This is a genomic window from Vibrio sp. PNB23_22_6, assembly GCF_052877535.1.
The window spans coordinates 1-45,138 of the sequence record NZ_JBNFXP010000030.1 but is presented as its reverse complement, the minus strand read 5'-3'; the positions used below and the strand labels follow the sequence as shown (position 1 = coordinate 45,138).

The 45,138-nt window shown below is 46.5% G+C and carries 45 protein-coding genes; 34 read left to right on the top strand and 11 right to left on the bottom strand.

All coding sequences use genetic code 11. From position 1 onward, the window contains the following. Nucleotides 1-692: 692 nt before the first annotated feature. A complete protein-coding gene (gene queG, locus ACVA54_RS17830; RefSeq protein ID WP_446581700.1) occupies nt 693-1,820 on the bottom strand; it encodes a tRNA epoxyqueuosine(34) reductase QueG in 1,128 nt (375 codons plus the stop codon). A 375-nt stretch (nt 1,821-2,195) separates the two neighbouring features. Here queG and tsaE point away from each other — a divergent pair, with 375 nt between their 5' ends. From tsaE to hflC, 8 genes are all read left to right on the top strand, one after another. After that, the gene (tsaE, locus tag ACVA54_RS17825) at nt 2,196-2,660 is read left to right on the top strand and encodes a tRNA (adenosine(37)-N6)-threonylcarbamoyltransferase complex ATPase subunit type 1 TsaE (RefSeq protein WP_099080048.1); all 465 of its coding nucleotides are present in this window, start codon (nt 2,196-2,198) and stop codon (nt 2,658-2,660) included. Then, a complete protein-coding gene (locus ACVA54_RS17820) occupies nt 2,654-4,372 on the top strand; it encodes an N-acetylmuramoyl-L-alanine amidase (protein WP_446581698.1) in 1,719 nt (572 codons plus the stop codon). Before tsaE ends, ACVA54_RS17820 begins: the two co-directional genes overlap by 7 nt. Nucleotides 4,373-4,390: 18 nt before the next feature. Further along, on the top strand, nt 4,391-6,409 hold the full coding sequence (mutL, locus tag ACVA54_RS17815) for a DNA mismatch repair endonuclease MutL (RefSeq protein ID WP_119464540.1): 2,019 nt from the start codon (nt 4,391-4,393) through the stop codon (nt 6,407-6,409). After that, nucleotides 6,406-7,338 carry a tRNA (adenosine(37)-N6)-dimethylallyltransferase MiaA gene (gene miaA, locus ACVA54_RS17810; protein ID WP_099080045.1) on the top strand — a complete coding sequence of 311 codons (933 nt, stop codon included), beginning with the start codon at nt 6,406-6,408 and terminating at the stop codon, nt 7,336-7,338. The genes mutL and miaA overlap by 4 nt, the downstream gene beginning before the upstream one ends. A gap of 194 nt (nt 7,339-7,532) precedes the next feature. Then, entirely contained in the window at nt 7,533-7,796 is a 264-nt protein-coding gene (hfq, locus tag ACVA54_RS17805) for an RNA chaperone Hfq (RefSeq protein WP_099080044.1), read from the top strand. A 38-nt stretch (nt 7,797-7,834) separates the two neighbouring features. Then, complete coding sequence (gene hflX / locus ACVA54_RS17800) at nt 7,835-9,124, top strand: ribosome rescue GTPase HflX (RefSeq protein WP_099080043.1); 1,290 nt, start codon at nt 7,835-7,837, stop codon at nt 9,122-9,124. Between the two features lie 45 nt (nt 9,125-9,169). After that, entirely contained in the window at nt 9,170-10,369 is a 1,200-nt protein-coding gene (gene hflK / locus ACVA54_RS17795) for an FtsH protease activity modulator HflK (protein ID WP_099080042.1), read from the top strand. Between the two features lie 2 nt (nt 10,370-10,371). After that, on the top strand, nt 10,372-11,352 hold the full coding sequence (gene hflC / locus ACVA54_RS17790; RefSeq protein ID WP_099080041.1) for a protease modulator HflC: 981 nt from the start codon (nt 10,372-10,374) through the stop codon (nt 11,350-11,352). Nucleotides 11,353-11,429: 77 nt separating this feature from the next. Here hflC and ACVA54_RS17785 read toward each other — a convergent pair whose 3' ends face one another. Then, nucleotides 11,430-11,615: a DUF2065 domain-containing protein gene (locus ACVA54_RS17785; RefSeq protein ID WP_446581693.1), complete on the bottom strand. Its 186-nt coding sequence runs from the start codon at nt 11,613-11,615 to the stop codon at nt 11,430-11,432. Between the two features lie 173 nt (nt 11,616-11,788). Between ACVA54_RS17785 and ACVA54_RS17780 the strand changes: the two genes are divergently transcribed. Then, nucleotides 11,789-13,105: an adenylosuccinate synthase gene (locus ACVA54_RS17780; RefSeq protein ID WP_099080039.1), complete on the top strand. Its 1,317-nt coding sequence runs from the start codon at nt 11,789-11,791 to the stop codon at nt 13,103-13,105. A gap of 230 nt (nt 13,106-13,335) precedes the next feature. Next, a complete protein-coding gene (motX, locus tag ACVA54_RS17775; RefSeq protein WP_099080038.1) occupies nt 13,336-13,971 on the top strand; it encodes a flagellar protein MotX in 636 nt (211 codons plus the stop codon). 84 nt (nt 13,972-14,055) lie between these two features. On the opposite strand, the gene hmpA is transcribed toward motX, so the two are convergent. Further along, nucleotides 14,056-15,240: an NO-inducible flavohemoprotein gene (gene hmpA / locus ACVA54_RS17770; RefSeq protein WP_119464537.1), complete on the bottom strand. Its 1,185-nt coding sequence runs from the start codon at nt 15,238-15,240 to the stop codon at nt 14,056-14,058. Nucleotides 15,241-15,350: 110 nt separating this feature from the next. Between hmpA and nsrR the strand changes: the two genes are divergently transcribed. The 10 genes from nsrR to ACVA54_RS17720 all read left to right on the top strand — a co-directional run bounded on the left by nsrR (nt 15,351) and on the right by ACVA54_RS17720 (nt 27,155). Next, a complete protein-coding gene (gene nsrR, locus ACVA54_RS17765) occupies nt 15,351-15,776 on the top strand; it encodes a nitric oxide-sensing transcriptional repressor NsrR (RefSeq protein ID WP_099080036.1) in 426 nt (141 codons plus the stop codon). Nucleotides 15,777-15,893: 117 nt separating this feature from the next. Continuing rightward, nucleotides 15,894-18,383: a ribonuclease R gene (rnr, locus tag ACVA54_RS17760; protein WP_099080035.1), complete on the top strand. Its 2,490-nt coding sequence runs from the start codon at nt 15,894-15,896 to the stop codon at nt 18,381-18,383. Nucleotides 18,384-18,444: 61 nt separating this feature from the next. Beyond that, the gene (rlmB, locus tag ACVA54_RS17755; RefSeq protein WP_119464536.1) at nt 18,445-19,188 is read left to right on the top strand and encodes a 23S rRNA (guanosine(2251)-2'-O)-methyltransferase RlmB; all 744 of its coding nucleotides are present in this window, start codon (nt 18,445-18,447) and stop codon (nt 19,186-19,188) included. Nucleotides 19,189-19,295: 107 nt separating this feature from the next. Next, nucleotides 19,296-19,982, top strand: a complete 687-nt coding sequence (locus ACVA54_RS17750; RefSeq protein WP_099080033.1) for a phosphoglycolate phosphatase — start codon at nt 19,296-19,298, stop codon at nt 19,980-19,982. Between the two features lie 114 nt (nt 19,983-20,096). Next, a complete protein-coding gene (gene trpS / locus ACVA54_RS17745; protein WP_099080032.1) occupies nt 20,097-21,134 on the top strand; it encodes a tryptophan--tRNA ligase in 1,038 nt (345 codons plus the stop codon). A gap of 185 nt (nt 21,135-21,319) precedes the next feature. After that, nucleotides 21,320-21,907: an aminodeoxychorismate/anthranilate synthase component II gene (locus ACVA54_RS17740; protein ID WP_119464534.1), complete on the top strand. Its 588-nt coding sequence runs from the start codon at nt 21,320-21,322 to the stop codon at nt 21,905-21,907. 361 nt (nt 21,908-22,268) lie between these two features. After that, the gene (locus ACVA54_RS17735) at nt 22,269-23,480 is read left to right on the top strand and encodes an aspartate aminotransferase family protein (RefSeq protein WP_446649812.1); all 1,212 of its coding nucleotides are present in this window, start codon (nt 22,269-22,271) and stop codon (nt 23,478-23,480) included. A 106-nt stretch (nt 23,481-23,586) separates the two neighbouring features. Continuing rightward, nucleotides 23,587-24,606 (top strand): arginine N-succinyltransferase, encoded by a 1,020-nt coding sequence (astA, locus tag ACVA54_RS17730; RefSeq protein WP_099080029.1) that lies wholly within the window; start codon nt 23,587-23,589, stop codon nt 24,604-24,606. Nucleotides 24,607-24,634: 28 nt separating this feature from the next. Further along, nucleotides 24,635-26,092: a succinylglutamate-semialdehyde dehydrogenase gene (astD, locus tag ACVA54_RS17725; protein ID WP_099080028.1), complete on the top strand. Its 1,458-nt coding sequence runs from the start codon at nt 24,635-24,637 to the stop codon at nt 26,090-26,092. 265 nt (nt 26,093-26,357) lie between these two features. Further along, the gene (locus ACVA54_RS17720; protein WP_099080027.1) at nt 26,358-27,155 is read left to right on the top strand and encodes a DUF1338 domain-containing protein; all 798 of its coding nucleotides are present in this window, start codon (nt 26,358-26,360) and stop codon (nt 27,153-27,155) included. Between the two features lie 86 nt (nt 27,156-27,241). Here the strand turns inward: ACVA54_RS17720 and crp are convergent, their stop codons facing one another. The 6 genes from crp to ACVA54_RS17690 all read right to left on the bottom strand — a co-directional run bounded on the left by crp (nt 27,242) and on the right by ACVA54_RS17690 (nt 32,876). After that, nucleotides 27,242-27,874, bottom strand: coding sequence for a cAMP-activated global transcriptional regulator CRP (crp, locus tag ACVA54_RS17715; protein ID WP_005381432.1), 633 nt, complete (start codon nt 27,872-27,874; stop codon nt 27,242-27,244). 238 nt (nt 27,875-28,112) lie between these two features. Beyond that, complete coding sequence (locus ACVA54_RS17710) at nt 28,113-28,982, bottom strand: phosphoribulokinase (RefSeq protein WP_099080026.1); 870 nt, start codon at nt 28,980-28,982, stop codon at nt 28,113-28,115. A 161-nt stretch (nt 28,983-29,143) separates the two neighbouring features. Continuing rightward, nucleotides 29,144-29,356: a YheU family protein gene (locus tag ACVA54_RS17705; RefSeq protein ID WP_099080025.1), complete on the bottom strand. Its 213-nt coding sequence runs from the start codon at nt 29,354-29,356 to the stop codon at nt 29,144-29,146. A gap of 33 nt (nt 29,357-29,389) precedes the next feature. Further along, the gene (locus ACVA54_RS17700; RefSeq protein WP_119464532.1) at nt 29,390-30,391 is read right to left on the bottom strand and encodes a hydrolase; all 1,002 of its coding nucleotides are present in this window, start codon (nt 30,389-30,391) and stop codon (nt 29,390-29,392) included. Nucleotides 30,392-30,480: 89 nt separating this feature from the next. Then, entirely contained in the window at nt 30,481-30,960 is a 480-nt protein-coding gene (locus ACVA54_RS17695; protein WP_099080023.1) for a TIGR02444 family protein, read from the bottom strand. After that, the gene (locus ACVA54_RS17690) at nt 30,957-32,876 is read right to left on the bottom strand and encodes an ABC transporter ATP-binding protein (protein ID WP_099080022.1); all 1,920 of its coding nucleotides are present in this window, start codon (nt 32,874-32,876) and stop codon (nt 30,957-30,959) included. Before ACVA54_RS17690 ends, ACVA54_RS17695 begins: the two co-directional genes overlap by 4 nt. Nucleotides 32,877-33,053: 177 nt before the next feature. Here ACVA54_RS17690 and kefG point away from each other — a divergent pair, with 177 nt between their 5' ends. From kefG to ACVA54_RS17665, 5 genes are all read left to right on the top strand, one after another. Next, complete coding sequence (kefG, locus tag ACVA54_RS17685) at nt 33,054-33,656, top strand: glutathione-regulated potassium-efflux system ancillary protein KefG (protein ID WP_099080021.1); 603 nt, start codon at nt 33,054-33,056, stop codon at nt 33,654-33,656. Further along, nucleotides 33,640-35,439: a glutathione-regulated potassium-efflux system protein KefB gene (kefB, locus tag ACVA54_RS17680; RefSeq protein WP_099080020.1), complete on the top strand. Its 1,800-nt coding sequence runs from the start codon at nt 33,640-33,642 to the stop codon at nt 35,437-35,439. The genes kefG and kefB overlap by 17 nt, the downstream gene beginning before the upstream one ends. A gap of 35 nt (nt 35,440-35,474) precedes the next feature. Then, complete coding sequence (locus tag ACVA54_RS17675) at nt 35,475-35,675, top strand: YheV family putative zinc ribbon protein (protein ID WP_099080019.1); 201 nt, start codon at nt 35,475-35,477, stop codon at nt 35,673-35,675. Between the two features lie 89 nt (nt 35,676-35,764). Then, a complete protein-coding gene (gene slyD, locus ACVA54_RS17670) occupies nt 35,765-36,346 on the top strand; it encodes a peptidylprolyl isomerase (RefSeq protein WP_099080018.1) in 582 nt (193 codons plus the stop codon). A 125-nt stretch (nt 36,347-36,471) separates the two neighbouring features. Then, nucleotides 36,472-37,413: an isoaspartyl peptidase/L-asparaginase family protein gene (locus tag ACVA54_RS17665; protein WP_099080017.1), complete on the top strand. Its 942-nt coding sequence runs from the start codon at nt 36,472-36,474 to the stop codon at nt 37,411-37,413. 72 nt (nt 37,414-37,485) lie between these two features. On the opposite strand, the gene ACVA54_RS17660 is transcribed toward ACVA54_RS17665, so the two are convergent. Beyond that, complete coding sequence (locus tag ACVA54_RS17660; protein ID WP_099080016.1) at nt 37,486-37,713, bottom strand: SlyX family protein; 228 nt, start codon at nt 37,711-37,713, stop codon at nt 37,486-37,488. After that, a complete protein-coding gene (locus ACVA54_RS17655; RefSeq protein WP_099080099.1) occupies nt 37,710-38,696 on the bottom strand; it encodes a WD40 repeat domain-containing protein in 987 nt (328 codons plus the stop codon). Before ACVA54_RS17655 ends, ACVA54_RS17660 begins: the two co-directional genes overlap by 4 nt. A 129-nt stretch (nt 38,697-38,825) precedes the next feature. On the opposite strand from ACVA54_RS17655, the gene fkpA reads away from it, so the two are divergent. The 9 genes from fkpA to ACVA54_RS17610 all read left to right on the top strand — a co-directional run. Further along, nucleotides 38,826-39,608, top strand: coding sequence for an FKBP-type peptidyl-prolyl cis-trans isomerase (fkpA, locus tag ACVA54_RS17650; RefSeq protein WP_099080015.1), 783 nt, complete (start codon nt 38,826-38,828; stop codon nt 39,606-39,608). A gap of 144 nt (nt 39,609-39,752) precedes the next feature. Further along, on the top strand, nt 39,753-40,469 hold the full coding sequence (locus tag ACVA54_RS17645; RefSeq protein ID WP_038871970.1) for a helix-turn-helix transcriptional regulator: 717 nt from the start codon (nt 39,753-39,755) through the stop codon (nt 40,467-40,469). 2 nt (nt 40,470-40,471) lie between these two features. Continuing rightward, a complete protein-coding gene (tusD, locus tag ACVA54_RS17640) occupies nt 40,472-40,867 on the top strand; it encodes a sulfurtransferase complex subunit TusD (RefSeq protein ID WP_099080014.1) in 396 nt (131 codons plus the stop codon). Further along, nucleotides 40,864-41,220 (top strand): sulfurtransferase complex subunit TusC, encoded by a 357-nt coding sequence (tusC, locus tag ACVA54_RS17635; RefSeq protein ID WP_099080013.1) that lies wholly within the window; start codon nt 40,864-40,866, stop codon nt 41,218-41,220. Before tusD ends, tusC begins: the two co-directional genes overlap by 4 nt. Nucleotides 41,221-41,227: 7 nt before the next feature. Next, nucleotides 41,228-41,503 carry a sulfurtransferase complex subunit TusB gene (gene tusB, locus ACVA54_RS17630; protein ID WP_099080012.1) on the top strand — a complete coding sequence of 92 codons (276 nt, stop codon included), beginning with the start codon at nt 41,228-41,230 and terminating at the stop codon, nt 41,501-41,503. 178 nt (nt 41,504-41,681) lie between these two features. After that, nucleotides 41,682-42,056: a 30S ribosomal protein S12 gene (gene rpsL / locus ACVA54_RS17625; RefSeq protein WP_004399892.1), complete on the top strand. Its 375-nt coding sequence runs from the start codon at nt 41,682-41,684 to the stop codon at nt 42,054-42,056. Between the two features lie 118 nt (nt 42,057-42,174). Next, a complete protein-coding gene (gene rpsG, locus ACVA54_RS17620; RefSeq protein WP_004415829.1) occupies nt 42,175-42,645 on the top strand; it encodes a 30S ribosomal protein S7 in 471 nt (156 codons plus the stop codon). A gap of 139 nt (nt 42,646-42,784) precedes the next feature. Beyond that, the gene (fusA, locus tag ACVA54_RS17615; protein ID WP_099080011.1) at nt 42,785-44,884 is read left to right on the top strand and encodes an elongation factor G; all 2,100 of its coding nucleotides are present in this window, start codon (nt 42,785-42,787) and stop codon (nt 44,882-44,884) included. A 153-nt stretch (nt 44,885-45,037) separates the two neighbouring features. Next, on the top strand, nt 45,038-45,138 hold a 101-nt coding region (locus tag ACVA54_RS17610), incomplete at its 3' end, for a GTP-binding protein (RefSeq protein ID WP_241823454.1).

Below are 45,138 nucleotides of genomic sequence, written 5' to 3'. Positions count from 1 at the left end.
GCGGGATGGAGCAGCTTGGTAGCTCGTCGGGCTCATAACCCGAAGGTCGTCGGTTCAAATCCGGCTCCCGCAACCAACTTCAAAGAATAGTTTGGGTATTGATAAGTGTTATACCCTAAAACTGTTTATTGATGCGCCGCCTGATGAAGTGAGGCTGTCGCAGCCAATTCTCATTGCTCTTTTCCTAATGCTGAGAAGCATGAATCCCAAAAGTACAATAATAATCCGCATCTTTCGATGTCGGACGATTTCGTTTGTGTGTTGCGCATGATAAAACTCGTCTGATAGTGAATATTTTGATGTTCGGAGCGCTTTAAGCTATTCAATTAACAGAGTTATCCACATATCTTGTTCTGTGGATAAGTCAGTTGATAAAGTGTTCTCAGATTGGATTTTTGAAGTGGTAAAGAAAGATCCTTTCTTTATATTGAAGTTTAGCGTACATTATTTTTTCTCTTAAGTTATTGTTATATAGCAATAATGCTGCCTTTTGTTCGGATCGAATACGTTAAAATAGGATCATTATTTTGTTTTTTCTTGATCCTAGTCATTTCTTGAAGTTGTGTTTAACTTTTTTCTGTAACCCATTTTAACTAGGGTACTTTTCTTTTTTCCACATTGCGGAATTGAGAACAGCATCATGAATTGAATATGCGAAAAGTGTTTTCAATTTCTTGTATATAGGCTAAGTACTACGCGTCTCTCGCTAGACCCTTTTCAACGATTCGGATTAAACGTTTTTTCTTTATTTCGATAGGGTCAGATTGATTAAATGGCACTTGGTTGAGTTGCTGAGCTAGTGCCCATTCAACATGCTCATCAAGTAACTTACTTTCACCGCGCCTACTTTCTAGTGCTTCAATGATTTTTTGGCTGTACTCTGCGTTCCCTAGTGCGATAGAAATATTACGCAGCCATTGTTCGTGCCCAATTCGACGGATGGCAGAACCTTCCATCTGTTTGAGGAAGGTTGCTTCATCCCAATTGAACATTGTGATTAAGTCTGGGTCTTCAAAACCCTCTCTGCGATGGAAGTCGTTCTGCTTGGTAATCTCAGCATCACGATTCCAAGGGCACACTAGCTGGCAATCGTCACAGCCATAAATGCGGTTACCCATTGGCTTACGGAATTCTTCTGGGATGACACCATCAAATTCAATGGTGAGGTAAGAGATACAACGTCGAGCATCCACGATTTTATCTTCGACGATGGCCTGCGTTGGGCATGAGGTGATGCAGGCTTTACATTTGTCACAGTGATCGACGCTAGGTTGGTCGACAGGCAGCGGTAAATCAATCAGTAGCTCTCCAAGAAAAAACCATGAACCACAGTCTTTATCTAAGATAAGCGAGTGTTTTCCCGTCCAGCCTAATCCTGCTTTTTGAGCTAATGGACGCTCAAGGATTGGAGCCGAATCGACAAATGGACGGTAGCCGTATTGACCGGCCTCTTGCTCAATGAGCTTGCCTAATTTATTGAGCTGTTTTCTTACCAACTTGTGGTAATCGCGGCCCAAGGCATAGCGACTGATGTATGCGTGGTTTTTGTTTGCTAGGTTAGAAGCAAATTTGGCCTCTGGTGGCAGGTAGTCCATTCGCACGCTGATAACACGAACCGTTCCCGGTAATAACTCCGCGGGTCTGGCGCGCATCATACCATGACGAGCCATCCAGTCCATTGAACCGTGGTAACCAGAGTCGAGCCAATTTTGTAGCGCGACCTCATGTTCACTAAGATCAACATCGCAGATGCCGACTTTTTGAAAGCCAAGCTCTTTTCCCCAAATTTTAATTTGTTGTGCGAGTTGTTCGTAGTTCATATTTTATCACCGAGATAAAGGGGGCCGGATCTTAACGGATCTTATTTGCAGGTGCTACCAGAAAGTCTAGTTTTGTTGTTTAGTATGGACTCATCCTAGGTTAGCTTAGGGGCAGTGAGTGACTTCTAAGTTGCGTGATATGGAACAGAGAGGCTGTATTGGGTTACTGGATCGCAAACGAGTCAATTCATTGTTGCTAAACCAAGCGTCTAGACTTGATTTTAGTATTGAGTTAATGAGTTGTGTTTTGGTCTATTTGATTACTTTTTTCGCATATATGACATTTGAGAGCTTGTCTCTCAAAACCAACACAGTTTACTATTCCTGTTCTTTTGATTTTTATATAGTCAACGATCAATAGTTAGAGAAGCAATAATGAGCACGAAACAATTTCACTTAAAAGATGAGCACGAAACGGTCGCATTAGGTACCGCATTGGCTCAGCTTTGTTCTCAACAAACCACGATTTATCTGCATGGCGATTTGGGTGCAGGTAAAACGACGTTTAGCCGTGGTTTTGTCCGTGCTCTTGGTCATCAAGGCAATGTTAAAAGTCCAACCTATACTTTAGTTGAGCCTTATCAGCTAGATAAGTGGCAAGTGTACCATTTTGATCTTTATCGTCTTGCGGATCCTGAAGAACTCGAATTTATGGGTATTCGAGATTACTTTACTGATGATGCGATTTGCTTGGTTGAATGGCCAGAAAAAGGGCATGGCCTGTTGCCACAACCTGATCTTGATGTGGATATTCGCTACCAGGGCGAGCAGCGTATAGCCGAATTAACGGCGAACAATGAATATGGTGTGCAGTTACTCAGTCAATTGGAGTTATGTTGAGTATTTCGAATTTTAGGTCAGTGGTGGCATTCGTCGCCACTTTTCTCCTTATCATCCCCAATTTAGCGTTTGCTAACGTTGTTAAAAACTTCCGAGTCTGGCCTTCACCTGATGAGACTCGTGTCGTTATCGATTTAAGCTCCGAAGCAGACTATTCTTATTTTTCGTTGTCGAGTCCTGATCGTTTGGTTGTGGATCTTAAAGACACATCAATGCAAGCTCAGTTGCCCGTTTCGGTGACCGATAGTCCGGTATTAAAGCGAGTTCGTAAGAGCTCACCACCAAACAAAAATACTTACCGTTTGGTATTTGAACTTAAAAAGGGTGTAAAGGCGGAGCTGTTTAAGCTTAGCCCAACACCAGGCGGCCGATATGGTCACCGTCTTGTGGTGGATTTGTCGCACGGCAATAATGCATCGAGCACCACCAAGCCGACGAAGCCGTCTACAACAAGTAAAGATATGAGCACGGTGCAACGTGCACAGGAAATTTTGATTGTTATCGATCCTGGTCATGGTGGTGAAGATCCTGGTTCAATCGGTCCATCGCGTCGTAAGTATGAAAAAGATGCCGTGTTAAGCATTTCTCGCAAGATCGCAGCGCAGCTTGATTCCGTTCCTGGGATCAAAACCAGAATGACGCGTAAAGGGGATTACTTTGTCAATCTTAACCGCCGAGTGGCGATAGCTCGAGAGAATGACGCCCACTTGTTGATTTCTATCCATGCGGACGCCTTTACCTCGCCACAACCGCGCGGAGGATCGGTGTTTGTGTTAAATACACGTAGGGCAAACACGGAGATTTCTCGTTGGGTAGAGAACCATGAGAAGCAATCGGAGTTGCTGGGTGGTTCAGGTACGGCATTTGTTAGTAATACCAGTGATCGTAACGTAAACCAAACGTTGTTGGATTTGCAGTTTAGCCATTCACAAAAAGAAGGCTACAAACTAGCAACGGAGATTTTAGGAGAGATGGGTAAAGTAGCGCGTTTGCACAACTCAAAACCGATAAACACCAGCCTAGCGGTGTTACGTTCTCCGCAGATCCCATCGGTTCTGGTTGAAACCGGCTTTATTTCAAATCCGACGGAAGAGAAGCTACTGTTCCAGCGTTCGCATCAAGACAAGTTGGCACGTTCGATTACCAAAGCGGTTGTGAAATACCTGAAAGATAACCCGCCAGAAGGGACGGTATTTTCGTCGTCGGCAAAGCCAATCGTTCATACCGTGAAACGGGGTGAGTCGCTCTCTGTGATTGCACAAAAATACGGAACGTCAACCAAAGCGATCATGAGTGAGAACAAGCTAAAATCGAGTGGCTTAGCTGTTGGTCAGAAATTGAATATCCCTGGGGGCGCTGCCGCCGCGGTATCAATTCCGAACAAAGCAAACACGGTAGAAACAGAGACCATCACTCACACGGTTAAATCGGGTGAGTTCCTAGGTAAGATTGCTAGCCACTATAAAGTGAAGATTGCGGATATTCGCCGCGAGAACAATCTGAAATCAGATACGCTTCGAGTCGGTCAGAAACTCAAGATCACCGTTGCGGTGAAAGACAAGCCAATCCGTAAGCATAAAGTGGCGCGTGGAGAATACCTTGGTAAGATTGCCTCAAAATATGGTGTGAGCGTATCGAGTATCCGTAAGGCAAATAACTTACCTTCTGACGAGCTAGCCGTAGGACAAGAGCTAATTATCCCTAATAAGTAAGTGAGCTTATAACTCATCATGACCATTAAGATTTTGCCAGCTAGACTGGCAAACCAAATCGCGGCAGGAGAGGTGGTTGAAAGGCCTGCTTCTGTCGTGAAAGAGCTGGTAGAAAACAGTCTTGATTCGGGCGCAACACGTATCGACATTGATATAGAGAAAGGTGGCGCTAAGCTGATTCGCGTGCGCGATAATGGTAAAGGGATTGTGAAAGATGAGTTAGGCTTGGCGCTCAGTCGTCACGCAACATCGAAGATCCATACCCTGGATGACCTGGAAGCGATTATGAGCTTAGGCTTCCGTGGCGAAGCGCTGGCGAGTATCAGCTCGGTATCACGTTTGACGATGACTTCTCGACCCGCGACGCAAGATCAGGCGTGGAGCGCCTATTCTGAAGGGCGTGATATGCAAGTAAAGTTACAACCAAGCGCACACCCAATTGGTACCTCAGTTGAAGTGTTAGATCTGTTCTTCAACACACCTGCCCGTCGAAAATTCTTGCGCACTGAAAAAACAGAGTTCGCTCATATTGATGAGTTATTGAAACGTATTGCTTTGAGTCGTTTTGATGTCACGATCAATGTTCGTCACAACGGCAAAATGATCCGCCAATATCGTGCGGCAAAAAATCAGCTTCAGACTGAAAAGCGTATCGCTGCAGTGTGTGGCAATGGCTTTGTACGTAATATGCTACGTATTGAGTTGGAGCACCAAGGGCTCAAGTTGCATGGCTGGATTACGACACCGGAAGGAGCGAGGCAGCAGAGCGATCTACAATACTGCTATGTAAATGGCCGCATGATGCGTGACAAGCTGATCAATCATGCGATTCGTCAAAGCTATGAAACCAGCTTAAAACCGGATCAGTTTGCAGCGTATGTCTTGTTTATCGAACTTGACCCACACCAAGTGGACGTGAACGTTCATCCAGCGAAGCATGAAGTACGCTTTCATCAAGCGCGACTGGTGCACGATTTTATTTATCAAGCACTGGCTGATGCCCTTGTGCAAAGCTCAGTGATTGATAAGCCACACGTCAACGAATCTGCGTTCCACCATGCTGAGTCAGTAGAGCCGTTTGAGACAATGGTTCCAACTCCTGAACCAGCCAGTGCACCGGAGCAAACAAGTTCACCAGTACCAGAGCGTGTCTATCAAGCGATAGATAACACACCAGCCTATCCGGGACGCTCGGACTACGAAGCGAAACCTTGCGATCGTCCTCTAAGTGATTCCTCAGTGCGGGAAGCGCGCGTGACGGACTCTTTCAAACGAACTGATTGGATAGAGTCCAAACCAGCGCCTAAACCGAACTCAAACAAAGAGCAGCGACATGCTGAGCCCGCACCAAGTAAACAAGAAGTGCGCGCTTATCATGAATTACTGCAAACACCAGATTTTGAATCGAAGCAGACACCGTCGTTGACAGACATGGCTCCTCGCTCTGAGGCTCTGCCTTCACCAGTAATGGCATTAGGCAAAGCATTAGCCATCGTGGATGAACGGTTTGTCTTGATGAACAGCGATAGCGGTGCGGCTTTAGTGGCATTGCCAAGAGCGGAGTTTTACCGAACCCAAGGGCAGCTCACTCCGAGTGATGGGGCGTTGAAGGCTCAACCGCTATTGGTGCCATTATCGGTGAAGTTGGATTCTGGATTGATTAAGTTAGCCCAAGATTTCCAACAAGATTTTGCTCAGCTTGGTATCCAACTGAAAGCCAGAAATGACAAAGCCTTGATGGTGATGGGTATGCCAGCACCGTTACGTCAACAAAACTTACAAAACTTGATACCAGATCTGTTATCTTACGCGCAAACACGTATGAAGGAAGAGGTGGCAACAGCCCAGATGCTGCCGGATCTTATCGATTGGCTTGCTATGCAGGTTACAACGGTTAAGAGCCACTATACTCTCTCTGAAGCCATTCAAATTATTGCGGAACTTGAACAGCTACGACATGGTCTATTGCCATTAGAAGATACAAAGTTTGTATCAGCTGTTGATTTCTCTGCCACGATTGCCAAATTAAAACCATGACAGACAAACTACCTTTGGCTCTTTTCTTAATGGGGCCAACCGCATCAGGTAAGACTGAGCTGGCGATACGCCTGCGTCAAAAATACCCAGTTGAGATCATCAGCGTGGACTCCGCGTTGATCTACAAAGGGATGGACATCGGCACCGCCAAGCCAGATGAGCGTGAGCTTAGTTTAGCGCCACATCGCCTTATCGATATCTTGGATCCGAGTGAGTCTTACTCTGCTGCAGATTTCCGTCGTGACGCGCTGCAGGCGATGAATGAGATTGTTGCTGAAGGAAAAATTCCGCTACTGGTTGGTGGTACGATGCTGTATTACAAGGCATTACTTGAAGGTTTATCACCTCTTCCAGCAGCAAACTCTGAAATTCGTCAGCAAATTGAGCAAGAGGCATTGACTAAAGGTTGGTCAGTGTTGCACGATGAACTAAAAGAGATTGATCCTGTATCAGCAGCGAGAATCCATCCTAACGATCCTCAGCGTTTGTCTAGGGCGTTAGAAGTTTTTCGTATTTCAGGTCAGACTCTGACTGAGTTGACTCAAACGAAAGGCGATAGCCTGCCGTTCCGAGTTAAACAGTTTGCAATAGCTCCCAAGGATAGGGCTGAACTTCACCGTCGAATTGAACTGCGTTTCGAGAAAATGATGGCTGCTGGTTTTGAAGATGAGATGAAAGTGCTTTATGCGCGTGATGATCTTCACCCAGATCTACCTTCTATTCGCTGCGTGGGTTACAGGCAGATGTGGGAGTATTTAGACGGGGAGTGTACACGAGACGAAGCGATTTTTCGTGGCGTATGTGCAACTCGTCAATTGGCCAAGCGACAAATCACCTGGTTACGCAGCTGGAATGATTTAACTTGGTTGGATAGCGGCAACATTGAACAGGCACTGGCAACCATGTCAGAAGCGATAGCATCTGATTGACATTGCTGTGTATAATGTGATCGTTTTGGCGTGAACGCACTCTCAAAGGATCGGTTGTTGGCGGTTTTTATATTATGCTGCTAATTAATTAGAGTGCTTTTTTGATTCGTTTAGCTCTGATGCAAAAAGAAGTGCCTTTTGCATTGCACCACTAGCTAAATAATTACAACTACAAATTAAATAAGGAAAATAAAATGGCTAAGGGGCAATCTCTACAAGACCCATTCCTAAATGCGCTACGTCGTGAGCGTATTCCGGTATCTATTTACCTGGTAAACGGTATTAAACTACAAGGTCAGATCGAATCATTCGATCAGTTCGTGATCCTGTTGAAAAACACGGTAAATCAAATGGTGTACAAGCACGCAATCTCTACCGTTGTTCCGGCTCGTCCAGTGAGCCATCACAGTGGTGATCGTCCTCAAAGTGATCGTCCACAAGAGAAATCTGAAGATTAATTCTTCATTTCGTATTTTTACAATAAGGAGTTGATTGCTTGTTTGACCGTTATGAATCCGGTGAGCGAGCCGTACTTGTTCATATCAACTTCACGCAAGAAGGTGAATGGGAAGATCTGGCTGAATTCGAAATGCTGGTGTCTTCTGCAGGGGTAGAGACGCTGCAAGTTGTCACTGGTAGCCGTCGCTCCCCTCACCCGAAATACTATGTCGGAGAGGGTAAGGCACAAGAAATTGCTACTGCGGTACAATTGACGGGTGCTGAAATAGTGATTTTTAATCACTCCCTCTCTCCTGCCCAAGAACGTAACCTCGAAAAACTGTGCCAATGTCGAGTTCTCGATCGCACTGGTCTTATCCTTGACATCTTTGCTCAGCGAGCACGAACACACGAAGGTAAGCTGCAAGTAGAGTTGGCTCAACTTCGACACATTTCTACTCGTTTAATTCGTGGTTGGACGCACCTTGAAAGGCAGAAAGGCGGTATTGGTCTACGAGGGCCGGGTGAAACTCAGTTAGAAACTGACCGCCGACTATTGCGTGACAGAATTAAAGCTATCCTTCGTCGTTTAGATAAAGTGGCAAAGCAGCGTGAACAGGGACGTCGTGCCCGAAATCGAGCTGAAATCCCAACGATTTCTCTCGTCGGTTACACCAACGCGGGTAAGTCGACACTTTTCAACTGTATTACGGAAGCTGGCGTTTACGCGGCAGATCAACTGTTTGCAACTCTTGACCCTACGTTACGTAAGATTGAGTTAGCCGATGTTGGGTCTGCAATTCTTGCTGATACCGTTGGATTTATCCGACATCTGCCTCACGATTTGGTTGCGGCCTTCAAAGCAACGTTGCAGGAAACGCAAGAAGCTGACATTTTGTTACATGTTGTTGATGCCAGTGATGAGCGTTTTCGTGAGAATATTCAAGCTGTTCATGAAGTTTTAGAAGAGATCGAGGCACATGAAGTGCCAACGCTCGTCGTCATGAACAAGATTGACAATCTAGAAGAGCAAAAACCACGTATAGATCGTGATGAGGAAGGCCTTCCTCGCACCGTTTGGGTTTCTGCTATGGAAGGGATAGGTATTGATCTCCTGTTTGATGCGCTGACAGAACGTTTAGCGTCGCAAATCGTTGAGTATCAGTTGAGAATTCCTCCACAGTATCAAGGACGATTCCGTAGTACATTCTTCCAAATGAAGTGTATTCAACGTGAGGAGTATGACCAGGAAGGTAACTTGTTGATCGATATTCGAATGCAGCAAGTAGATTGGTCTAGACTTGAAAAAAGAGAAGGGGCAGTTTTAGTCGACTTTATAGTCACTTAAAGGACTGCTACAGTATAACGTCATATCAAATGATGGAGCTTTCTAATGGCGTGGAATGAGCCTGGAAATAACAACGGCAACAATGGCCGCGATAATGACCCTTGGGGTAATAATAATCGTGGTGGCCAGCGTCCTGGTGGCCGAGATCAAGGTCCGCCAGATTTAGATGAAGTGTTCAGCAAACTGAGTCAAAAGCTGGGTGGTAAGTTTGGTAAAAAAGGCGGCGGTAGTTCACCTATCGGCGGTGGCGGTAGTGCGATTGGCTTCGGCATCATTGCACTTATTGCGATTGCGGTGTGGTTCTTCGCTGGTTTTTACACCATCGGTGAAGCAGAGCGCGGTGTGGTTTTGCGTTTAGGAAAGTACGATCGTATCGTCGATCCCGGTCTGAACTGGCGTCCTCGCTTTATTGACGAAGTGACGGCTGTAAACGTGCAGGCGATTCGTTCGCTACGTGCATCTGGTCTAATGCTGACTAAAGATGAAAACGTAGTAACCGTCGCGATGGACGTTCAATACCGTGTTGCTGACCCATACAAATACCTATACCGCGTAACCAATGCTGATGACAGCTTGCGTCAAGCAACAGATTCGGCGTTACGTGCGGTCATTGGTGACTCACTAATGGATAGCATCTTAACCAGTGGCCGTCAGCAAATCCGTCAAACGACGCAAGAAACACTGAATCAAATCATTGATAGCTACGATATGGGCATCGTGATTGTTGACGTGAACTTCCAGTCTGCACGTCCGCCAGAGCAAGTAAAAGATGCGTTTGATGACGCTATCGCTGCACGTGAGGATGAAGAACGTTTCATCCGTGAAGCCGAAGCGTACAAGAACGAAATCTTGCCGAAGGCAACAGGTCGTGCTGAGCGTTTGAAGAAAGAAGCGCAAGGTTACAACGAGCGTGTAACCAACGAAGCTCTTGGTCAAGTGGCGCAGTTTGAAAAACTACTGCCTGAATACCAAGCGGCACCTGGCGTTACTCGTGACCGTCTGTACATTGATGCCATGGAAGAGGTTTACTCAAGCACTTCTAAAGTGCTCATTGACTCTGAATCGAGCGGCAATCTGCTTTACCTACCAATTGATAAGTTGACGGGGGAAGGTCAAACAGACACCAAACGTAAATCGAAGTCTTCTTCAGCGTACGATCATATTCAACTTGAGTCTGAACGCCCGAACCAAGACACTTCGAGTACGCAGTCTCGTTCAACAGATTCACGTCAAGGGAGATACTAAGAATGCGTAAGTTAATGATCCCTGTACTGGTCATCGCACTGGCATTAATGTTGATGTCACTATTCGTTATCCCTGAAGGTGAGCGTGGTATCGTGGTTCGATTTGGTCGTGTATTGAAAGACAATAACGATATCACTCGTATCTACGAGCCGGGTCTGCATTTCAAAATGCCACTATTTGACCGCGTTAAGCAGTTAGATGCGCGTATCCAAACCATGGATGGCCGTGCTGACCGTTTCGTAACTGCGGAGAAAAAAGACGTAATCATTGATACCTACGTGAAGTGGCGTATCGAAGATTTCGGACGTTACTACCTAGCGACAGGTGGCGGCAATACACTGACTGCTGAAGCGCTTTTGGAGCGTAAAGTGACGGACGTGCTTCGTTCAGAAATCGGTTCTCGTGACATCAAACAGATCGTGTCTGGTCCACGTAACACTGACGTATTGCCAGACGATCTAGATAGCGATGAACTGAATAGTGAAGCGGCACGTGAGGCATTGGAAATCGATGGTGAGCGTGATCTAATCATGTCTGAAGTGTTGAAAGACACGCGTGGAAGCGCAATGAAAGACTTGGGTGTTCGCATCGTTGACTTCCGTATGAAGAAGATCAACCTTCCAGATGAGATTAGTGAATCAATCTACCGTCGTATGCGTGCCGAGCGAGAGTCTGTAGCACGTAAGCATCGCTCTCAAGGCCGTGAGAAAGCCGAAGTTATCCGCGCACAAGCAGAGCTTGAAGTGGCAACGATTCTGGCAGAAGCGGATAAAACCGCTCGTGTAACACGCGGTGCAGCAGATGCAGAAGCGGCGAAGATTTACGCCGATGCGTACAGCAAAGATCCTGAATTCTTTAGCTTCTTACGTTCTTTGAAGGCTTATGAGAAATCGTTCAGCTCTAAGAGCGACATTCTTGTTCTGGATCCGAACAGCGAGTTCTTCCAGTACATGAACAATGCGCAAGGCGCTAAAGTCGAATAAGCGTGTCTTTAAATCAAAAAGGCTCCTGTTAGGAGCCTTTTTTGTATCGGCTGAGAACATAGTAGTTGTTTCGGTGGTTAGCTCATCATGACCGCAATGATTGTTCCTGCAACCACAAGGCAACCTCCAATACGTCGAAGTTGGTTGTCTGGCTGTTCACTCAATTGTGCCACCATGTTACGCCAACCATTTGGCGCAATAAGTGGGCCAATCCCTTCCACGATCAATACTAGCCCAACCGCTAGCCAAATAGACTCTGACATAGTGAACCTTAGTCGATTTAAGAAAAGTAAATATTATCAGTGATATGGGGGGTGTGAAATGCGCAATGTCGGCGAAATTGCATTCTAGTACTGACTCTCTGAACAAAAAATGACTGCAAGAAGGGGGATTCGGTGCTAAAATCCTTTTTTAACTAGCAATCAGACTTGGAAAGATGGGAAATAACGTAGTCGTTCTAGGCACCCAATGGGGTGACGAAGGTAAAGGTAAAATCGTAGACCTTTTAACTGAAGATGCAAAATACGTGGTGCGCTACCAAGGCGGTCACAATGCAGGTCACACACTTGTAATTGACGGTGAAAAAACCGTTCTTCACTTAATTCCATCAGGTATCCTTCGCGATAACGTAAAATGCGTTATCGGTAACGGTGTTGTACTATCACCTGAAGCTCTAATTAAAGAAATGAAACCTCTTGAAGAGCGCGGTATTCCTGTTCGCGAACGTCTTTTCATTTCTGAAGCATGCCCTCTCATTCTTCCTTATCACGTTGCGCTAGACCAAGCGCGTGAAATTGCTCGTGGTAAAAAAGCGATTGGTACGACTGGCCGTGGTATCGGTCCTGCGTACGAAGATAAAGTTGCTCGTCGTGGTCTACGCGTTGGCGACCTATTCGATATGGAAGCATTCGCTGAGAAACTAAAAGAAGTGATGGAATACCATAACTTCGCTCTAGTGAACTACTACAAAGCAGACGCAGTAAGCTACGAAGAAGTACTTGAGCAAGCGAAAGGCTACGCTGAACTACTTACTTCTATGGTTATGGACGTAACTGACGAACTAGACGCAGCACGTAAGCGCGGTGACAAGATCATGTTCGAAGGTGCACAAGGTACTCTGCTAGATATCGACCACGGTACTTACCCGTACGTAACTTCTTCTAACACAACCGCTGGTGGTGTTGCTGCCGGTTCTGGTTTTGGTCCTCGTCACCTAGGTTACATCCTTGGTATCGCGAAAGCTTACTGTACTCGCGTTGGTGCAGGTCCATTCCCAACTGAGCTATACGATGGTTTAGACAAGCAGGATCCAGTAGGTAAGCACCTTGGTACTGTTGGCCATGAGTTTGGTGCAACAACGGGTCGTCTACGTCGTACAGGTTGGTTCGATGCTGTTGCGATGCGTCGTGCAATCCAAATTAACTCTGTTACTGGTTTCTGTCTAACTAAACTAGACGTACTAGATGGTCTAGAAGAGCTAAAAATCTGTACTGGTTACAAGATGGAAGATGGTTCTGTACTAGAAGTTTCGCCAATGGCAGCTGATGAGTACGAAAAAGTAACGCCAATCTACGAAACGATGCCTGGTTGGTCTGAGAACACATTCGGTGCTAAATCTCTAGATGCGCTTCCACAAGCCGCTCTAGATTACATCAAACGTATCGAAGAGCTAACTGGCGTGCCAGTAGACATTATCTCAACAGGCCCAGACCGTAACGAAACTATCATTAAAGTTCACCCATTTGGTGCTTAATCGATACTCGGTAGAGATTGTAAAAGCCGACTTTAAAGTCGGCTTTTTTGTCTCTGTGAGTTAGCTTCATTCGTGGGGAAAATAGACTCGATGTGGCAAGCTGTTGCCGTTAAGCTTAGGAAAGAGGCAAAATTTGCCTAAAGATTAACAGCCTTTTGCCGATAAGGTTATCAAGCAGAGGAGATCCTTCGCCGATCTTTGGTTTCTTCGATACCTTAAAGAGTACATTTATGAAGTTACGGGCAGTGGCTGCTTCACTGTTATTGATGCTAAGTGCAACCTCGGTTGAAGCTAATATTGCCGATGTGGGTGCGCCAGTTCCTATCTACACCGAAGCAGAGTTGATTACGCTTATTGAACAGAATAAGCACTTACAACGCGTGCGCGCTGATAACTGCCAGTTGGTGGAAGACATCGTAGCACGTGCGACGCGCATTAATTTGCCGTCTTATGAATTCCTTTACGGTGATATGCTGGCGTGGGGCGTCTGTGTAGAGCAAGACGTTGAACTCGGCCTTTACTACATGGAAAATGCCGCGCACCAAGGCTTGCCAGCAGCATTAGAGCAGCTTGGGCGTTACTATTCTCGTGGTACGTTAGTTCAACAAGACAAGGAACGTGCAATCCCTTACCTGCGTGAAGCCGCAGCGATGGGCAATCTAAATGCGCGTATTCATCTTGCTGAGTTATTGCTGCGTGATTACGGCAGTCCGATTGATTACGAAGATGCTTACCGTTGGTTGTATAACTCGGTAACGGCGGATAAGAGACAGCATAAACGTATCGCGGTACTAAGAAATGGCTTAGAGCAGCGAATGCCGCAAAACATCATCGCACGCGCAAAGCGACGTGATACCTTCTGGTAAGCAGTTCGGTTAAAAACGCTGATAACTTCATACAACAAAGCCCACATCATGTGGGCTTTGTTGTTTTCAAGACAGCACTAATAGTTATACGACTTTGTGTGGACCAAAACACTCGTAATGGAATTGCCCTTGAGGGACGCCTAACTCAAGCAACTGCTTCGCGACATGCTGCATAAAGCCGACAGGGCCGCAGAAGTACACCTGCACGTTGTCTTGCTTCAGCGCCACTTCTATCTCATTTAGATTCACCAAGCCAGTGAAGTGAAAGTCTTCACCGATCTTGTCTTCTGCGGTTGGCTGGTTGTACCAAATCAGCGAGTTCATGTTGTCTTTTGCACTCACTAGTTGGTTTACGTGCTGTTTAAATGCGTGCTGCTGACCGTTTTCTGCCGCGTGTACCCAAGTCACGGGCGCTTGATGCTCAGCAAGGCTCTCGAGCATCGATAGAGTTGGAGTTACCCCCACACCTGCCGAAACCAAAACAACTGGAGTCGTCGCGTCTACATCCATAAAGAAATCACCCGCAGGTGCCGCAAGTTGTACTTTATCGCCGATGTTTAGCTCATCATGCAGGAAATTCGATACTTTACCGCCTTGTTCACGTTTTACCGAGATACGGTAAGTGTTCTTTTGAACCGCAGAAGATAGGCTGTATTGGCGAATCTCTTGGCTGTCGAACTTATCACTGTTGATGTAGATACCGAGGTATTGACCCGGTTTGTATTCAGAAACCACTTCACCATCGGTTGGTTTGAAAACAAAGCTACAGATGCTTTCACTCTCAAGTTGCTTGCCCACCAACTCAAACTCACGCAGACCACGCCAACCACCTTGAAGTGCGGCGTTTTCTTGGTAGATTTGCTCTTCACGTTGAATGAATACGTTCGCGAGCACACCGTATGCTTCTGCCCATGCATCAATCACTTCCTGACCAGGAGAGAACAATTCATCAATGGTAGCAAGCAGGTGTTTACCGACGATTTGGTACTGATCTTCAGTAATTAAAAAGCTGGTGTGTTTATGAGCGATTTTTTCTACCGCGCCTAGCAGTGCAGGCAGGTTATCGATGTTAGTCGCGTAGGCGCAGATGGCATTAAATAGCGCTTCTCGTTGGTCACCATTGCGCTGATTGCTCATGTTGAAAATATCTTTCAACTCAGGGTTATGGGTGAACATTCTATCGTAAAAGTGTGCGGTGAGTTTTGGGCCAGTTTCTGCAAGAAGTGGCGCCGTTGCTTTCACTATTTCAATAGTTTGATTGCTGAGCATAATGTCTTCCCATCTAAAGTTATATTTATAATGCATGTTTAAAGTTGTATCTCAAATGTATCTTTTAATCAAGAAAAGATTTACACTCATTAATTAAAGAGGATCGCAACATGCAGTTAACCAGTTTCACCGACTACGCGCTAAGAACCTTGATTTACTTGGCTTCACTGCCAAAAGATGAGTTGACGAATATTACTGAAGTAACCGACTTATTTGGGGTGTCACGTAACCACATGGTTAAAGTGATCAACCGTTTAGGTCAGCTCGGCTATGTTCATACTGTGCGTGGAAAGAACGGTGGAATTCGTTTGATGAAGCCAGCAGCAGACATTACCGTTGGCGGTGTGGTGCGTGATCTAGAGCCATTAGATTTGGTCAATTGTGGTGTTGAGTTTTGCCATATTACGCCAGCTTGTCGTTTGAAAGATAAGTTGGCGAAAGCGAAAATGGCGTTTCTTGCTGAGTTGGATACTTGCACTATCGAAGAGCTGCTTAGTGACAATGCCGAGCTGCTGATCTTGCTTACTCGTCCTTAGCCTTATTTTCGAGTCTTAAATCTTTTCTTGAACATTCTTTTTTCAAAGCAATTCTGTAGCTTATCCTGAGACTCGGATATACTAGCTCTATACCTTCCTTGCTAGATAGGCACGCCTATGTCAGACAATATTCCAAACGATCCGTTCGCAGATCGTGAGTCCAAGAATTACGAAAACCCAATCCCAAGCAGAGAGTTCATCATTGAGTTTCTTGAACAAGCTGGCGTACCAATGAATCGTAATGATTTGTTTGAAGCGCTGAAACTTGAAGGTGAAGAACAATACGAAGGCTTGCGCCGTAGACTGCGTGCAATGGAGCGTGATGGTCAGCTCGTGTTTACGCGTCGTCAGTGCTATGCGCTACCAGCAAAGCTCGAAATGGTGAAAGGTTATGTGATTGGCCACAAAGATGGTCACGGTTGGGTTCGTCCAGAAGGCAGTGTCGGCAAGGATGATGACATTGTGCTGCCGCATCACCAAATGAAGAACATTATCCATGGTGACTTTGTGTTGGTTCAGCCAACCGATAACAGCAAGCGTGGTCGTCGTGAAGGTCGCTTAGTGCGTGTATTGGAAGAGCGTAATACTCAGATTGTTGGTCGCTTCTTCCTGGAATATGGCTACTCATACGTTGTACCGGATGATTCTCGCATTAGCCAAGATATTCTGATCCCAAATGAGCACAAATCTGGAGCTCGTATGGGTAATGTGGTTGTGATTGAAGTGACCGACCGTGGCTCTCGTTCGCGCGGAATGATGGGTAAAGTGGTTGAAGTACTTGGCGAAAATATGGCGCCGGGTATGGAAACTCAAGTCGCAATTCGTACCCATCAAATTCCACACGAGTGGCCAGAAGCGGTCGACAAGCAGATCGTTAACTTAGGCGAGGAAGTGCCAGAAGAAGCCAAAGTTGGCCGTGTTGACTTGCGTGAATTGCCGCTTGTTACCATCGATGGTGAAGACGCTCGTGATTTCGATGATGCGGTTTACTGTGAGAAGAAGAAGGGCGGCGGTTGGCGCTTATGGGTAGCCATTGCTGATGTCAGTTACTACGTGCGACCAGACACTGCGCTTGATAAAGAAGCGATTAACCGTGGTAACTCAGTGTATTTCCCTTCACAAGTTGTACCTATGTTGCCAGAGGTATTATCGAACGGCCTGTGTTCACTCAATCCACAAGTGGATCGCTTATGTATGGTTTGTGAAATGACCATCTCCGAAACAGGGAAGCTATCGGGGTACAAGCATTACGAAGCAGTGATGAACTCGCACGCTCGTCTGACTTACAACAAAGTGGGGGCGATCCTAGAGGGTGATGAAGAGCTACGCATGCGTTATCACGCGCAAGTGCCACACCTTGAGGAATTGCACGCCATGTACAAAGTACTAAAAGACGCGCGTGATAACCGTGGTGCGATTGAATTTGAAACGGTGGAAGCGAAGTTCATCTTTAATGCTGATCGTAAGATTGAAAGCATCGAACCTGTGATTCGTAACGACGCACACAAGATCATTGAAGAGTGTATGATCATGGCCAACGTGGCTTCGGCATCGCTGGTGGAAAAAGCTAAAGAGCCGGCGCTATATCGCATTCACGAATCTCCGGGTGAATTGCGTTTGCAAGGCTTCCGTGATTTTCTTGGCGAACTGGGTCTAAACTTAGGCGGTGGTTTAGAACCTTCGCCAACGGATTACGCGGACTTGGTGAAACAAATTGCTGAGCGTCAGGATAAAGAGCTGATCCAAACCATGCTACTGCGTTCGATGAAGCAGGCGATTTATAGCGCAGATAATGCCGGTCACTTCGGTTTGGCATTAAAGCGTTATGCGCACTTTACGTCGCCAATTCGTCGTTACCCAGACTTGCTGCTGCATCGCGCAATTAAATACTTGATTGCGAAAGAAGAAGGCCGCAATCAAGACCGTTGGACGCCAACTGGTGGGTATCACTACTCGTTTGACGACATGGACTTCTACGGTGAACAATGTTCGATGACCGAGCGCAGAGCTGATGATGCGACGCGTGAAGTGGCGGATTGGTTGAAGTGTGAATACATGCAAGATCACGTCGGTGATGAGCTTGATGGTGTGATTGCCAACGTGACCAGTTTTGGTTTCTTTGTGCGCCTGACGGAATTGCACATTGATGGTTTGGTGCACATTTCAACGCTAGCGAACGACTACTATCAATTTGATCCTATCGGTCAAAGGCTTATCGGTGAAAGCTTCGGTAACATCTACCGCTTAGGTGATGCAGTGAAAGTCAAAGTGCTTGCTGTTAATCTAAATGACAAGCAAATTGACTTTGAATTAGTCGAAACAAGTCGTAAGCTACGCGGCGAAGGTAAGACTGCGAAGAAACGCGCAGCAGAAGCCAAGCGTAAAGCAAAAGAGAAAAAACGTGCTGCTACGAAAGGCGGCACTCGTGCGACACCAGTGATTGAGCCAACCAAGCGACCAGAGCTAAGTGAAACCTCTGGCAAACGCGATGGCCAAAAACTCGGTGAAACTGAGGCGGACAAAAAGCCTAAGGTGAAGAAAGCACGTAAGAAAAAGCCACACAGTAAGCCGAAGAAAACTCAGCGTACCAAGAGTGACGCACAGTAGGCGAAATAGCCAACCTCATTGCGAGGTTGGCTAGAAAGTGACCATAAAAACAGGTTAAACAATGAGTAACGAATTTATTTACGGCATTCACGCAGTGAAGGCGGTATTGGAACGCGAACCAGAGCGTTTTATCGAAGCATATGTTCTAAAAGGCCGTCAAGACGATCGCCTAATGCCTATTCTGAATGATTTGCAGGTATGTGGTGTTTCTATTCAGCAGATGACGCGTAAAACACTGGACGACAAAGCGTATGGCGCAAACCACCAAGGTATCATCGCGCGCGTGAAACCAGCAAAACAGCTAAATGAAAACGATATTGATGACATTCTCGCGCAGCACGAGTCCCCGTTATTGTTGGTACTGGATGGTGTGACAGATCCGCATAACCTAGGTGCTTGTCTACGTAATGCTGATGCCGCAGGCGTGGCGGCAATTATCGTACCGAAAGACCGCTCTGCACCAATGAACGCGACAGTAAGTAAAGTGGCGTGTGGCGCAGCAGAAGTGGTGCCATTGATCCGAGTGACTAACTTGGCTCGTACTATGCGTACCCTACAAGAACAAGGTATCTGGTTTGTGGGTACCGCAGGTGAAGCGACACACGATATCTACCAAGCGAAGCTGACAGGTCCTCTTGCTATCGTGATGGGGGCTGAAGGTGACGGCATGCGTCGCCTTACTCGCGAAACCTGTGACGATCTGATTAAGATCCCAATGGCTGGCAGCGTATCAAGTTTGAACGTATCGGTCGCATCAGGCATCTGTTTGTTTGAAGCGGTTCGTCAGCGTCTTGCTGCAAAGTAAATTTAAACAAGCACTTACTACAAAGTCAGTCACAATGATAAAGATGCAAAGGATGGGGGCCCATCCTTTGTTGTTTTCGGCTACTTATAAAAATTCTCAGGGAAGTTATGACTCAACAAAATATTAAATTCATCGCTTTTGATTTGGATGGCACTTTACTTGATAGCGTGCCTGATTTGGCCGTTGCAGCTGATCAAGCGGTGCAAGCACTTGGTTTTCCTTCGGTATCTGAAGAGCAAGTCCGTGACTACGTCGGTAACGGTGCGGACGTATTGATTGGTCGTTCATTGAGCCAAAGCCTGACCATCAACCCAGAGTTAAGTGACGAACTATGTGCTCAGGCTCGTGTATTGTTTGATGATTTCTACGCGCAGAGCGGTCATAAGCTTAGCCATCTTTATCCAACGGTCAAAGAAACGTTGGAAGAGCTGCATAACGCTGGATTTGTGATGGCGCTAGTCACCAACAAACCGTCCAAGTTTGTGCCAGAGATTCTGGAGAAACACGACATTGCCAAATACTTTGTCGATGTACTTGGTGGCGATGCATTTTTTGAGAAAAAGCCTAACCCAGTTGCACTCAACTGGCTGATGGAAAAACATCAGATCCTGCCAAGTGAAATGCTGATGGTTGGGGATTCGAAAAATGATATTCTAGCGGCGAAGAATGCAGGTTGTGCCTCATTTGGTTTAACTTACGGTTACAACCATGGTGAGCCAATTTCAGCGTCGAATCCCGATTTTGTTGCTAGCAGTTTGGGTGAATTATTGGATGTAATAGCGGTTTCTGTATAACCGCGACAAAAGATCTTCCAAAATACTCGCTAATGAGTACACTGAGTGAACCGTGCGCTAAGAGCCGCACGGTTTTTCATTTATTTAGATTAAGAAGTCAAAGGAATCATTCTAATGAGCAAACCCATCGTATTGAGTGGTGTTCAACCTTCAGGTGAACTAAGTATTGGCAATTACTTGGGTGCTCTACGTCAATGGCAGCAGATGCAAGACGATTATGATTGCCAATACTGTGTGGTAGACCTTCACGCGATTACGGTTCGTCAGGACCCTAAAGCACTGCATGAAGCGACACTAGACGCACTGGCGATCTGTCTGGCAGTTGGTGTTGACCCGAAGAAGAGCACGCTATTTGTTCAGTCACACGTACCAGAGCATGCTCAACTTGGTTGGCTTCTTAACTGTTACACCCAGATGGGTGAGTTGGGTCGTATGACTCAGTTTAAAGACAAATCAGCACGTTATTCGAGTGACAGCTCAAGCCAATTTGGCGACGTAAATGTTGGTCTGTTTGACTACCCAGTACTCATGGCTGCGGATATCCTGCTTTATGGTGCGCACCAAGTGCCAGTCGGTAGCGACCAGAAGCAGCACCTAGAGCTAGCGCGTGATATCGCTAACCGCTTTAACAATATCTACTCGCCAGATCAGCCAATCTTCCAAGTGCCAGAGCCTTACATTCCGACGGTAAATGCGCGCGTAATGAGTCTTCAAGACGCAACGAAGAAGATGTCTAAGTCAGATGATAACCGTAAGAACGTTATCACGCTGCTTGAAGAGCCTAAGTCGATCATCAAGAAGATCAACAAAGCGCAAACCGATACAGAAACACCACCGCGTATCGCTCACGACTGGGAAAGCAAAGCAGGTATCTCGAACCTAATGGGTCTTTATTCTGCGGCGACAGGCATGAGCTTTGAAGAGATTGAAGCGAAATACCAAGGTGTTGAAATGTACGGTCCATTCAAGAAAGACGTAGGTGAAGCATTAGTCGCAATGCTAGAGCCTATCCAAGCAGAATACCGTCGTATTCGTGAAGACCGCGCATTCATGAATGAAGTGATGAAGCAAGGCGCAGAGAAAGCATCCGCTCGCGCTGCCGAAACATTGAAGAAAGCGTATGAAGCCGTCGGCTTTGTTGCTCGCCCATAATCGAGCTTAGAGCTTTATTATTTTTAGCCCTCGCATCTAGCGAGGGCTTTTCGTATCAGAGCAAATTTATTCAGCAAAAACTTGCCTTTCTTGCTTGGTATAGCAAAATACCGCCCTTGATTGCCACGAAAGTGGTGATTCATCACTTAAGCATTGCCAAAACGGATTGGAGCCACCGACACTTTATGTTGTTGATCATCGATAACTACGACTCTTTTACCTACAACCTTTACCAATACTTCTGCGAGCTTGGTGCAGACGTAAAGGTGGTGCGTAACGATGAAATCGACATTCAAGGTATTGAGGCGCTCAACCCCACTCATTTGGTGATCTCTCCAGGACCATGTACCCCTAACGAAGCGGGTATCTCTCTACAAGCCATTGAACACTTTGCTGGCAAGCTGCCTATCTTGGGCGTTTGTCTTGGTCATCAGGCGATTGCGCAGGTGTTTGGTGGCGAAGTGGTACGTGCACGACAAGTGATGCACGGTAAGACCTCACCGATTCGTCACAACGGTCGCAGTGTGTTTAAAAATCTTAATAACCCACTGACGGTAACCCGCTACCACTCTCTCGTGGTGAAAAGCGGCACGTTACCTGATGTGTTTGAATTGACCGCTTGGACTGAACTACCTGACGGATCCATGGATGAAATCATGGGTTATCAGCATAAAACCCTGCCAATTGACGCGGTACAGTTTCATCCTGAGTCAATTAAGACAGAACAAGGCCACGAACTACTCGCAAACTTTCTCGCGCGTAAAACGATCTGATCCCGATCACTTTTTTTAACAAATTCTTCATCTATTTCACTTTGGAAGTGGAATGCAAAACTATGCGTTCTATCTAATTGGCGAGAATTATTCATTGCTTGTCCCTCCTGTTAATTCAAGTAATCGTTGCCTTTTATAAAAAAACGCTTCTCAATCCCGAATTCTTGGTGCATAAATACTCATAGATAGTGATTAGTGGTGGTTGTGCTGGGATGTGAAAAGAATAAATCACTATTGAAATGGTTAATTAAATGTAAATACAATGCCCTAATGGCTTAAATGCAAAACATTATTTGCTGGCAAAGAATGCTGGTTAAATTCGCTTATCTGCTAGGCATGCGGTATCAAGAAGGAATGTGCAATGACAACGGAAAACAAAGTAGAGCGCGGTTTATTCGATGAGGTAATGGTACCTTGCTATAACCCGATGGAAATGATCCCTGTTAAAGGTAAAGGTTCACGAATTTGGGATCAGGAAGGCAATGAATACATCGACTTTGCTGGTGGTATTGCCGTGAGCTGTCTTGGTCATTGTCACCCTGCAATGGTGAATGCATTAACCGAGCAGGGCAACAAGCTTTGGCACCTTAGTAACGTAATGACCAATGAGCCAGCACTCCGCTTAGCAAAAAAACTGACTGAAGTCAGTTTCGCAGAGCGCGTATTCTTTGCCAACTCTGGTGCAGAAGCGAACGAAGCTGCATTAAAGCTTGCTCGTCGTTACGCCGCAGACGTTCATGGTGCTGAGAAATCTGAAATCATCGCATTCAAACAAGGTTTCCACGGTCGTACTTTCTTTACCGTGACGGTCGGTGGCCAAGCGGCTTACTCTGACGGTTTTGGTCCTAAGCCTGGTGACGTCACGCACCTGCCGTACAACGATATCGAAGCGCTGAAAGCACACATCTCTGATCGCACTTGTGCGGTGATGATGGAGCCGCTTCAAGGTGAGGGCGGTATCATTCCACCAACGCCTGAGTTCGCCCAAGCGGTTCGTGAACTGTGTGACAAACACAACGCACTGTTGATTTTTGATGAAGTACAAACCGGTAACGGTCGTACTGGTCACTTCTACGCGTACCAAGGTCTAGGGATCACGCCAGATATCCTAAGCACCGCGAAATCACTCGGTGGTGGTTTTCCTATCGGCGCAATGTTAACCACAGCAAAACTGGCTGAACACTTAAAAGTGGGCACTCACGGTTCGACTTACGGTGGTAACCCATTAGCGTGTGCGGTTGCAGAAGCTGTGGTTGATGAAGTCAGCAAGCCAGAGACCTTAGCGGGCGTACTAGAGCGTGAAGTGATGTTCCGCGAAGGTCTAGAGAAGATCAACGCGAAGTACAACCTTTTCTCTGAAGTGCGTGGTAAAGGTTTGCTGCTTGGTGCGGCGCTGAATGAAGAGTGGCAAGGCCGTGCACGTGACGTACTGGTTGCCGCTGGTAAACAAGGTCTCATGGTATTGGTTGCGGGTGCCAATGTCGTACGTTTCACACCATCACTCGTTATCACACAACAAGAAATCGAAGAAGGCTTGGCAAAATTGGACAAAGCGATTGCGACGTTAGTGTAAACGCGATCCCGGTTTTATTGCCAACGCAACCCCCATCAAGGACCTCTGATGGGGGAATTGTTCCTACAATTTAGTTAGGATTTTCTTGCATCTGGAGGGAGTATTGATGCTAGTAGTTCGCCCTATTGCAATGTCGGATTATGACGCGCTGCACACCTGTGCGGTTGAGTCAGGCCATGGATTTACATCTCTACCGGTTAACGAAGAACTGTTAACCAATCGAATCAAACACTCAGAATACAGTTTTGCTAAACCAGACGTGAAAGAAGCTGGTGATGAAGGCTACCTGATGGTGGGCTTTGACTCTGAAACGGGTGAAGTCGCAGGTACCACTGGCATCGAAGCTTCAATTGGCTGGGATGTGCCTTTTTACTCTTACCACATCAGTAAAGTGGTGCACTCATCGCCAAAACTTGGGGTAAACAATGTGGTTAAGCTGCTGACGTTTGGTAACAACTACACGGGCAACAGTGAAATCTGTACCTTGTTCCTACGTGAAACATTCCGTGGAGGGTTGAATGGTCGCTTGATGTCGAAGTGTCGATTTTTGATGATGGCTGAGCACCCAGAACGTTTCTCAGACACTATTTTTGCTGAGATGCGCGGTGTATCAGACGAGAACGGTAACTCACCATTTTGGCAGTGGCTACAAGAGCATTTCTTTTCAATTGACTTCACGCTTGCTGATTATCTAACCGGTATCGGCAAGAAAGGTTTTATCGCTGACTTGATGCCGAAGTTGCCAATCTACATCAACCTGTTGAGCCCAGAAGCGCAAGCCGTAATTGGTCAAGTGCATGACAACACGCGCCCGGCGTTGAAACTGCTAGAGAATGAAGGTTTCACCAACCGGGGTTATGTCGACATTTTCGATGGTGGTCCTTCAGTGGAATGTGACTTACGCAATATTGAATCGGTACGCCACTCATTCCGCGCTAAAGTCAAAATTTCTGAACATACCAGCACGCAAGACTTCTTGATGTGTAATTCATCATTCGAGAATTTCCGTGCCGCGGCAGCAAAAGCGGCTTATGACGCAGAAACACAAAGCGTGGTGCTCGCGCCAGAATTGGCGAATGCACTTTTGGTTGGTGAAGGGGATTTTGTTCGCCTTCTTCCGCAGTAACTGACGACAGAATTTAAGGATAGAAACAATGACACATTGGATTGCAGGTGAATGGGTACAAGGTCAGGGTGAAGCATTTACGTCTTTGTCGCCGTACAACCAAGAAGTGATCTGGCAGGGCAAAGGCGCGACGGCAGAGCAAGTGAACCAAGCGGTTGCTGCGGCGCGCGAGGCGTTTGTTGACTGGAAGAAGCGTCCATTTGCAGAGCGTGAAGCGATCGTGTTGGCTTTTGCTGAGAAAGTGAAAGAGAACAGCGAAAAAATTGCCGAAGTGATTGCTAAAGAAACCGGTAAGCCGATTTGGGAAACTCGTACTGAAGCGGCGGCAATGGCAGGTAAAATTGCGATTTCTATCCGTGCTTACCACGACCGTACTGGTGAAGCGACACGTGAAGCCGCAGGCAACCAAATTGTATTGCGTCACCGCCCATTGGGTGTAATGGCGGTATTCGGCCCTTATAACTTCCCAGGTCATCTGCCAAATGGTCACATCGTGCCAGCACTACTTGCGGGTAACACAGTGGTATTCAAGCCGTCTGAGCAAACGCCATGGACGGGTGAATTAGCCATGAAACTGTGGGAAGAAGTGGGTCTACCGAAAGGTGTGATTAACCTAGTCCAAGGTGCGAAAGAAACCGGCATTGCGCTAGCGGACGCGAAAGGCATTGATGGCGTGCTGTTCACGGGTAGTGCAAACACAGGTCATGTTCTGCATCGTCAATTTGCAGGTCAGCCGGACAAGATGCTGGCGCTGGAAATGGGTGGCAATAACCCGATGGTTATTTCGGGTAACTACGGCGACCTAGATGCAACGGTTTACACCATCATCCAGTCAGCCTTCATCAGCGCAGGTCAACGTTGTACCTGCGCTCGTCGTCTGTACATTCCGTTTGGTGATAAGGGTGATGCAGTGATTGCTAAGTTGGTGGAAGCGACACGTAACATTCGCGTTGACCAACCATTTGCTGAGCCTGCGCCATTCATGGGACCACAAATTTCGGTCGCGGCAGCCAAGTTTATTCTGGATGCACAAGCTAACCTGCAAGCTCTTGGTGGCGAAAGCTTAATTGAAGCGAAAGCGGGCGAAGCGGCGTTTGTTTCTCCGGGCATCATCGATGTGACGAACATTGCTGAACTGCCAGATGAAGAGTACTTCGGTCCACTTCTGCAAGTAGTGCGCTACGAAGGGCTAGAGAAAGCGGTAGAGCTAGCGAACGATACGCGCTTTGGTCTTTCTGCGGGTCTGGTTTCAACTGACGACCAAGAGTGGGAATACTTCGTTGACCACATTCGTGCAGGTATCGTGAATCGCAACCGTCAGCTGACGGGAGCCAGTGGTGATGCACCGTTTGGTGGTCCGGGGGCGTCAGGTAACCTACGCCCAAGTGCTTACTACGCAGCAGACTACTGTGCGTACCCAATGGCATCAGTGGAAGGTCGCGAGACGGTCTTGCCTGCAACATTGAGCCCAGGTGTCAGCCTGTAATCGAGAAATACGAAGCGGTAACAAAGTATCACCGCTTCTATCTGCCAGAGCTATTTACCAAGTTAGGATTCCGGTAAAGCGCGCTGGCAAACGCCAAAGGCGAGCTCAAGACTCCCCAACGCGTGTTGACTGACTGGCATTTATGCCTCACATACCGTCACAGGTTGATGACCGCGTGTTCGTGATTCTGGACAGCCTTGGGGCTGTGAACGAGCGGTCAACTTCCTCTTATCTCTAACTCTACATTTCATAACAAGGAGTCGTTATGACGCCCGATGTGTTATTTGAATCGCTATGGCAAGACTACATTCAACGTCTTTGCCCTTCTGCTGCTAAAGTCCATCAACTTCTACAAGAAGATGAGCCTTTGATTAATGACCATATTGCGCTACGTACGTTTAATGTCGCTCCCCTCGGTATTGAAACGTTGGCGAAACCATTTTTGACAGTGGGTTATAAAGCCTGTGGTGACTACGTATTTGAAAGCAAAAAACTGGTGGCAAAACACTTTGAGCACCCAGATCCAAAGCAACCAAAAGTGTTTATCAGTGAGTTGAAGGTCGATGAATGTTCGCCAGAGCTGCAAGACATCGTTCATAAACTGGTCGAGCAGGTTGATGCTTCAAAGCTGATTGGCAGCGGCTTCTTGTATGGTGGACGTTTGTGGGAGATTAGTTACGCTGATTTCCAAACGTTGGCGAACGAGAGTGAGTATGCCTCTTGGCTTGCTGCACATGGTTACGGCGCAAATCACTTTACCGTGAGCGTAAACCAACTTAACCAACACCAAGAAGTGAAGCAAGTAAACGACCACCTACGCACAGCAGGCTTCACCATCAACGAAAACGGCGGCGAAGTAAAAGGTACGCCACAGGTGTTGCTAGAGCAATCTTCGACCATGGCCGATAAAGTGCCAGTGGCCTTTACGGAAGGTGTTGAAGTGATTCCTGGAGGCTTTTACGAGTTTGCTAAGCGCTACGCAATGGATAACGGTGACTTGTACTCAGGATTTGTTGCCGCATCGGCAGATAAGATCTTTGAGAGCACAAACGGAAAAAAATAGAGGGCGCTAATCCAGTGTTTTTCTAAAACAAAAAAGCCACCAATGTTTCTATTGGTGGCTTTGAATTTTTTAAACGTTAATCGGAATTAACGAGTCCCGTAAACAACGATAGTTTTGCCGTGTGCAGAAATTAGGTTCTGCTCTTCTAGCATCTTCAAGATTCGGCCTACTGTCTCACGAGAACAGCCAACGATTTGACCGATTTCTTGACGAGTGATCTTGATTTGCATTCCGTCTGGGTGCGTCATTGCATCTGGCTGCTTAGCAAGGTTCAGAAGAGTCTGAGCGATACGACCAGTTACGTCTAGGAACGCTAGGTCACCCACTTTCTGGCTAGTAACTTGAAGGCGACGAGCCATTTGCGCAGAAAGGCGCATTAGGATGTCAGGGTTTACTTGAATAAGTTGACGGAATTTCTTGAACGAAATTTCAGCCACTTCACAAGGAGATTTCGCACGAACCCATGCGGTACGCTCTTGGTCTTCTTCGAATAGACCTAGTTCACCAATGAAGTCACCTTGGTTTAGGTAAGAAAGGATCATCTCCTTACCTTCTTCGTCTTTGATAAGAACCGCAACAGAACCTTTAACGATGTAGTACAACGTTTCAGCTTTCTCACCCGCGTGAATTAGCGTGCTCTTAGAAGGGTATTTATGAATATGACAGTGTGAAAGAAACCACTCTAGTGTTGGGTCGGTTTGAGGTTTACCTAGAACCATAATATATCACTTCCTCTGCAGGGTACGCTTGCGCTATCCGTATTTTAGCTAAGCCCGAATTAGCTTACTAGAATAAGAATACTTTTCTATACTGCAAGCTCTCTTGTGTTTCGGTTAGAAATAGTATCCTTTTTCGAAAACGATTTCTTGATTTTAATCGTGCCATGGTGGAGATTTTGTAAGCAAAAATGTGCACATGATCACGGTATGAAAAGTAAACACTTTATTCGCGAGGTTTTTAACCAATTTTACCCGTTTCGATGAGCTGTTGCAGAATCGGCCTGACGATGAGCTCCATGGCAAAGCTCATCTTACCGCCGGGCACGACAATGGTGTTGTGGCGTGACATAAATGAGCCGTCAATCATAGCGAGTAGATAAGGAAAATCGACATTTTTAATGCCACGAAGGCGAATAACAACAAAGCTTTCATCCAGACTTGGTATGCCTTTGGCGTTAAGTGGGTTTGACGTATCCACGGTCGGGACACGTTGAAAGTTGATGTGGGTACGAGAAAACTGTGGTGTAATGTAGTTAAGATAGTCGTCCATTGAGCGCACGATTGAATCCATCACGGCTTCACGAGAGTGACCTCGGTCGCGCGTATCGCGTACGAACTTTTGAATCCACTCTAAGTTCACGATCGGCACCATGCCAATCAGAAAATCAACATGCTGAGCCACATCGACATCACCATCGACCACGCCGCCGTGTAATCCTTCATAGAACAGCACGTCACTGTTTTCAGGTAAACCTTGCCACGGGGTAAAGGTGCCTGGCATTTGGTTATAAGGTACGGCTTCATCAAAGGTGTGCAGATAGCGGCGTACACTACCAGTGCCATCCTGGCCAAATTGACGGAAAAAGGCTTCCAGTCCAGGGAAGTTATTAGCTTGAGGGCCAAAGTAACTGATGTGTCTGCCTTGATCACGCGCTTTACGAATTTCTACATCCATCTCTGGGCGAGTAAAGCGGTGGAAGCTGTCCCCCTCAACCCATGCGGGCTTGACGTTCATCATATTGAACATCTTACGGAAGGCTTCAGATGTGGTCGTAGTACCGGCACCGGATGAACCAGTAACTGCAATGATTGGGTGTTTCGCTGACATGACAAACCTTGTCGAAAAATTACTTACCCAGCTGAATCTTAGGTAAACAAGTCCATTATTCGTTGGCAATGTGCAGCGAAGTGGCGCTGCACGGTTGATAATCCACTATAGCATGTAACAAGCGCTTGTCATGGAGTGAAATACGGTAAAATGTGCGGCAATTAAAATTTTTGTTTTAACTGAATATCAACGGTTTCATGCAGTTCAGAAAACACGATGACCGCCTCTCCTTTCTCCAGCTGTGATTTAACTTGATCGATTTTGTCTTGCAGGGAAATTTCTACCGTGCCGTAGTCAGTGCCTTCTCGTAGCACAAACTCACGGATCAAGTTTTCTAGCGTTTCTGGCGCAATGTCTTGCCAAGGAATGATCATAAATACCTCAAACGTTTATGACGAATGGTTAGTTTACAGAGTTTGCTGTGCGGATACAGAAGAAAGATGATTCGCCGCGATACTCTCATAATAGGCGGGCAGCACTTCTTCAAGCCAGAATTTAGGTTTTAATGCTGTGCCAGTGAGAAAGCCTACGTGACCACCGTGCTCATACAGGCGGTAATCAATGTTATCGGGCAGAACAAACTTAGGGATCACCGCATCGGTCATGAACGGATCGTCTTTGGCATGAATGATCAGTGTCGGTAAAGCGATCTGCTGAAGCTTGCTTAATCCCGAACATTGCTCATAGTAGTCCTGTGCGTCTCTGAACCCATGTAATGGTGCGGTGATCAGATCATCAAACTCATATAAGCGAGTCACGCGTTTGATCGAACGATAAGAGAGGGCCAGTTCTCCATGGATCAAGTCGTGCTTTTGCAGCGCATTACGCTTAAGTGATGAAAGCAAGTAGCGTTTGTAGACCTTAGAGAAGCCTTGCTCAATACGATTGGCGCACGCAGCCAAGTCCAGTGGCGCAGACACAATGGCCGCGGCACTCAAAATAGGGTCGTCTTTATACTGCGCCAAGTAGTTTGCTAACATATTGCCACCAAGAGAGATACCGACCGCGACTTTAGGGTTATTAGGAAACCGTTGATTAAGATACTCGAGGAAGTGACGCGCGTCAGTGACCTCACCAGAGTGATAGGCTCGGGCTTTCTTGTTCGGTTTGCCGCTGCAACCGCGAAAGTGCATCATCACCGATAGCCATCCGGACTGTGAGAAAGCATGCATCAAGCCATTGGCGTAAGGACTGTAAAAGCAGCCCTCAAGACCATGAAAGAGGACGAAGATGGGTTTGTTATTGGCATGATGGTTTGCTTCAGACCAAGCTAAATCCAGAAAATCCCCATCAGGGGTATCTAAGGTTTGCCAAACAGGCGTAAACAGTGCTTTTTTACGAATAAATCGTGGTAACAGGGTTTGGAGGTGCGGGTTCTTGATCCCGGCGGCTGCAAAAAATTGTGTCATACCTAACTGCTCTTCCGTGTACTTTCAGAGTTTGCTGAAAGACTTATTAATATAATCCTTTATAGCTTTAGTATAGATATTTTACTGAGTTATGGATGCTGAATGTTCGGTACTGGAGCTGAGAACGCATGTTGGAGGTGCTCACCGCCAAGCTGACGACAGTATCTTTGAGTCAGTGGTTCACCGTCATTTTTGATGAGTTTTAGAGAGTTAATGCAATCAACCAGATCCGATTGTTGCTGTTTTTCGAGTTGCAGTTCGAACTGTAGGGCTTCGCGGTACAGGGCATCGTTAACTTGAGACTTAAGGTGGCGACGTAGTTCGCGAAAAGAGTGGAGCATGGCTTCGCTGCGGCCTAGGCAGTTTTGCACTTGCGGCCAATCTTGCTCCAGGAAGATGACCTGCTGCTCATCGAGCCATCTGAGCAGCAGCAGTAGATTCACATTACCGTGATAGTTGTTTTGCAATGACAAGCACGCTTCTTTCACTTCTCGCACACCATAAAATTGCAGACTGAAGTGCCAAAGGTGTTCTAGGGTTAGTGTGTATTCTGCGTGCTTGGTTGTCATTGATTAAACTCTAGCTCCATCTGCTCTAGTGTTTCTTGAGCAGTCATCCATTCCATCTCGGCTTCTTCAAGTTCGGCTTTGCTCGAGGCTTGAAGTGCTAACACTTGGTTAAGTTTAGCCTTATTTTCGGCTTCATACAGAGAGTTATCTGCCAATTGCTCTTCTGCGTTTGCCAGAGCTTCGCCTAACTTATCCATTTTATTTTCTAACTGTGTCAGCGTTTTGCGAATTGGCGCTGTTTGTTTACGAAACTCAGCGTCGCGTCGCTTTTGCTCTTTTTTCGCCGCAGCGCTATTCACGTTGTCTTTCGCAGGTTGTGCTGCTTGCGCTTCTTTACGCTCAGCTTTCTGCTGTTCTGTCAGCCACTTGTAGTAATCGTTCAGGTCACCATCGAAAGGGGCGACTTGGCGATCGTGGACAAGGTAAAGATCATCGGTGGTCGCGCGTAATAAGTAGCGGTCATGCGAAACGATCACCATGGCACCTTCAAAGGTTTGTAGCGCCATGGTCAGAGCTTGGCGCATGTCCAGATCTAAGTGGTTGGTTGGTTCGTCGAGTAGTAATAGGTTTGGTTTTTGCCACACGATCAACGCCAGTACTAAACGGGCTTTTTCACCGCCAGAGAAGGGGGCCACTTTCTCTAGTGCTTTATCACCTTGGAACCCAAAGCTACCCAAATAGTTACGTAGCTCCAGTTCATTTTTATCAGGTGCAATCTGCATCATGTGTTGCAGCGGCGTTTCTTCTGGGTGCAGCGTTTCTAACTGATGCTGAGCAAAGTAACCAATCTTCACGCCTTGTGAATAAGTCAGATCGCCACCTTGTGTCTTTAATTCGCCAGAAAGCAGTTTGATTAGGGTTGATTTACCCGCACCATTGCGGCCAAGTAGGCCGATGCGACTGCCAGGAACAAGGTTCAAGCGAATCTTCTCTAAGATCAGGTTATCGCCGTAACCTGCGGAGACCTCGTCCATCATCATTATTGGGTTCGGCAGGGCAGCTGGCTCACGGAATTCAAAGTTAAATGGGTTATCGAACTGCGCTGGCAACACTTTTTCCATGCGCTCTAAGGCTTTGATACGACTCTGTGCTTGACGTGCTTTTGATGCTTTATAGCGGAAGCGATCAATATAGCTTTGCATGTGTGACATCTGCTTCTGCTGCTTCTCAAACATGGCTTGTTGCAGAATCATTTTTTGTGCACGTTGGTTTTCAAATGAAGAGTAGTTACCGGTGTACTCATTCATTTGTTGGTTTTCAATGTGAATAATACGACCCACGATAGGGTCTAAAAAATCACGGTCGTGTGAGATCAAGAGCAGCGTGCCCGGGTAATTTTGCAGCCAGCGTTCTAGCCACATTACCGCATCCAAGTCTAAGTGGTTGGTTGGTTCATCGAGAAGCAATAGATCAGAGCGACATAACAGCGCTTGAGCCAAGTTCAGGCGCATGCGCCACCCCCCAGAGAACTGGGTTAAGTTCCAACTCATTTGCGCTTGGCTAAAACCCAAACCATCGAGAAGTTCAGCGGCTCGCGCACGAATACTGTAACCACCGATGGTTTCAATCTTACCGTGGATTTCAGCAACCAATGTGCCGTTATCGGCCTCTTCGGCCTTTTGCAGCTGCGCTTCTAGGCCACGATATTCACGGTCACCATCAATGACGTACTCCAACGCACTGCGTTCAAGCGCAGGGGTTTCCTGTGCAACCCAAGCCAACTCCCAATGTTGCGGTTGGCTGAACGAGCCTGCATCGATCGACAATTCACCTTTTAGCAAGGCAAATAGTGTGGATTTACCGCAGCCATTTTTGCCCACGAGGCCAACTTTATCGCCTGGTTGTATGGTCGCAGAGGCTTGCTCAAGCAATGGTTTGCCGCCACGCAGTAACTGGATATCAGAGAAGGTAATCATAGAGTTCTACTTCGTTTCGCGCGGTGAGCGCATCTTAGTCATTGGTCTCGCGGTGAATAGTAGGGGTATTGGGCAGAAATGTCGATTATTGGTCATGAATTGCATTGTGCAGGACAAAAAAGTATAACAAACTGATAACGATTATTTTCCCTAATAATTCAATGCAAGGACGACTATTTGGCTGCTGAACCATCGACACCGAAATCATCACAACCAAAGGTTCTGGTGATTTACGCTCATCCGGAGCCACAAAATTCCATAGCCAATCAAGTGATGATAAAAAAAATTCAATCACTTGGTCATGTTACGGTGCACGATATTTATGCTGCATATCCTGATTTTTTTATTGATGTGAATTACGAACACACCTTGTTGATGGAGCATGATGTGATCGTTTTCCATCATCCACTCTATATGTACTCCTGCCCTGCATTATTGAAAGAATGGTTGGATCGTGTATTGGGTAAAGGGTTCGCATTTGGTGATGGCTGCGCACTTGAGGGGAAATACTGGCGCAGTGTCATCACCACAGGAGGTAAAGAAGAGGCTTTCAGTTCTCTGGGGTACAACAAATACCCGTTGGCACAGATATTACAGCCTTTTGAGTTAACTGCCGCGTTATGTCAGATGCACTGGATGGAACCAATGGTGCTTTATTGGTCGCGCAATGTATCCGATATTGAACGCTACCAACATGCAGAGCAATACCGCCAATGGTTGATGAATCCGTTGCAAGCGTTTATCGGCTCACAAGGAGGTGCGCATGGCGATGACCAGTGAGTTTTTACAAAGCAGCGTGATCTTCCTATCGGCAGCAGTGATTGCCGTACCTATTGCCCAGCGTTTAGGGCTAGGGTCGGTACTTGGTTACCTTATTGCGGGAGTCATGATCGGGCCTTGGGGGTTTGGTTTAATTCGCGATGTGGATGCTATTTTGCATTTCGCCGAGTTGGGTGTGGTCTTGCTGTTGTTCTTAATTGGATTAGAGCTTAATCCGAAGAAACTCTGGCAAATGCGCGGACCGATTTTAGGGCTAGGTGGAGCCCAAGTCATTGTTACGTCAGGGGTGATCGCCAGTCTTGTCAGTCTATTTGGAGTAAGTATACAAGTCAGCGTAGTGATTGGAATGGGATTGGCGCTCTCTTCTACCGCAATTGCGCTTCGCGTGATTCAAGAACAAGGTCTGACGGGCACTGAAACCGGTCAGTCTGGCTTTGCGGTGTTGTTATTTCAAGACATTGCGGTGATCCCTATGTTGGCGATGTTACCGTTGCTTTCTGGTGGGCAATCGAGTGGCGACTGGTTAGACGCCTTTTGGGTGATTGGCAGTGTAATTGGCTTGTTGGTTGGCGGCCACTTTTTACTGCGCCCTTTATTCCGTTTTGTGGTCATGAGCGGTGTGCGGGAACTGTTTACGGTAGCGGCGTTGTTAGTGGTGCTGGGTATTTCAGTCACGATGCAAAAACTGGGCTTGTCGATGGCGCTAGGTACTTTTTTGGCGGGTGTACTGCTTGCCGAGAGTGAATATCGCCACGAATTGGAAATCGCGATTGAACCGTTCAAAGGTTTGTTACTTGGGTTGTTCTTTATTGCCGTCGGTATGGCGGTCAACTTAGGCTTACTGGCTTTGCAACCGATCGCTATTTTAAGTGCGGTGGTGGCTTTGGTGATGGTCAAAGGATTGGTGCTCTACCTCTTGTCACGCATGGCTCGGATTCGCGCTAAAGCCCGCAGTCGTATGTCGGCCATATTGAGTCAGGGTGGGGAATTTGCTTTCGTCATTTTTACAGCGGCGAGCCAAGAAGGCATTTTGACCAAAGAACAGGTGGCGTTTTTGTTGGTGGTGGTGAGTTTGTCGATGGTGACAACGCCATTGTTGTTGATGGGGCAGAAGCGATGGTTTGCGCACACGCTCAATCAAGAAGAAGAGCAAAGTGTACAAAGTGGAGTCGTGGATCGTCGTCCGCGTGTCATCATTGCTGGTTTTGGTCGCTTTGGTCAGATTGTTGGTCGATTGATGTATGCCAATAAGATTAAAGTAACGGTTTTGGAAAGTGATGCGAGTCAGATTCATCTACTGAGAAAGTACGGCTACAAAGTGTTTTATGGTGACGCGACACATATTGATCTACTGCGTGCAGCCGGAGCCGATAAAGCAGAAGCGTTGGTGATTTGTACTGACTCACCGGATGAAGTGATGGCGATTGTTGATATTTGTCGAGACCATTTTCCCAACCTTAAACTTCTGGCGCGGGCGCGTAGTCGTGTAGAAGCGTATCAGTTGATGAGCCATGGCGTGGAAAATTACTCACGTGAAATGTTTTTAGGCGCATTAGATCTAGGCCGTCAGGCACTTGTCGAGCTTGGGATGCATCCTTATCAGGCAAAGCGAGCAGAGGCACATTTTCGTAAACTCGATAATGCTATGCTCAAGGACTTATTACCTCAGCACAATGAGGATAAGGAATTGGCGCAAAGGTCGAAAGAAGCACGTAAAGAATTAGAAGAAATTTTTGGTCGTGAAATGGAAAGCGATCATCAGTCTCCCAATCATTGGAAGTAGTACTCATGGCTAACACTCTGAAATAAGGATAGAAAGTGAAAGCGAAAAAGCGTTTTATTGCGGGAGCAAGTTGTCCGCAGTGCAGCCAGCAAGATACATTGCGCTGGTGGATTGAGCACAATATTGAATTGGTCGAGTGTGTAGATTGTGATTTTACTGAGCAACGTAAACCACAATCTGTAGAGAAAAATAAACACTCTGAACAGGAAATGATCGGTATTTTTAAGCCTGAGTAATTGAAGTTCGCTGATTGATCCCCATAATATCGTCATCCATGTTTACTTAACCTGAGCTGGTTAAGTCGTTTAATCTCTCTGGAGTTAGTATGAAAATTGAAAAGAACGTAGTCGTAAGCCTTGCGTACAAAGTAATGCTTGAAGAAGGTGTAGTTGTCGATGAGTCAACGGTTGACGCGCCTCTTGATTACCTTCACGGTCACAACAACCTGATCACAGGTCTTGAGAACGAACTAGAAGGCAAAGTAGCAGGCGACAAGTTCACTGCAACAGTAACTCCTGAAGACGCATACGGCGAGCATGACGACGCACTAGTTCAACGCGTTCCTGCTGAAGTTTTCCAGGGTGTTGACCAAATCGAAGTGGGCATGCGCTTCCTAGCGGATACTGACCAAGGTCCAATCCCTGTAGAAGTAACCGAAGTTGACGGTGACGAAGTGGTTGTTGATGGTAACCACATGCTTGCTGGTCAAACACTAACGTTTGAAGTTGAAGTTGTCGCGGTACGTGAAGCAACAGCAGAAGAGATCGAACACGGTCATATCCATCAAGGTGGCGGTTGTTGCGGTGGCCACGACCACGATCACGATCACGAAGGCGGCTGCTGTGGTGGCGAAGAGAAAGGCGACGATCACGAATGTTGTGGCGGCGGTAGTTGCGGTTCTCACTAATCGCACGCTCTGACTAGATAACGTTATCTAGATTCAAAATTGAAAAGCGCAAGTTGAGGTTTCAACTTGCGCTTTTTGTTTATCTGAGGTGTGATCAAAGAACCGAGTGACAGTTGGGCAACGTGATGAGTAAACCATTTTCTATCGCCATTCATGGTGGCGCGGGCACGATTTTGCGAGAGCAGATGAGTGCACAGCTAAAACAATCGATCTTGGCGGATTTAGCGGCGGCGGTAAAAGCAGGACACCAAATTCTCGATAGGGGTGGTGAAGCACTTGATGCTGTCATCGCTGCCGTCAAAGCGCTGGAAGACTCCCCTAACTTTAACGCTGGCAAGGGCTCTGTGCTAACACATAATGAAATGGTTGAGATGGATGCCTCCGTGATGGATGGCAGAAATCAAGCCGCGGGTGCTGTTGCAGGAGTCAGGCACATTAAGAACCCGATAGAGCTCGCTCGTGATGTGATGCAAAAAAGTAATCATGTTTTGCTTGTGGGCGAAGGGGCCGAGAAGTTCGCTTTCGAACAAGGCCATCAATACACCGAGCAAGACTACTTCTTTACTGACCATCGTTATGAGCAACTGTTGTCGATGCGTGAAAAAGGGTTGTTTGCGTTGTCTGAATCACGTTACCCCGATGATCATAAGCACGGTACTGTGGGAGCGGTCGCTTTGGATCAGCATGGTAATTTGGCTGCAGCGACCAGCACCGGCGGCGTGACTAACAAAAAATACGGCCGAGTGGGCGATTCCGCATTGATTGGCTGTGGGACCGTCGCAGAAAATGGTGTGGTCGCTGTTTCCACTACCGGTGTTGGCGAATTTTTTATCCGTAAGCGCGTAGCGGAAGATGTCGCTGCGCGTATGCGTTACCTCAAAGAAGACGTACACACCGCCAGTGAGCACATTATTCAAGGTGAACTAAAAGCGATGGGCGGCGAAGGTGGCTTAATCGCGATTGATGCGCAAGGAGAGTTGCACTTCGCGATGAACAGCTCAGGTATGTACAGAGCAGGGATCAATACCCAAGGAGAATTGAGCGTTAAGATCTACGCTGAAGAGTAATCTTCTTACTGGGTAAAAATGACAAAGCCCAGAAGGCAATTCTGGGCTTTGTTTTCTCTTTCACGCATTCATTTAGTAATGCGGCGGTGGCGGCTCTTTCGCGGGATCGGCCATGTTCGACGAGTCCATATTTTTCACTTTACCTACCACGTATTTCATCTGATCTTGCATTTTAGTGAGCTGCAGTTGCTGCTGTGATAATGCGCTGTTCAGATCTTCAATAGTCTGTTCTTGGAATGCGACCTGACACTCTAGGTCATTAATGCGCGCTTCCAATTGCTGAATGATTTTTTCTGTCATGATCCGTTCTCTCGCTGCCAAGCTTGGGCAATACCCGCAGAAGTGGCAGTAATTACACGTTGCTTAGAATCAAAAGCTGCATCATACACGACCGCGCGAGGAGGGCGAGTATCTTTTTTCGGCTCGACTTCAAATCTGTCTATGCGTTTACCCGTTTGAGTATCCCAGACCATCACGCGGCCAGAAGGAGTGCCTGTCACTAGCAAGCTGCCGTCATCGGAGAATCGCGCGGTGGAAAAAATCAGCTGACGCGACCAACTACTTAGCTGGGTGACTTCTTCTCCGGTTTCTAAATCCCAGATTATGGCTTGGTTGCCACCGTCTGATGTCATCGCTAATTTACCATCACGTTGAAGTGCAACCCTGACCACTCGCTGATCATGTTCAAAGGTGCGTAATGCCAGGCCCGTTTCGGTGTCCCATAAATACGCGTTATAGTCATTCCCACCCGTCAGTGCAAACTTGCCATTTGGCGAAATTGCCACGGAATTGACTTTTTCTCTATGGGCAAGAAACTCCATCCGACGGCCGGTGACTAAGTTGACGTGAATCGCTTTACCATTGGAAAGTCCAAGTAGTACTTCTTCACCGTTACTGGTGATATCGACATCGCGGATCAGAGCGTCTGAGATAGACCATAGCCCCTCAGCTTGCGTCCATCCGAGATCCCACACCGCGAAGTTCATTTGACTTGCGGTCACGGCATAGCGCCCGTTGTCGGAAATGCGAATGTGGGAAACCACATTCGCATCTTGATCAAGTTCTCCCAGCTTAGCGAGTTGCTTATTCTGTTCCAAATCCCAAAGCATCAAGTGGTGCTCTGTGGAATACAATAAGGCAAACCGGCCATCTCGACTGAGCGCAAAGCTGGTGGAACCTTGAAGCTCGAGAGGCCATCGTTGAACATCATGATCGGTAAAAAAGCATCCATTTAACGTAGTGATTACAACTAAATATAGGAATAAATGAGAAATTCTTTGCATCACATCTAATAATCCAGTTTGTGTCTTAAGACATATAGCTAGTATATTGATATATATATTGTCTTCACTAGTCTCAATAGAAGATTTGTGCACAACAACCAATGGCGTCGCCATTATTTGGAGAATTCAATGAAATCAGTTTTAAAAGTGTCGCTACTTGCCGCAACAGTAATGCTAGCGGTAGGTTGTCAAAAAGAAGAAACAAAACCAGAAGCAGCTCCTCAAGCTGAGCAAGTTCAAGCAGAAACCGGTAAAGCGGTTCACTTTAAAACCGACGATGACAAAGCAGCGTATGCGATTGGCGTTTCATTTGCTAACTACCTAAGCGCTAGCATCGAAAAACCAAGCGAAATCGGTATCAACCTAAACAAAGACCTAGTTCTTAAAGGTATCGAAGATGTCTTTAATGGTAACGCTGCTATGAACGAAGAGGAAACTCGCGCGGCTTTAGAGTCTCTCGACGAGCGTGTAGCGGAAACCATGCAAAAGCAAGCGGCAGAGCAAGCGGCTGAAGCGAAGAAAGCGGGCGATGACTTCCGTGCTGAATTTGCAAAGCAAGAAGGCGTAGTGAAGACGGACTCTGGTTTACTTTATGAAGTCATCACGCCAGCTGAAGGTGAAAAGCCAAAAGACACAGATACCGTTCAAGTGCATTACAAAGGTACTCTAATTGATGGTACTCAGTTTGACAGCTCTTACGATCGTGGCGAACCAGCAACGTTCCCACTAAATCGCGTAATCCCTGGTTGGACTGAAGGTGTTCAGTTAATGCCTGTAGGTTCTAAGTTCAAATTCGTTATCCCGCCAGAGCTAGCATACGGTGATCAAGACACAGCAAGCATCCCAGCTAACTCAACGCTGGTATTCGAAGTGGAACTGCTAAACGTTGAGAATGGCAATGAAGCTCAATAAGCTCTTGCTGCGCTAACTTAATGAAAAAAGGTCCTTTTTATGGGCCTTTTTTGTTCTAGGTCACTAGTTAGTGAGTTTGCTAGGCTGTGTTTCAAAATTTCTGATAAACTTACACCAATTTGTTGATTTTTCGCTCGAAGACTTATGACCACTACAGAAACAATAAATGCGGAGATGTTGCTCGAAATGGAATCTGTCAACGTGATGCCATTTTCTGAGCATGATAAAATCATCTTGAGATCTTATGAAGCCGTCGTCGATGGTATCGCCAGTCTGATCGGCCCATTTTGTGAAATCGTTCTTCACTCTCTGGAAGACCTCAATACCTCTGCAATTAAAATCGCCAATGGTGAAAATACGGGCCGTCAGGTCGGTTCGCCTATCACCGACTTGGCGCTAAAAATGCTTAAAGATATTGAAGGCTCTGAGCGCAACTTTTCTCGTTCGTACTTCACTCGAGCCAAAGGCGGCGTATTGATGAAGTCGATTACGGTTGCCATTCGTAACGGTGAGAACCGCGTGATTGGCCTGCTTTGTATCAACGTCAACCTCGACGCTCCTTTCTCTCAAGTGTTGCAATCCTTTATGCCAACACAAGAAGCGAAAGAAGCGGCGTCATCGGTAAACTTTGCAAGTGATGTAGAAGAGCTGGTTGACCAAACGGTTGAGCGCACCATTGAAGAGATTAACGCAGACAAATCGGTATCAAATAACACCAAAAACCGTCAGATCGTGATGGAGCTTTACGACAAAGGTATCTTCGATATTAAAGACGCCATCAACCGTGTCGCAGATCGCCTGAATATCTCTAAGCACACGGTTTACCTCTACATTCGTCAGCGTAAGACCGAGGACGAATAAGCGTGAATGGATTAACTTACACGCTGGTGGTCAACGGGCCTGTTTATGGTCGTCAATCGGCACGCAGTGCTTATCAATTCGCTCAAGCGGTAATTAAGCAAGGGCACTCATTAGTCAGCGTGTTCTTTTACCAAGACGGTGTTACCAATGGTACAGCATTGAGTGTACCAGCCAACGATGAGTTTGATCTGAGCAAAGCTTGGCAAACTTTGGCGAAGGAACATAACGTTCGCCTTGAAACTTGTGTTGCGGCGGCATTGCGCCGTGGCATCATCAGTGAAGGTGAAGCAAATCAGCATAGTCTTGTGCAACACAACTTATCGGATGCGTTCGAGCAGGCTGGATTAGGGAGCTTAGCTGAAGCCATGTTAACCCAAGACAGAGTGGTGCAGTTTTGAGTCAGTTAACCTATCTATTTCGTCAGGCCCCTCATGGCAGTGCTTCTGGACGTGAGGGTATTGATGCATTGCTTGCAGCATCCGCATACTGTGAAGACATCACTGTACTATTTGTTGGCGATGGTGTTTACCAGTTACTGCTTGGGCAGGATCCCAGTGCTATACTCAGTAAAGACTATGCACCAATGCTCAAATTATTTGATTTATACGATATTGAACAAGTTTTCGTATGTTCAGATTCGCTCGCAAAGCGAGGTTTAGCTCAAGCTGACTTGGTCATTGAAGCCAAAGCATTAAATGCCGAGCAGCTTAAAGACAAACTTCAACAAGCTGGCAAGTTACTGTCATTCTGAGGAAGCCATGTTACATATCATCAAATCCGTCGCTGCATTAGACGATGCAATGGCACTGTATAGTGAGCAAGATGATGTCCTGCTCATTGAAGATGCGGTATACGCAGCCAACCCCCAGCATAATGCTTTCAGCAAAGTAAAAGGCCCATCGGTATTTGCTTTGCAAAGTGATATTGACGCACGAGGAATGGCGAATCGTATTAGTCATTCTGTCAGGTTAATAAGCTACGAAGGCTTTGTTGAATTGACGGTAAAACAAGAAAAATCGCTTACTTGGGATTAACCCTATTTTCCTGTCGATAATACTTTACGGATAAATTGCCCCAATTGAACAAAAAAGATCCGTATATTTCTTGACACACATCTCACTGCTGCATAGAATTTTGCGTCCCTAACTACCCAATGGTTTTAGGGCTAGATTTTTCACAAAGCTTACTTTCAAGTAAATCAGGAGCTAGTTAATGGCAACTATTAACCAGTTGGTACGTAAGCCACGTGCAAAGCAAGTTGTTAAAAGCAACGTGCCTGCACTAGAAGCGTGCCCACAAAAACGTGGTGTATGTACTCGTGTTTACACTACTACACCTAAAAAACCTAACTCAGCACTTCGTAAAGTTTGTCGTGTACGTCTGACAAACGGCTTCGAAGTAACATCGTACATCGGCGGTGAAGGTCACAACCTTCAAGAGCACAGTGTTGTACTAATCCGTGGCGGTCGTGTAAAAGACCTTCCGGGTGTACGTTACCACACTGTTCGCGGTGCACTTGACTGTGCTGGCGTTAACGACCGTAAACAAGGTCGTTCTAAGTACGGTGTGAAGCGTCCTAAGTCTTAATGCCCTTCTTTCTGTAAAGAAGCGTTAAGTAAGGCCAAACACTAAAATTAAATTTTAATTTTTTGAAGAAACTGCAAAGTTTTGGATAACCTGAAGAATAAGACAACGGAGAAATTCCATGCCACGTCGTCGCGTCATTGGTCAGCGTAAGATCCTTCCAGATCCAAAGTTCAAATCTGAACTGCTGGCAAAATTCGTTAACATCCTAATGGTTGACGGTAAAAAATCTACTGCAGAAAAAATCGTTTACACTGCACTAGATGCTATGGCTGAGAAATCTGGTAAAGATCACTTAGCTGTATTTGAAGAAGCTCTTGAAAATGTTCGCCCAGCGGTAGAAGTTAAATCTCGCCGTGTAGGTGGTTCAACTTACCAAGTTCCTGTAGAAGTACGTCCGGTTCGCCGTAACGCACTTGCTATGCGTTGGTTGGTTGAAGCTGCGCGTAAGCGTGGTGAAAAATCTATGGCTCAACGCCTAGCTGCTGAAATGCTAGACGCGTCTGAGAACAAAGGTACTGCGGTTAAGAAACGTGAAGACGTTCACCGCATGGCTGACGCAAACAAAGCGTTCGCACATTACCGTTGGTAATACCTTTTCAGTGCTGCAAGGTTCCTTGCAGCACTTCTTTAGTTCCTATGCGCATGCTAGGAACTATTGCTATATCTAGGGGATAGCTTTCTCGACATAGCAATAGTCCCTAAGTCTCTAAGTATAAGAGGATTCAACCGTGGCTCGCAAAACTCCTATTGAGCGCTACCGTAATATCGGTATCTGTGCTCACGTTGATGCAGGTAAAACAACTACCACTGAACGTATTCTGTTCTACACTGGTCTTTCTCATAAAATCGGTGAAGTTCACGACGGTGCTGCAACCATGGACTGGATGGAGCAGGAGCAAGAACGTGGTATCACTATCACTTCAGCTGCGACTACTACTTTCTGGCGTGGTATGGAAGCACAATTCCAAGATCACCGCGTAAACATCATTGATACTCCTGGACACGTTGACTTCACAATCGAAGTAGAGCGTTCTCTTCGTGTACTTGATGGTGCAGTGGTTGTGTTCTGTGGCTCATCAGGTGTTGAACCTCAGTCTGAAACAGTATGGCGTCAAGCTGACAAATACCACGTTCCTCGTTTGGTATTCGTGAATAAGATGGACCGTACTGGTGCTGACTTCCTACGCGTTGTGGACCAAATTAAGACCCGTCTTGGTGCGAATCCTGTTCCAATCCAACTTAACGTTGGTGCAGAAGAAGAATTCCAAGGTGTTATCGACCTTATCAAGATGAAAATGGTCAACTGGAACGAAGCCGATCAAGGCATGTCTTTTACTTACGAAGACATTCCAGCTGACATGCAAGAACTTGCTGAAGAATGGCGCAACAACCTAGTTGAAGCAGCAGCGGAAGCTAGCGAAGAGCTAATGGATAAGTACCTTGAAGAAGGTGAGCTAACAGAGGTTGAAATCAAACAAGCTCTGCGTGCACGTACACTAAATAATGAAATCGTACTAGCAACTTGTGGTAGTGCGTTTAAGAACAAAGGTGTACAAGCAGTACTAGACGCTGTAATCGAATACTTACCATCGCCAGTTGATGTACCTGCAATTAAAGGTATCGACGAGAATGAAAATGAAGTTGAGCGTCATGCTGACGACAACGAACCGTTTTCTGCGCTAGCGTTTAAGATCGCAACCGACCCGTTCGTAGGCACACTAACTTTCATGCGCGTTTACTCTGGCGTTGTAAACACGGGTGACTCTGTTTATAACTCTGTAAAAGAGAAGCGTGAACGCTTTGGCCGTATTGTACAAATGCATGCTAACAAGCGTGATGAGGTGAAAGAAATCCGTGCGGGTGATATCGCCGCTGCAATCGGTCTGAAAGACGTAACGACGGGTGACACCCTATGTGACCAGAACCACAAAGTGATTCTAGAGCGTATGGAGTTCCCTGAACCCGTTATTCAGATCGCAGTAGAACCTCGCTCAAAGGCTGATCAAGATAAGATGGGTGTTGCTCTAGGTAAACTAGCGGCAGAAGATCCATCTTTCCGCGTGGAAACGGACGACGAAACAGGTCAAACCCTGATTTCTGGTATGGGTGAGCTTCACCTAGATATCATCGTTGACCGTATGAAGCGTGAATTCAGCGTTGATTGTAACGTTGGTAAACCTCAAGTTGCTTACCGTGAAACCATTCGTGGTACTGCGGAAGTGGAAGGCAAGTTCGTTCGTCAATCTGGCGGTCGCGGTCAGTACGGTCACGTATGGATCAAACTTGAGCCTTCTGAATTGGGTGAAGGTTTTGTCTTTGTTGACGAGATCGTGGGTGGTGCGGTTCCTAAAGAGTACATTAGCTCGGTAGCGAAAGGTATCGAAGAGCAAATGAACAGTGGTGTTCTAGCGGGTTACCCAGTACTAGATATTAAAGCAACGCTGTTCGATGGTTCTTACCACGATGTTGATTCAAGCGAAATGGCATTTAAGATTGCTGGCTCAATGGCCTTTAGAAAAGGTGCTCTTGAAGCAAACCCAGTGATTCTTGAACCAATGATGAAAGTTGAAGTAACCACTCCTGAAGATTGGATGGGTGATGTGGTTGGTGACCTTAACCGTCGCCGCGGCATGATCGAAGGTATGGACGAGGGCGTGGCCGGTCTTAAGATCATCCGTGCTCAAGTACCACTTTCTGAAATGTTTGGTTATGCAACTGATCTACGTTCAGCAACTCAAGGCCGCGCGTCTTACTCTATGGAGTTCCATGAGTATGCTGAAGTGCCGAAAACATTTGCTGAAGCAATCATGGCTGAACGTGGTTACTAATTTGACGATTGGTCCACAAAAAGTTTAAGACTTTTTGCGTGATCAGGCCGTCCAAATATTGCGCTAACGAGCGTTGGCGCATAAAATAACAATTTCTGGCGCGTTGAGATCAATAATGATCCCAGCGAATCATAACTAGGAAGGAACACGATTGTGTCTAAAGAAAAATTTGAACGCGTAAAACCGCACGTAAACGTTGGTACTATCGGCCACGTTGACCACGGTAAAACAACTCTAACTGCAGCTATCTGTAC

Excerpts from the sequence above, each read along its gene's own strand:
- ACVA54_RS17700 (WP_119464532.1), bottom strand. The coding sequence starts at position 30,391 with ATGACACAATTTTTTGCAGCCGCCGGGATCAAGAACCCGCACCTCCAA.
- ACVA54_RS17705 (WP_099080025.1), bottom strand. The coding sequence starts at position 29,356 with ATGATCATTCCTTGGCAAGACATTGCGCCAGAAACGCTAGAAAACTTG.
- ACVA54_RS17820 (WP_446581698.1), top strand. The coding sequence starts at position 2,654 with ATGTTGAGTATTTCGAATTTTAGGTCAGTGGTGGCATTCGTCGCCACT.
- rnr (WP_099080035.1), top strand. The coding sequence starts at position 15,894 with ATGTCAGACAATATTCCAAACGATCCGTTCGCAGATCGTGAGTCCAAG.
- mutL (WP_119464540.1), top strand. The coding sequence starts at position 4,391 with ATGACCATTAAGATTTTGCCAGCTAGACTGGCAAACCAAATCGCGGCA.
- queG (WP_446581700.1), bottom strand. The coding sequence starts at position 1,820 with ATGAACTACGAACAACTCGCACAACAAATTAAAATTTGGGGAAAAGAG.
- ACVA54_RS17750 (WP_099080033.1), top strand. The coding sequence starts at position 19,296 with ATGACTCAACAAAATATTAAATTCATCGCTTTTGATTTGGATGGCACT.
- crp (WP_005381432.1), bottom strand. The coding sequence starts at position 27,874 with ATGGTTCTAGGTAAACCTCAAACCGACCCAACACTAGAGTGGTTTCTT.
- hmpA (WP_119464537.1), bottom strand. The coding sequence starts at position 15,240 with ATGCTCAGCAATCAAACTATTGAAATAGTGAAAGCAACGGCGCCACTT.
- ACVA54_RS17710 (WP_099080026.1), bottom strand. The coding sequence starts at position 28,982 with ATGTCAGCGAAACACCCAATCATTGCAGTTACTGGTTCATCCGGTGCC.
- hflK (WP_099080042.1), top strand. The coding sequence starts at position 9,170 with ATGGCGTGGAATGAGCCTGGAAATAACAACGGCAACAATGGCCGCGAT.
- astD (WP_099080028.1), top strand. The coding sequence starts at position 24,635 with ATGACACATTGGATTGCAGGTGAATGGGTACAAGGTCAGGGTGAAGCA.
- ACVA54_RS17785 (WP_446581693.1), bottom strand. The coding sequence starts at position 11,615 with ATGTCAGAGTCTATTTGGCTAGCGGTTGGGCTAGTATTGATCGTGGAA.
- ACVA54_RS17655 (WP_099080099.1), bottom strand. The coding sequence starts at position 38,696 with ATGCAAAGAATTTCTCATTTATTCCTATATTTAGTTGTAATCACTACG.
- ACVA54_RS17780 (WP_099080039.1), top strand. The coding sequence starts at position 11,789 with ATGGGAAATAACGTAGTCGTTCTAGGCACCCAATGGGGTGACGAAGGT.
- motX (WP_099080038.1), top strand. The coding sequence starts at position 13,336 with ATGAAGTTACGGGCAGTGGCTGCTTCACTGTTATTGATGCTAAGTGCA.
- ACVA54_RS17645 (WP_038871970.1), top strand. The coding sequence starts at position 39,753 with ATGACCACTACAGAAACAATAAATGCGGAGATGTTGCTCGAAATGGAA.
- astA (WP_099080029.1), top strand. The coding sequence starts at position 23,587 with ATGCTAGTAGTTCGCCCTATTGCAATGTCGGATTATGACGCGCTGCAC.
- ACVA54_RS17665 (WP_099080017.1), top strand. The coding sequence starts at position 36,472 with ATGAGTAAACCATTTTCTATCGCCATTCATGGTGGCGCGGGCACGATT.
- nsrR (WP_099080036.1), top strand. The coding sequence starts at position 15,351 with ATGCAGTTAACCAGTTTCACCGACTACGCGCTAAGAACCTTGATTTAC.
- ACVA54_RS17690 (WP_099080022.1), bottom strand. The coding sequence starts at position 32,876 with ATGATTACCTTCTCTGATATCCAGTTACTGCGTGGCGGCAAACCATTG.
- fkpA (WP_099080015.1), top strand. The coding sequence starts at position 38,826 with ATGAAATCAGTTTTAAAAGTGTCGCTACTTGCCGCAACAGTAATGCTA.
- trpS (WP_099080032.1), top strand. The coding sequence starts at position 20,097 with ATGAGCAAACCCATCGTATTGAGTGGTGTTCAACCTTCAGGTGAACTA.
- ACVA54_RS17660 (WP_099080016.1), bottom strand. The coding sequence starts at position 37,713 with ATGACAGAAAAAATCATTCAGCAATTGGAAGCGCGCATTAATGACCTA.
- ACVA54_RS17740 (WP_119464534.1), top strand. The coding sequence starts at position 21,320 with ATGTTGTTGATCATCGATAACTACGACTCTTTTACCTACAACCTTTAC.
- ACVA54_RS17735 (WP_446649812.1), top strand. The coding sequence starts at position 22,269 with ATGACAACGGAAAACAAAGTAGAGCGCGGTTTATTCGATGAGGTAATG.
- rpsG (WP_004415829.1), top strand. The coding sequence starts at position 42,175 with ATGCCACGTCGTCGCGTCATTGGTCAGCGTAAGATCCTTCCAGATCCA.
- slyD (WP_099080018.1), top strand. The coding sequence starts at position 35,765 with ATGAAAATTGAAAAGAACGTAGTCGTAAGCCTTGCGTACAAAGTAATG.
- kefB (WP_099080020.1), top strand. The coding sequence starts at position 33,640 with ATGGCGATGACCAGTGAGTTTTTACAAAGCAGCGTGATCTTCCTATCG.
- miaA (WP_099080045.1), top strand. The coding sequence starts at position 6,406 with ATGACAGACAAACTACCTTTGGCTCTTTTCTTAATGGGGCCAACCGCA.
- hfq (WP_099080044.1), top strand. The coding sequence starts at position 7,533 with ATGGCTAAGGGGCAATCTCTACAAGACCCATTCCTAAATGCGCTACGT.
- rlmB (WP_119464536.1), top strand. The coding sequence starts at position 18,445 with ATGAGTAACGAATTTATTTACGGCATTCACGCAGTGAAGGCGGTATTG.
- ACVA54_RS17720 (WP_099080027.1), top strand. The coding sequence starts at position 26,358 with ATGACGCCCGATGTGTTATTTGAATCGCTATGGCAAGACTACATTCAA.
- tusB (WP_099080012.1), top strand. The coding sequence starts at position 41,228 with ATGTTACATATCATCAAATCCGTCGCTGCATTAGACGATGCAATGGCA.
- hflC (WP_099080041.1), top strand. The coding sequence starts at position 10,372 with ATGCGTAAGTTAATGATCCCTGTACTGGTCATCGCACTGGCATTAATG.
- ACVA54_RS17695 (WP_099080023.1), bottom strand. The coding sequence starts at position 30,960 with ATGACAACCAAGCACGCAGAATACACACTAACCCTAGAACACCTTTGG.
- tsaE (WP_099080048.1), top strand. The coding sequence starts at position 2,196 with ATGAGCACGAAACAATTTCACTTAAAAGATGAGCACGAAACGGTCGCA.
- rpsL (WP_004399892.1), top strand. The coding sequence starts at position 41,682 with ATGGCAACTATTAACCAGTTGGTACGTAAGCCACGTGCAAAGCAAGTT.